Origin of the sequence: Enterobacter cloacae complex sp. IR5450 (assembly GCF_049238665.1) — a bacterium.
In the GTDB taxonomy this organism is placed as follows: Bacteria; Pseudomonadota; Gammaproteobacteria; order Enterobacterales; family Enterobacteriaceae; genus Enterobacter; species Enterobacter hormaechei_C.
Genome location: NZ_JBMKIC010000023.1, coordinates 1 through 55,789 on the forward strand (window position 1 = coordinate 1; position 55,789 = coordinate 55,789).

General features: G+C 55.5%; 56 protein-coding genes. 41 read left to right on the plus strand and 15 right to left on the minus strand.

All coding sequences use genetic code 11. The annotated features are described in order from the left end of the window. Positions 1–213: 213 nt before the first annotated feature. Together ACOTYB_RS16630 and ACOTYB_RS16635 are read right to left on the minus strand one after the other, a co-directional pair. Entirely contained in the window at positions 214–480 is a 267-nt protein-coding gene (locus tag ACOTYB_RS16630) for a DinI family protein (RefSeq protein ID WP_000497435.1), read from the minus strand. Positions 481–742: 262 nt separating this feature from the next. Then, positions 743–1,672: a formate/nitrite transporter family protein gene (locus ACOTYB_RS16635; RefSeq protein WP_003861364.1), complete on the minus strand. Its 930-nt coding sequence runs from the start codon at positions 1,670–1,672 to the stop codon at positions 743–745. Between the two features lie 314 nt (positions 1,673–1,986). Here ACOTYB_RS16635 and mlaA point away from each other — a divergent pair, with 314 nt between their 5' ends. Next, on the plus strand, positions 1,987–2,739 hold the full coding sequence (gene mlaA / locus ACOTYB_RS16640) for a phospholipid-binding lipoprotein MlaA (RefSeq protein ID WP_003861365.1): 753 nt from the start codon (positions 1,987–1,989) through the stop codon (positions 2,737–2,739). A gap of 44 nt (positions 2,740–2,783) precedes the next feature. On the opposite strand, the gene fadL is transcribed toward mlaA, so the two are convergent. After that, on the minus strand, positions 2,784–4,067 hold the full coding sequence (gene fadL / locus ACOTYB_RS16645; RefSeq protein WP_003861367.1) for a long-chain fatty acid transporter FadL: 1,284 nt from the start codon (positions 4,065–4,067) through the stop codon (positions 2,784–2,786). Between the two features lie 372 nt (positions 4,068–4,439). Here fadL and ACOTYB_RS16650 point away from each other — a divergent pair, with 372 nt between their 5' ends. From ACOTYB_RS16650 to sixA, 4 genes are all read left to right on the plus strand, one after another. Next, positions 4,440–4,724 carry a YfcZ/YiiS family protein gene (locus ACOTYB_RS16650; RefSeq protein WP_003861368.1) on the plus strand — a complete coding sequence of 95 codons (285 nt, stop codon included), beginning with the start codon at positions 4,440–4,442 and terminating at the stop codon, positions 4,722–4,724. Positions 4,725–4,952: 228 nt separating this feature from the next. After that, positions 4,953–6,263: an acetyl-CoA C-acyltransferase FadI gene (gene fadI, locus ACOTYB_RS16655; protein WP_409248807.1), complete on the plus strand. Its 1,311-nt coding sequence runs from the start codon at positions 4,953–4,955 to the stop codon at positions 6,261–6,263. Next, positions 6,263–8,410, plus strand: coding sequence for a fatty acid oxidation complex subunit alpha FadJ (fadJ, locus tag ACOTYB_RS16660; protein WP_409248806.1), 2,148 nt, complete (start codon positions 6,263–6,265; stop codon positions 8,408–8,410). Before fadI ends, fadJ begins: the two co-directional genes overlap by 1 nt. 209 nt (positions 8,411–8,619) lie before the next feature. After that, on the plus strand, positions 8,620–9,105 hold the full coding sequence (sixA, locus tag ACOTYB_RS16665) for a phosphohistidine phosphatase SixA (RefSeq protein ID WP_003861375.1): 486 nt from the start codon (positions 8,620–8,622) through the stop codon (positions 9,103–9,105). A gap of 46 nt (positions 9,106–9,151) precedes the next feature. Here sixA and smrB read toward each other — a convergent pair whose 3' ends face one another. After that, a complete protein-coding gene (smrB, locus tag ACOTYB_RS16670) occupies positions 9,152–9,703 on the minus strand; it encodes an endonuclease SmrB (protein WP_109948968.1) in 552 nt (183 codons plus the stop codon). A gap of 145 nt (positions 9,704–9,848) precedes the next feature. On the opposite strand from smrB, the gene prmB reads away from it, so the two are divergent. Genes prmB through ACOTYB_RS16700 form a run of 6 tightly spaced genes read left to right on the plus strand, consistent with a single transcriptional unit; the run spans position 9,849 to position 14,400 of the window. Then, complete coding sequence (gene prmB / locus ACOTYB_RS16675; protein WP_003861381.1) at positions 9,849–10,781, plus strand: 50S ribosomal protein L3 N(5)-glutamine methyltransferase; 933 nt, start codon at positions 9,849–9,851, stop codon at positions 10,779–10,781. A 60-nt stretch (positions 10,782–10,841) separates the two neighbouring features. Continuing rightward, on the plus strand, positions 10,842–11,927 hold the full coding sequence (aroC, locus tag ACOTYB_RS16680; protein WP_023314595.1) for a chorismate synthase: 1,086 nt from the start codon (positions 10,842–10,844) through the stop codon (positions 11,925–11,927). A 2-nt stretch (positions 11,928–11,929) separates the two neighbouring features. After that, on the plus strand, positions 11,930–12,754 hold the full coding sequence (gene mepA, locus ACOTYB_RS16685; RefSeq protein ID WP_023325006.1) for a penicillin-insensitive murein endopeptidase: 825 nt from the start codon (positions 11,930–11,932) through the stop codon (positions 12,752–12,754). Then, positions 12,754–13,563, plus strand: a complete 810-nt coding sequence (locus ACOTYB_RS16690; protein ID WP_003861386.1) for a sulfite exporter TauE/SafE family protein — start codon at positions 12,754–12,756, stop codon at positions 13,561–13,563. Before mepA ends, ACOTYB_RS16690 begins: the two co-directional genes overlap by 1 nt. Beyond that, a complete protein-coding gene (locus tag ACOTYB_RS16695; RefSeq protein WP_023314593.1) occupies positions 13,563–14,108 on the plus strand; it encodes an elongation factor P hydroxylase in 546 nt (181 codons plus the stop codon). The genes ACOTYB_RS16690 and ACOTYB_RS16695 overlap by 1 nt, the downstream gene beginning before the upstream one ends. A gap of 13 nt (positions 14,109–14,121) precedes the next feature. After that, on the plus strand, positions 14,122–14,400 hold the full coding sequence (locus ACOTYB_RS16700) for a YfcL family protein (RefSeq protein ID WP_003861391.1): 279 nt from the start codon (positions 14,122–14,124) through the stop codon (positions 14,398–14,400). A 58-nt stretch (positions 14,401–14,458) separates the two neighbouring features. Here the strand turns inward: ACOTYB_RS16700 and mnmC are convergent, their stop codons facing one another. After that, positions 14,459–16,456 carry a bifunctional tRNA (5-methylaminomethyl-2-thiouridine)(34)-methyltransferase MnmD/FAD-dependent 5-carboxymethylaminomethyl-2-thiouridine(34) oxidoreductase MnmC gene (gene mnmC / locus ACOTYB_RS16705; RefSeq protein ID WP_220153258.1) on the minus strand — a complete coding sequence of 666 codons (1,998 nt, stop codon included), beginning with the start codon at positions 16,454–16,456 and terminating at the stop codon, positions 14,459–14,461. Positions 16,457–16,614: 158 nt separating this feature from the next. Here mnmC and fabB point away from each other — a divergent pair, with 158 nt between their 5' ends. Then, positions 16,615–17,832, plus strand: a complete 1,218-nt coding sequence (fabB, locus tag ACOTYB_RS16710) for a beta-ketoacyl-ACP synthase I (protein WP_003861395.1) — start codon at positions 16,615–16,617, stop codon at positions 17,830–17,832. Between the two features lie 68 nt (positions 17,833–17,900). Continuing rightward, positions 17,901–19,079, plus strand: coding sequence for an MFS transporter (locus ACOTYB_RS16715; RefSeq protein ID WP_045349110.1), 1,179 nt, complete (start codon positions 17,901–17,903; stop codon positions 19,077–19,079). Positions 19,080–19,166: 87 nt separating this feature from the next. Here the strand turns inward: ACOTYB_RS16715 and flk are convergent, their stop codons facing one another. Continuing rightward, positions 19,167–20,171, minus strand: coding sequence for a flagella biosynthesis regulator Flk (flk, locus tag ACOTYB_RS16720; RefSeq protein WP_045141721.1), 1,005 nt, complete (start codon positions 20,169–20,171; stop codon positions 19,167–19,169). A 111-nt stretch (positions 20,172–20,282) separates the two neighbouring features. On the opposite strand from flk, the gene pdxB reads away from it, so the two are divergent. The 15 genes from pdxB (at position 20,283) to hisP (ending at position 34,376) form a co-directional block, all read left to right on the plus strand. Next, on the plus strand, positions 20,283–21,419 hold the full coding sequence (gene pdxB, locus ACOTYB_RS16725) for a 4-phosphoerythronate dehydrogenase PdxB (RefSeq protein ID WP_421765843.1): 1,137 nt from the start codon (positions 20,283–20,285) through the stop codon (positions 21,417–21,419). A 66-nt stretch (positions 21,420–21,485) separates the two neighbouring features. Further along, a complete protein-coding gene (locus ACOTYB_RS16730; RefSeq protein ID WP_421765844.1) occupies positions 21,486–22,499 on the plus strand; it encodes an aspartate-semialdehyde dehydrogenase in 1,014 nt (337 codons plus the stop codon). Beyond that, positions 22,499–23,311 carry a tRNA pseudouridine(38-40) synthase TruA gene (gene truA / locus ACOTYB_RS16735; protein ID WP_409248805.1) on the plus strand — a complete coding sequence of 271 codons (813 nt, stop codon included), beginning with the start codon at positions 22,499–22,501 and terminating at the stop codon, positions 23,309–23,311. The genes ACOTYB_RS16730 and truA overlap by 1 nt, the downstream gene beginning before the upstream one ends. A gap of 28 nt (positions 23,312–23,339) precedes the next feature. Next, complete coding sequence (locus ACOTYB_RS16740; protein ID WP_003861406.1) at positions 23,340–23,999, plus strand: DedA family protein; 660 nt, start codon at positions 23,340–23,342, stop codon at positions 23,997–23,999. A gap of 154 nt (positions 24,000–24,153) precedes the next feature. Continuing rightward, a complete protein-coding gene (accD, locus tag ACOTYB_RS16745; RefSeq protein WP_003861408.1) occupies positions 24,154–25,059 on the plus strand; it encodes an acetyl-CoA carboxylase, carboxyltransferase subunit beta in 906 nt (301 codons plus the stop codon). Between the two features lie 70 nt (positions 25,060–25,129). Then, complete coding sequence (gene folC, locus ACOTYB_RS16750; protein ID WP_409248804.1) at positions 25,130–26,398, plus strand: bifunctional tetrahydrofolate synthase/dihydrofolate synthase; 1,269 nt, start codon at positions 25,130–25,132, stop codon at positions 26,396–26,398. Continuing rightward, positions 26,388–27,074, plus strand: coding sequence for a cell division protein DedD (gene dedD, locus ACOTYB_RS16755; RefSeq protein WP_047055393.1), 687 nt, complete (start codon positions 26,388–26,390; stop codon positions 27,072–27,074). The genes folC and dedD overlap by 11 nt, the downstream gene beginning before the upstream one ends. Positions 27,075–27,327: 253 nt before the next feature. Next, entirely contained in the window at positions 27,328–27,816 is a 489-nt protein-coding gene (cvpA, locus tag ACOTYB_RS16760) for a colicin V production protein (protein ID WP_000262116.1), read from the plus strand. Positions 27,817–27,849: 33 nt separating this feature from the next. Then, complete coding sequence (gene purF / locus ACOTYB_RS16765; protein WP_008502595.1) at positions 27,850–29,367, plus strand: amidophosphoribosyltransferase; 1,518 nt, start codon at positions 27,850–27,852, stop codon at positions 29,365–29,367. Between the two features lie 89 nt (positions 29,368–29,456). Further along, positions 29,457–30,026, plus strand: coding sequence for a UbiX family flavin prenyltransferase (locus ACOTYB_RS16770; protein ID WP_023314587.1), 570 nt, complete (start codon positions 29,457–29,459; stop codon positions 30,024–30,026). Positions 30,027–30,316: 290 nt separating this feature from the next. Next, positions 30,317–31,099, plus strand: coding sequence for a lysine/arginine/ornithine ABC transporter substrate-binding protein ArgT (argT, locus tag ACOTYB_RS16775; protein WP_015572255.1), 783 nt, complete (start codon positions 30,317–30,319; stop codon positions 31,097–31,099). 226 nt (positions 31,100–31,325) lie between these two features. After that, the gene (gene hisJ / locus ACOTYB_RS16780) at positions 31,326–32,108 is read left to right on the plus strand and encodes a histidine ABC transporter substrate-binding protein HisJ (protein ID WP_047055389.1); all 783 of its coding nucleotides are present in this window, start codon (positions 31,326–31,328) and stop codon (positions 32,106–32,108) included. A gap of 88 nt (positions 32,109–32,196) precedes the next feature. Then, complete coding sequence (locus tag ACOTYB_RS16785; RefSeq protein ID WP_015572256.1) at positions 32,197–32,883, plus strand: histidine ABC transporter permease HisQ; 687 nt, start codon at positions 32,197–32,199, stop codon at positions 32,881–32,883. Next, a complete protein-coding gene (locus tag ACOTYB_RS16790; protein WP_003861424.1) occupies positions 32,880–33,593 on the plus strand; it encodes an ABC transporter permease in 714 nt (237 codons plus the stop codon). Before ACOTYB_RS16785 ends, ACOTYB_RS16790 begins: the two co-directional genes overlap by 4 nt. Positions 33,594–33,602: 9 nt before the next feature. Further along, entirely contained in the window at positions 33,603–34,376 is a 774-nt protein-coding gene (gene hisP, locus ACOTYB_RS16795) for a histidine ABC transporter ATP-binding protein HisP (protein ID WP_003861426.1), read from the plus strand. A 140-nt stretch (positions 34,377–34,516) separates the two neighbouring features. Here the strand turns inward: hisP and ACOTYB_RS16800 are convergent, their stop codons facing one another. The 4 genes from ACOTYB_RS16800 to yfcG form a co-directional block, all read right to left on the minus strand. Beyond that, on the minus strand, positions 34,517–35,017 hold the full coding sequence (locus ACOTYB_RS16800) for a GNAT family N-acetyltransferase (protein WP_023325002.1): 501 nt from the start codon (positions 35,015–35,017) through the stop codon (positions 34,517–34,519). Positions 35,018–35,061: 44 nt separating this feature from the next. Further along, on the minus strand, positions 35,062–35,955 hold the full coding sequence (locus ACOTYB_RS16805; protein WP_421765845.1) for a TIGR01777 family oxidoreductase: 894 nt from the start codon (positions 35,953–35,955) through the stop codon (positions 35,062–35,064). Positions 35,956–35,968: 13 nt separating this feature from the next. Beyond that, complete coding sequence (gene folX / locus ACOTYB_RS16810; protein ID WP_003861432.1) at positions 35,969–36,337, minus strand: dihydroneopterin triphosphate 2'-epimerase; 369 nt, start codon at positions 36,335–36,337, stop codon at positions 35,969–35,971. 75 nt (positions 36,338–36,412) lie between these two features. Next, positions 36,413–37,042 (minus strand): GSH-dependent disulfide bond oxidoreductase, encoded by a 630-nt coding sequence (yfcG, locus tag ACOTYB_RS16815; RefSeq protein ID WP_003861434.1) that lies wholly within the window; start codon positions 37,040–37,042, stop codon positions 36,413–36,415. Between the two features lie 140 nt (positions 37,043–37,182). Here yfcG and yfcF point away from each other — a divergent pair, with 140 nt between their 5' ends. From yfcF to yfcD, 3 genes are read left to right on the plus strand one after another with little or no spacing between them, the layout of a single operon-like run. Next, positions 37,183–37,827: a glutathione transferase gene (gene yfcF / locus ACOTYB_RS16820; protein WP_421765846.1), complete on the plus strand. Its 645-nt coding sequence runs from the start codon at positions 37,183–37,185 to the stop codon at positions 37,825–37,827. Positions 37,828–37,883: 56 nt separating this feature from the next. Further along, positions 37,884–38,435, plus strand: a complete 552-nt coding sequence (gene yfcE, locus ACOTYB_RS16825) for a phosphodiesterase (protein ID WP_017692997.1) — start codon at positions 37,884–37,886, stop codon at positions 38,433–38,435. Positions 38,436–38,490: 55 nt separating this feature from the next. Continuing rightward, positions 38,491–39,057, plus strand: coding sequence for an NUDIX hydrolase YfcD (yfcD, locus tag ACOTYB_RS16830; protein ID WP_003861439.1), 567 nt, complete (start codon positions 38,491–38,493; stop codon positions 39,055–39,057). 3 nt (positions 39,058–39,060) lie between these two features. On the opposite strand, the gene ACOTYB_RS16835 is transcribed toward yfcD, so the two are convergent. Continuing rightward, complete coding sequence (locus ACOTYB_RS16835; RefSeq protein ID WP_003861441.1) at positions 39,061–40,080, minus strand: LacI family DNA-binding transcriptional regulator; 1,020 nt, start codon at positions 40,078–40,080, stop codon at positions 39,061–39,063. 236 nt (positions 40,081–40,316) lie between these two features. Between ACOTYB_RS16835 and ACOTYB_RS16840 the strand changes: the two genes are divergently transcribed. The 5 genes from ACOTYB_RS16840 (at position 40,317) to ACOTYB_RS16860 (ending at position 44,298) form a co-directional block, all read left to right on the plus strand. Next, positions 40,317–40,760 carry a PTS sugar transporter subunit IIA gene (locus tag ACOTYB_RS16840; protein ID WP_022651541.1) on the plus strand — a complete coding sequence of 148 codons (444 nt, stop codon included), beginning with the start codon at positions 40,317–40,319 and terminating at the stop codon, positions 40,758–40,760. 79 nt (positions 40,761–40,839) lie between these two features. Next, the gene (locus ACOTYB_RS16845; RefSeq protein ID WP_003861447.1) at positions 40,840–41,112 is read left to right on the plus strand and encodes a PTS sugar transporter subunit IIB; all 273 of its coding nucleotides are present in this window, start codon (positions 40,840–40,842) and stop codon (positions 41,110–41,112) included. 21 nt (positions 41,113–41,133) lie between these two features. Further along, positions 41,134–42,525 carry a PTS ascorbate transporter subunit IIC gene (locus tag ACOTYB_RS16850; protein WP_003861449.1) on the plus strand — a complete coding sequence of 464 codons (1,392 nt, stop codon included), beginning with the start codon at positions 41,134–41,136 and terminating at the stop codon, positions 42,523–42,525. Beyond that, entirely contained in the window at positions 42,522–43,352 is an 831-nt protein-coding gene (locus ACOTYB_RS16855; RefSeq protein WP_045343741.1) for a transketolase, read from the plus strand. Before ACOTYB_RS16850 ends, ACOTYB_RS16855 begins: the two co-directional genes overlap by 4 nt. After that, positions 43,345–44,298 carry a transketolase family protein gene (locus tag ACOTYB_RS16860; protein WP_003861452.1) on the plus strand — a complete coding sequence of 318 codons (954 nt, stop codon included), beginning with the start codon at positions 43,345–43,347 and terminating at the stop codon, positions 44,296–44,298. Before ACOTYB_RS16855 ends, ACOTYB_RS16860 begins: the two co-directional genes overlap by 8 nt. A 107-nt stretch (positions 44,299–44,405) precedes the next feature. Here ACOTYB_RS16860 and pta read toward each other — a convergent pair whose 3' ends face one another. After that, complete coding sequence (gene pta, locus ACOTYB_RS16865; protein ID WP_022651538.1) at positions 44,406–46,547, minus strand: phosphate acetyltransferase; 2,142 nt, start codon at positions 46,545–46,547, stop codon at positions 44,406–44,408. 75 nt (positions 46,548–46,622) lie between these two features. Beyond that, positions 46,623–47,825: an acetate kinase gene (gene ackA / locus ACOTYB_RS16870; protein WP_015572267.1), complete on the minus strand. Its 1,203-nt coding sequence runs from the start codon at positions 47,823–47,825 to the stop codon at positions 46,623–46,625. Positions 47,826–48,162: 337 nt separating this feature from the next. On the opposite strand from ackA, the gene yfbV reads away from it, so the two are divergent. From yfbV to ACOTYB_RS16890, 4 genes are all read left to right on the plus strand, one after another. Beyond that, positions 48,163–48,618: a terminus macrodomain insulation protein YfbV gene (gene yfbV / locus ACOTYB_RS16875; RefSeq protein WP_059370823.1), complete on the plus strand. Its 456-nt coding sequence runs from the start codon at positions 48,163–48,165 to the stop codon at positions 48,616–48,618. A gap of 92 nt (positions 48,619–48,710) precedes the next feature. After that, a complete protein-coding gene (locus ACOTYB_RS16880) occupies positions 48,711–49,205 on the plus strand; it encodes a YfbU family protein (RefSeq protein WP_220153254.1) in 495 nt (164 codons plus the stop codon). Positions 49,206–49,216: 11 nt separating this feature from the next. Beyond that, complete coding sequence (locus ACOTYB_RS16885; RefSeq protein WP_003861463.1) at positions 49,217–49,876, plus strand: sugar phosphatase; 660 nt, start codon at positions 49,217–49,219, stop codon at positions 49,874–49,876. A 75-nt stretch (positions 49,877–49,951) separates the two neighbouring features. Next, entirely contained in the window at positions 49,952–51,784 is a 1,833-nt protein-coding gene (locus ACOTYB_RS16890; protein WP_220153253.1) for an SLC13 family permease, read from the plus strand. Between the two features lie 53 nt (positions 51,785–51,837). Here the strand turns inward: ACOTYB_RS16890 and yfbR are convergent, their stop codons facing one another. Beyond that, positions 51,838–52,437 carry a 5'-deoxynucleotidase gene (gene yfbR / locus ACOTYB_RS16895; RefSeq protein ID WP_003861468.1) on the minus strand — a complete coding sequence of 200 codons (600 nt, stop codon included), beginning with the start codon at positions 52,435–52,437 and terminating at the stop codon, positions 51,838–51,840. A gap of 117 nt (positions 52,438–52,554) precedes the next feature. Next, a complete protein-coding gene (gene alaA, locus ACOTYB_RS16900) occupies positions 52,555–53,769 on the minus strand; it encodes an alanine transaminase AlaA (RefSeq protein WP_003861471.1) in 1,215 nt (404 codons plus the stop codon). A 937-nt stretch (positions 53,770–54,706) separates the two neighbouring features. Here alaA and lrhA point away from each other — a divergent pair. Further along, the gene (gene lrhA / locus ACOTYB_RS16905) at positions 54,707–55,645 is read left to right on the plus strand and encodes a transcriptional regulator LrhA (protein ID WP_409249047.1); all 939 of its coding nucleotides are present in this window, start codon (positions 54,707–54,709) and stop codon (positions 55,643–55,645) included. Positions 55,646–55,789: the final 144 nt, after the last annotated feature.

The window sequence follows — 55,789 nt, forward strand, 5'->3', positions numbered from 1 at the left end:
CGAAAATACATGCTGAGCGATGACGGGGAGATCGTCAAAATGAAAGGGGAGCCGATGGATGTGCCGGTGAACAGCTGGATCGACGTTCGCCTCGACATGCCTGAAAACAGTGTATGGAATCAACGACAGGAAGAAGCTTTGGAAGCTGCGGAGAATGAATCTGGTTCGTAATTAAATGTTGGCAGCCAGATAAATGATGGCTGCCAGATTTTGTCACATACCCACCTGGCGAACTGTCGGAAACTCAGACACAAGCCACATGTCGGATTCATCAAACATTTCCTCCAGCATGCGGTTCAGCTTTTCACGATCACTTTTGCTGGCATCGCTATTCAGGCCGTTTGCCTGCATCGGCTTCACCTTCACTTCGGCATCAGGGAAAATCTGGTGCACCCGCTTCGTCAGTTCGGCCAGAATAATTTCTCTGGCCCCTTCAAGCCCCTCTACATTGCGTTTGTCATAAACCAGTTCAACAAACATTATGTGCTCCATTGTTTACTGTTTGGATATACAGTATTTAAGCTTCAGAGCAATGCTGCGTCAAGTAAAGGTTTAAATCGGCTTGTGTACACATATGGGTACATAATAATTGGTTTGTTGGTGTTTATATTTAATAAAATCAGTTAATTGAATTTAATGTGCACTTTAACCATTTAACTAAGGGGACGAAGCGGCAAGAGTATAGCGTTATTTACACTTTTCGTTAAGCGCATTGCCGCCTGACTGGTCAAAGAGTCACCGTTCACGCCGATTTTTCGGCAGTTTTATCCTTTTTTTCCTGAGCCTTAAGCTCGGCCTTACGCTTGTTGGACATGTCGTTACGGATTTGCGCATGGCTCAACAGCGCAAAGATAAAGGTCCCGCCACAAATGTTGCCTGCGAGGGTTGGCAGGGCGAACGGCCAGAAAAAGTCGCTCCAGTGGAGTGTGCCGTTAAATACCAGATAAAGGATTTCAACGGTTCCGACAACAATGTGCGTGGTATCGGCGAGTGCGATAAGCCAGGTCATCAGGATAATCACCACGATTTTCGCGCTGCCCGCTGAGGGGAACATCCACACCATAGTGGCGATGATCCAGCCGGAAATTATGGCATTAGAGAACATTTCAACCGGCGTGTTTTTCATCACATCCATGCCAATTTTCACAAATGCGTCGCGGGTCGGTTCATCAAATATTGGCATATACTCGAACGCCCAGGCGGCTATACCCGTACCGATGAGGTTCCCCAGCAGCACGACGCTCCACAGGCGCATCAGTAAACCGAAATTACCGAGGGTCGGATTTTGCATGACGGGCAGTACGGCAGTGACGGTATTCTCCGTAAAAAGCTGCTGTCGCGCCATAATGACGATAATAAAGCCGAACGTGTAGCCTAAATTTTCCAGCAAAAACCCGCCCGGTACGCCTTCCAGCTGAACGTGAAATATCCCTTTGGCGAGCAAAGAGGCGCCCATTGACAGACCGGCTGCAATGGCTGACCACAGCAGGGCCATCGCGTCGCGCTCCATCTCTTTTTCCCCGTCCTGGCGAATATGCTCATGAATAGCCATGGCGCGTGACGGCAGGCGATCTTCATCGACTTCTATCTCTTCTCCCCGGTCTTTCTCCTCACTTTCAATCTCAAGTTCTTCATTGTTCTCGCCAATTTTTTCTTCGTTAATGTCTTTCATAACAGCTCCTTCGGGGTAATTGCTCATTTAAGCGTAGCGGCTTTTAGCGCCTTGCCCGTGGGGATGCTCTTAAATTGCTGTAAATGGCAATAAAGGTGAGACATCTCTTTCAAAGCCAATATAAAATTGCCAGCGAAACGAATTCTGAAAGACAGGCTATGCTGAAATTAGCGTGATGACGCGAGCGGGTCGTCATTGTCCTCGTAGACATCGGTAAGCGTGCTGTTACAATCACTTGCACGTTTCAGGCGGAGCATCACCGGCTCCGTCACAGATGGCATTCAACGATAGCCATATTGAACAGGGAGAAATTTATGAAGCTTCGGCTGTCGGCGCTTGCGCTGGGCGTAACAATGCTTGTGGGCTGCGCCAGCTCTGGCGAGCAAACGGGACGCTCCGATCCTCTCGAAGGATTTAACCGTTCAATGTACAGCTTTAACTATAATGTGCTGGATCCGTATCTGGTTCGTCCGGTTGCCGTGGCATGGCGTGACTACGTTCCGCAGCCGGCGCGTAACGGGCTGAGCAACTTTACCAGTAACCTGGAAGAGCCAGCGGTTATGGTCAACTACTTCCTCCAGGGCGACCCGTATCAGGGGATGGTGCATTTCACCCGCTTCTTCCTGAACTCCCTGCTGGGTATGGGCGGCTTAATTGATGTCGCGGGCATGGCGAACCCGAAATTACAGCGTGAACAGCCGCACCGTTTCGGCAGCACGCTGGGGCATTATGGCGTAGGTTATGGGCCGTATGTGCACCTGCCATTCTACGGCAGCTTTACCGTGCGTGATGATGGCGGCGACATGGTGGATACGTTGTATCCGGTGCTGTCATGGCTCACCTGGCCGCTGTCGATTGGTAAATGGACCGTGGAAGGAATTGAAACACGTGCGCAACTGCTGGACTCTGACGGTCTGCTGCGTCAGTCTTCCGATCCGTACATCATGGTCCGCGAGGCCTACTTCCAGAACCATGACTTTATTGCCAACGGCGGTAAGCTGAAGCCGGAAGATAATCCGAACGCGAAAGCCATCGAGAACGAATTAAAAGATATCGATTCGGAATAAATAAAAAAGGTGAGCAATGCTCACCTTTTTTAATCGTGTTGGGATTAGAACGCGTAGTTGAAGTTGGTACCAAACAGCCAGGCTTTACCTTCAGAGGTAAACTCGTAAGGGCCTTCCTGGAAGGTCACTTTCTGTCCATGCATGTACGACACGCCCGCGTCGATAGAGGCATTCTCGTTGAACGCGTAGGTTGCCCCCGCACTCACCCAGAAACGGTCCTGATCCGGAATGGAGATAGAACGCTTATCTGCCGGTACCGGGCTGTCATCAAATGCCACGCCGGTACGGAACGTCCAGTTGTCATCCATATAATAGGTCGTACCAAGCGCGATACGGTAAGCATCGTGGAAGCTTTCGTCTTTATAGAACAGCGTCTGGCCGTTGCTGCCGGTGGCTTTCAGCTCCTGGAACTGGCTCCAGCTGGTATACGCGAGACTGTAGTGAATGGCCCACTGCGGCGCAACGCGGTTATAACCTGACACTTCCCACATTTCTGGCAGATGCAGTGACAGTGAACCCGGTACGGTTTGATTCGAGGTACCCCATGGAATGGTGGTGCCCGCGCCTGGGACCATACCGTTGACTGGGCTCAGGATGCCGCTTTTGTAATCGCCATCGAAGTCAATCTTCACTTCTGAGCGGTAGGTCAGACCCCAGCGGTTGTTTTTATCCAGTTCATACAGGATACCGGCGTTCCAGCCGTAGCCCCATTCATCGCCTTTCAGGCTGGCAATTTTATTGCTGTTTTTCGGCAGCGCAGCAGTTTGCTCCCCGGAATAACGCTCGATTTTTGCATCAGCGTAGACAGCATCAAAGCCCAGACCAAAGCTCCAGTTATCGTTCAGACGATATGCGCCGCTCAGGTTAAGGTTCAGGGTCGTCAGGTCGGTTTTACCGCCGTATTCCCCGGCCGGATAGTTGTTATTGAACTCCGTTGCCAGGCCATAGTTAGAGGTGACAGAGGCACCCCAACCAAACTGTTCATTGATTGGCGCAACAAAGTGCAGGTTAGGCACCCACGCGGTCGGCGCAATGTTATCCGCCTTCAGATCTGCGCCGGTGAACTGAGATTTGCCAGAAATATTGACATCAGGATCGATGTAAACCGCACCGGCAGAGAAGGTAGGGCGATCAAACATCATGATCAGCGCCGGGTTACGGCTCGCGTTGCCTGCGTCATCGGCAATCGCACCTTCCCCGGAATACGCACGGCCAAGGCCAGAGGAAGAAAATTCGTTTAACTGGAAGCCCGCTGACCAGGCGGACGTTGAGACGATTGCCACTGCAACTGCTAAAGCAGTTTGTTTGAACAGGGTTTTCTGGCTCATGACCATAACCTCATTGAGTTATTTTTATTCAATAATTGTTACATACCGTAACAGGAGCGCGAAGTGTAGGGTCTGAGGTATGACTTACAAATCAGACCAGTGGCGAGAGTATAGGTCTGACCAGCTGGGATGTTGCAAGTTTGTTTATTAATATTTTCAGATATGTTTCTTGAAACGAGATCTGGTTGGCAAAATTGTGACCAGTGCGATTCCTCTGAAAAGGGGAATTTTGTTTTAGATCATTTTTTAGTGTGATATTGCTCACTTATCCGATTTTGCGCCATTAACGGCTGGAGGGGGCTCGTCCGGGGGCGTAAAATAGACGCATCGTGTTTATCTCGCGCCCTGCGCGAATACAGAGGAAATTGAGCTATGAGTAAATGCAGTGCTGATGAAACCCCGGTTTGCTGCTGTATGGATGTTGGCACCATTATGGACAACACCGATTGCACCGCCTCTTACAGCCGCGTATTCCCTAACCGTGCTGAAGCGGAAGAGACGCTGGCCGCGCTGAGCCAGCGCGCGCGTGAAGTCGAATCCGATCCGTGTGAAATCAAATCCACCTTCACGGAAGTGGAAGGCGGCGTGCAGCTGGATATCGACTTTGTGTTCGCCTGCGAAGCAGAAACGCTGATCTTCCAGTTAGGCCTGCGTTAATACTTTTTGCACGGGCCTATGATCGTGTAGGCCGGGTAAGGCAACGCCGCAACCCGGCAACAAATCTCACAAATGCCTCTGCCATGCAGGGGCATTTTCTTTTTCTTCTCTGTGCCTTAGCTCGCAATTTTTCGCTTCCCCGATTGGCTCAATGTAAAAAAATAGTTAAGACTATTATCAGGTCAGACCACTTAATGTGCGCGCAAAATTTTTTTACAGGGGAGTGTTATGAGTCAGGCATTACCGCTTATCACCCGACACGGTGACCGCATTGCCATTATCAGCGGGTTACGTACGCCGTTTGCGCGTCAGGCAACCGCGTTTCACGGTATACCGGCTGTCGATCTGGGAAAAATGGTGGTGGGGGAGATGCTGGCTCGCAGCGAGATCCCGCCAGAGGTTATTGAGCAACTGGTTTTCGGCCAGGTGGTGCAGATGCCGGAAGCGCCCAATATCGCGCGTGAAATCGTGCTGGGTACCGGCATGAATGTTCATACCGACGCCTACAGCGTCAGCCGCGCCTGCGCCACCAGTTTCCAGGCGGTGGCGAACGTGGCGGAAAGCCTGATGGCGGGGACCATTCGCGCGGGGATCGCCGGCGGCGCGGATTCCTCCTCCGTGCTGCCCATCGGCGTCAGCAAACAGCTGGCCCGCATCCTCGTGGATGCCAACAAAGCTCGCACTACCGGTGCAAAGCTTAAACTCTTCTCGCGTTTACGCCTGCGCGACCTCATGCCCGTGCCACCTGCCGTTGCTGAATACTCCACCGGCCTGCGTATGGGCGACACTGCCGAGCAGATGGCAAAAACCTACGGTATTACCCGCGAACAGCAGGATGCACTGGCGCATCGCTCGCATCAGCTCGCTGCGAAGGCCTGGTCGGAAGGCAAACTTGCCGACGAGGTGATGACTGCTTATATCCCGCCTTTCCGCGAACCGCTGGTGGAAGATAACAATATCCGTGGCACCTCGACGCTGGAGGATTACGCAAAACTGCGCCCGGCGTTTGATCGTAAACATGGCACCGTTACGGCGGCCAACAGTACGCCACTGACGGACGGTGCCGCCGCCGTGATCCTGATGACGGAATCCCGGGCGAAAGAGCTTGGCATCACACCGCTGGGCTATTTGCGTAGCTACGCCTTTACCGCCATTGATGTCTGGCAGGACATGCTGCTCGGTCCGGCCTGGTCCACGCCCCTGGCGCTGGAGCGTGCGGGGTTGACGCTGTCTGACTTAACCCTGATCGATATGCACGAAGCCTTTGCCGCACAAACCCTGGCAAACATTCAGCTGCTGGCAAGCGAGCGCTTCGCGCGCGATGTACTGGGCCGCGCCCACGCGACCGGCGAAGTGGATCAGAGTAAGTTTAACGTGCTTGGCGGATCCATCGCCTACGGCCATCCATTTGCGGCGACCGGCGCGAGAATGATAACCCAGACTTTGCACGAGCTGCGTCGCCGCGGCGGCGGTTTTGGTCTCGTTACCGCCTGTGCGGCGGGCGGCCTGGGTGCAGCAATGGTTCTGGAGGCTGAATAATGGAAACGACATCTGCATTTAACCTGGCTGTTCGCCTTGATAACGTGGCTGTTATCACCATTGATGTACCCGACGAAAAGATGAACACCCTGAAGGCCGAGTTCGGCGTTCAGGTGCGTGCGATGCTCAGACAGATCCGCGAAAACAAAGCGATACGTGGCCTGGTATTTATCTCGGCAAAGCCGGATAACTTTATTGCCGGGGCCGATATCAACATGATTGCCCGGGCGAAAAGCGCTCAGGAAGCAGAAGACCTGGCGCGTCAAGGGCAGCAGGTAATGGCGGAGATCCATGCGCTGTCGATACCCGTTGTCGCTGCGATCCACGGGGCCTGCCTGGGCGGTGGGCTTGAGCTGGCGCTGGCCTGTCACAGCCGCATTTGTACCGACGATGCGAAAACGGTACTCGGACTGCCGGAGGTACAGCTTGGATTGCTGCCCGGTTCAGGTGGCACGCAGCGCCTGCCGCGTCTGGTGGGCGTCAGTACGGCGCTGGAGATGATTTTAACCGGTAAACAGCTGCGCGCCCGTCAGGCATTAAAGGCGGGTCTGGTTGATGAGGTCGTTCCGCACGCCATCTTGCTTGAGGCCGCCGTTGAGCGGGCGCTGAAAGGTCGTCAGGCGAAACGCCCTCTGCCGGTGCGCGAGCGTATCCTCGCCGGGCCGCTGGGGCGCACGCTGCTGTTCAATATGGTGGGTAAAAAAACCGAGCAAAAAACCAAAGGGAATTATCCGGCAGCGACGCGCATTCTGAAGGTGATTGAAACCGGTTTATCGCAGGGCAGCAGCAGCGGTTATGCTGCGGAAGCGAAAGCCTTTGGCGAGCTGGCGATGACGCCGCAGTCGCAGGCGCTGCGCGGCATTTTCTTTGCCAGCACGGAGGTTAAAAAAGATCCGGGCAGTGAAGCTGAACCGGCTCTGCTGCGCGCCGTTGGCGTTCTGGGTGGTGGGCTGATGGGCGGCGGCATCGCATTTGTCACCGCCAGCAAAGGCAAATTGCCCGTACGTATCAAAGATATCAACCCTAAGGGTATCAACCATGCGTTGCAGTACAGCTGGCAGAACCTTGATCGCAAAGTGAAACGCCGCCATATCAAGGCCAGTGAGCGCGATAAAACCCTCGCGATGATCACTGGCGCCACCGACTACAGTGGGTTTGCACACCGCGATCTGGTGATTGAAGCCGTGTTCGAAGATCTGGCCCTTAAGCAGCAGATGGTGGCGGATGTTGAACAGCACTGCGCGCCGCACACCATTTTCGCGTCAAATACCTCGTCTTTGCCGATCGGCGACATCGCGGCGAAAGCCGTGCGCCCGGAGCAGGTGATAGGGCTGCACTATTTCAGCCCTGTCGAAAAAATGCCGCTGGTGGAGGTTATCCCACATGCCACAACCAGCCCGCAAACTATTGCCACCGTGGTGAAGCTGGCGAAAAAACAGGGCAAAACCCCGATTGTGGTCGCGGACAAAGCCGGCTTCTACGTCAACCGCATTCTGGCACCGTACATTAACGAAGCGATGCGGTTGCTGACGGAAGGGGAGAAAATTGAGCACGTCGATGACGCTCTGGTGAAGTTTGGTTTCCCCGTCGGCCCAATCCAACTTTTGGATGAGGTAGGAATTGATACGGGGACTAAAATTATCCCTGTGCTGGAAGCGGCTTATGGCGATCGTTTTGCGCCGCCTGCAAACTTTGTTTCTGCAATTTTGAAGGACGATCGCAAAGGCAGAAAAAATGAACGCGGTTTCTATCTTTACGCCGCGAAAGGGCGTAAAAGCAAGAAACAGGTCGACCCTTCGGTTTATGCGCATATTCCTGTCACGGGTCAGGCAAAATTGTCGGCGGTTCAGTGTGCTGAGCGCTGCGTAATGATGATGCTCAATGAAGCGGCGCGCTGCTTTGGTGAGCAGGTGATCAAGAGCGCACGCGACGGCGACATCGGCGCCGTGTTTGGTATCGGTTTTCCGCCATTCCTTGGCGGTCCGTTCCGGTATATGGATACCCTCGGGGCGGGTGAAGTGGTTGCGATTCTGCAACGTCTGGCCTCGCAATATGGTCCACGGTTTACACCTTGTGACGAATTATTGCAGATGGCGGAACGGGGTCAGACATTCTGGCCCGTAAGGGAAACTGATTGCGTAAACTGAAGTCAAAGAAGGGTAAATCCTGAGGTGATGGAACCTGTTCTGGCGAAATTATAAACAGAGATTGACTATACTTACGCCATTGAGGTAAAAAACAGCGTTTCATTCACCGAATGGATCAGGCACAATGCCCGGCCATCGGGTTTTCTACCTCAGAGCATTAATCGCGGGTAGTTAACGCCGGTGATTCTGGTTAACAAAAGCGGTGCAATATGCAAGTTTTTATCATGCGTCACGGCGACGCGGCACTCGATGCCGCCAGTGACTCAGTACGTCCTTTAACCGTCTGTGGCTGCGACGAATCCCGTCAGATGGCAACATGGCTTAAAGGTCAAAAAGTGGACATTGAACGCGTTCTGGTGAGTCCGTTCCTGCGGGCAGAACAGACGCTGGATGTGGTAGGGGAGTGTATGAACCTGCCATCCAGTGTGGATGTGCTCCCTGAACTCACGCCGTGTGGCGATGTTGGCCTTGTCAGTGCTTACCTTCAGGCGCTGTGCAATGAAGGTGTCGCTTCCGCACTGGTCATTTCCCACCTGCCGCTGGTCGGCTATCTGGTATCTGAGCTGTGCCCGGGCGAAACGCCACCGATGTTCACAACGTCCGCCATTGCCAACGTCACCCTCGACGAAACCGGCAAAGGGGTCTTTAACTGGCAAATGAGTCCGTGCAACCTGAAGATGGCAAAAGCCATCTGACGTGACGTGCGATATGGCGGGGTGCAGCGTGCCTCCCGCCATCCTGTCAGGGCAACTCTGGCGGCTGCCACTCCTCCACTTCAATCAATACCAGCAATGCGGCATCTCCGCCGTACTCTTTGGGTGCCTGATGAAACGCCATCACGTGCGGGTGCTGAGCCAGCCACAGCGGTGTCTGTTGCTTAAGAATATGTTTGCCGTGACCGTGCATCACGCAGGCGCAAAAAACATGCTCGCGACGACATGCCGCGATCAACGCCCCCAGCTCCTGTTTCGCCTGCATCTGGGTCAACCCATGCAGATCGAGGAACAGCTCCGGCGAGTAATCTCCCCGGCGTAATTTTTTCAGTTCAAAATGGCTGACGTCTTCGCGCACGTATTTCACCGCACCCTGAGTACTGAGCAGCGGCTGAAACTCATCTGAAAAATAGTGGCTGTTATCGGCCTGCTCCTGGAGCAGACGTTTGACCGGAACCTCGCTGACTTTTTTACGCTGCGGGCGATGGACAATGGTGTCGTGCGTGATTTGACGCGTCCCGGTCATCAGCTGGCGGAAGAGAGCCTGATCCTCCTCGCTGAGCGATGTTTTCTTTTTCATTCGTCATTCTCATCTCGTATTTCCGATAGTGTACCCGACTAAACGCATTTTTTAACCTCAAGCGACACGCGTCATTGCTGATTTATCGCCGTCTTCATGGCAAACTAGCCGCCGAAAATTATGCGAGCATGCCCTGGAGGAAAGAGTGGATAAAATTTTTGTCGATGAAGCAGTAAACGAGCTGCATACCATACAGGACATGTTGCGCTGGTCGGTTAGCCGCTTCAGCGCCGCCAATATCTGGTACGGCCACGGTACGGATAACCCGTGGGATGAGGCCGTTCAGCTGGTGCTGCCGTCTCTCTATCTGCCGCTGGATATTCCGGAAGACATGCGCACCGCGCGCCTGACCTCCAGCGAAAAACACCGCATCGTTGAGCGCGTGATCCGTCGCGTGAACGAGCGCATTCCGGTGGCTTACCTGACCAACAAAGCCTGGTTCTGCGGCCATGAGTTCTATGTTGATGAACGCGTGCTGGTGCCGCGCTCGCCGATTGGCGAGCTGATCAACAACCACTTTGACGGCCTGATTAACCATCAGCCGCAGCACATTCTTGATATGTGCACTGGCAGCGGCTGCATCGCCATTGCCTGCGCGTACGCCTTCCCGGAAGCGGAAGTGGACGCCGTCGATATCTCCACCGACGCGCTGGCCGTCACCGAACACAACATTGAAGAGCACGGGCTGATTCATCACGTCACGCCTATCCGCTCTGACCTGTTCCGCGACCTGCCGACGCTGCAATACGACCTGATCGTCACCAATCCGCCGTACGTGGATGCAGAAGACATGTCCGACCTGCCGAACGAGTACCGTCACGAGCCGGAGCTGGGTCTGGCGTCCGGCTCTGACGGGCTGAAGCTGACCCGCCGCATCCTGGCCTGCGCGCCGGATTATCTGACCGACGACGGCGTTCTGATTTGTGAAGTGGGCAACAGCATGGTACATCTGATAGAGCAGTACCCGGATGTGCCGTTCACCTGGCTTGAGTTCGACAACGGCGGTGACGGCGTCTTCATGCTGACCAAGGCGCAGCTGCTTGATGCACGCGAATACTTCAGCATTTACAAAGATTAATCCAGCGGGCTTCGGCCCGTTTCACAACGCTCAAACACAAACAACAACATCGGAGCCGTGATGGCAGGAAACAGTATTGGACAGGTATTCCGTGTGACCACCTTTGGCGAGTCGCACGGTCTGGCACTGGGTTGTATCGTTGATGGCGTCCCGCCAGGCATCGAACTGACCGAAGCCGATTTACAGCATGACCTTGACCGCCGGCGTCCGGGTACCTCTCGCTACACCACGCAGCGTCGCGAGCCGGACCAGGTCAAAATTCTCTCCGGCGTATTTGAAGGCCGTACCACCGGGACCAGCATTGGTCTGCTGATTGAAAACACCGATCAGCGTTCTCAGGACTACGGCGCGATTAAAGACGTCTTCCGTCCGGGCCACGCTGATTACACCTACGAACAAAAATATGGCTTTCGCGACTATCGCGGCGGCGGACGTTCTTCCGCACGTGAAACCGCGATGCGCGTGGCGGCAGGGGCGATTGCCAAAAAATATCTCCAGCAGAAATTCGGCATCGTTATCCGCGGCTGTCTGACCCAGATGGGCGACATTCCGCTGGCTATCAAAGACTGGGAGCAGGTAGAACTTAACCCGTTCTTCTGCGCCGATGCCGACAAGCTGGACGCGCTGGATGAGCTGATGCGTGGCCTGAAAAAAGAGGGCGATTCCATTGGTGCGAAAGTCACCGTGGTGGCCGATGGCGTGCCGGCTGGCTGGGGCGAGCCGGTATTTGACCGCCTTGACGCCGACATCGCCCACGCGCTGATGAGCATCAACGCGGTGAAAGGCGTTGAAATCGGCGACGGTTTTGACGTGGTTAAGCTTCGCGGCAGCCAGAACCGCGACGAAATCACGAAGGCGGGTTTCCAGAGCAACCATGCGGGCGGCATTCTGGGCGGCATCAGCAGCGGGCAGCAAATTATTGCCAATATCGCGCTGAAGCCAACGTCCAGCATTACCGTGCCGGGCCACACGATTAACCGCGCTGGCGATGAAGTTGAGATGATCACCAAAGGGCGTCACGATCCGTGCGTGGGGATCCGCGCGGTACCGATCGCAGAAGCGATGCTGGCGATCGTGCTGATGGATCACTTCCTGCGCCAGCGCGCGCAGAATGCGGATGTGACGACCACCATTCCACGCTGGTAACTATGAAAAAAACCGCAATCGCTCTGCTGGCGCTGCTGGTCAGTGGAGCAAGCCTGGCCGCTACGCCGTGGCAGAAAATCACCCATCCGGTAGCGGGGAGCGCGCAGTCCATTGGCGCTTTCTCCAACGGGTGTATCGTCGGCGCGCAGGAACTTCCGCTGCAATCGGATACCTATCAGGTGATGCGCACCGACCAGCGCCGTTATTTCGGCCATCCTGACCTGGTGCTTTTTATTCAGCGTCTTGGCAACCAGGTGCATAATCTGGGGCTGGGCACGATGCTGATTGGCGATATGGGGATGCCTGCCGGTGGCCGCTTTAACGGCGGTCACGCCAGCCACCAGACCGGACTGGATGTGGATATCTTCCTGCAATTGCCGAAAACGCGCTGGAGCTCAGCGCAACTGCTGAAACCGCAGGCGCTGGATCTGGTCTCGGCCGACGGTAAACGTGTCGTCGCCTCGCGATGGTCGCCGGAAATTTCCAGCATGATTAAGCTGGCGGCAAAGGATAACGACGTCACGCGGATCTTTGTTAATCCGGCCATCAAGCAGCAGCTTTGCCTGGATGCGGGAACGGATCGCGACTGGTTGCGTAAAGTGCGCCCGTGGTTCCAGCATCGTGCCCATATGCATGTTCGCCTGCGCTGCCCGGCGAACAGCCTGGAATGTGAAGATCAGCCGCTGCCACCGCCTGGCGATGGTTGTGGTTACGAACTGCAAAGCTGGTTTGAACCAGCCAAGCCTGGAACCTCTAAGCCTGAGAAGAAGACACCGCCTCCGTTGCCGCCTTCCTGCCAGGCGCTACTGGATGAGCATGTACTTTAATGGATAATTTCGTCGACCTGTTCATGGTGTCACCGCTGCTGCTGGCGGTGCTCTTTTTTGTTGCAATGTTAGCCGGATTTATCGATGCCCTGGCGGGCGGCGGCGGGTTGCTCACCGTTCCGGCGTTGCTGGCGGCAGGCATGAGCCCTGCCCAGGCGCTTGCCACCAACAAACTCCAGGCATGCGGCGGTTCGCTCTCCTCGTCGCTCTATTTCATTCGGCGTAAAGTTGTGAATCTCGCCGATCAGAAGCTCAATATCCTGATGACGTTTATTGGCTCAACGGCGGGCGCGCTGCTGGTCCAGCACGTACAGTCCGACATTCTGCGCCAGATCCTGCCGCTGCTGGTTATCTGTATCGGCCTCTATTTCTTACTCATGCCAAAGCTCGGGGAAGAAGATCGACAGCGTCGCCTTCACGGCCTGCCGTTTGCGCTGATCGCCGGTGGCTGCGTCGGTTTTTACGATGGCTTCTTTGGCCCGGGGGCAGGCTCGTTTTACGCGCTGGCATTCGTGACGCTGGCCGGGTTCAACCTCGCCAAATCCACCGCCCACGCCAAAGTCCTCAACGCGACCTCCAACGTCGGCGGTCTGCTGTTGTTTATCATTGGCGGCAAGGTTATCTGGGCAACCGGGTTTGTGATGATGGCAGGGCAGTTTTTGGGCGCGCGCGCAGGCTCGCGTCTGGTATTAAGCAAAGGGCAAAAGCTGATCCGCCCGATGATTGTTGTCGTCTCGGCGGTGATGAGCGCCAAACTTCTTTATGACAGCCATGGACAGGAGATCCTCACCTGGTTGGGGATGAACTAATGAACAGTACGCATAACTACGAACAGCTGATTGAGATCTTCGATAGCTGTTTTGCTGATGATTTTAATACCCGTCTGATTAAAGGCGACGACGAACCGATCTATCTTCCAGCTGATGACGAGGTTCCGTATAACCGCATCATCTTTGCCCACGGCTTTTACGCCAGCGGTTTGCACGAAATTTCGCACTGGTGTATCGCCGGGAAAGCGCGTCGCGAGCTGGTGGACTTTGGTTACTGGTACTGCCCGGACGGGCGCGACGCCGCCACCCAGGGGCAGTTTGAAGATGTGGAGGTGAAACCCCAGGCGCTGGAATGGCTGTTCTGCGTGGCGGCGGGTTTCCCGTTCAACGTGAGCTGTGACAACCTCGAAGGCGACTTCGAGCCAGACCGTATCGTCTTCCAGCGCCGCGTTCATGCGCAGGTGATGGAATATCTTGAGAAAGGCATCCCGGCACGTCCGGCACGCCTGATCGAGGCTTTACAGAATTATTACCACACGCCGGAGATCACGGCGGAACGCTTCCCGTGGCCGGAAGATCTTTAACAGAGGAAAGAAGATGATCGCAGAATTTGAATCACGCATTCTGGCGTTAATTGATGACATGGTGGAACACGCCAGTGATGATGAGCTGTTCGCCAGCGGTTATCTGCGTGGTCACCTGACGCTGGCGGTAGCCGCGCTGGAAGCCGGGGACGATCACTCTGCCGACGCCGTTCACGCGGAAGTCACTCGCAGCCTGGAAAACGCTATTCAGGCCGGGGAACTCTCTCCGCGCGACCAGTCTTTAGTGCTGGGCATGTGGGATAATTTGTTCCAGCAGGCGAAAGCGAAGTAAGTGTATCACCGCCCTCTCCCACAGGGAGAGGGCCGGGGTGAGGGCACCAGACCGCACCCTACTTGACCATTTTCCCCTTCAGCAATTTCCGCACCCACAGTCGGTTTGGATTCAGCCCCGCGAGCGTAACCCTGTCCAGCGGAACCGGCTCGTCGCTCATTTGCGCGGCTAACGCTTCAGCCAGCAGCGGCGCGGAGCACAATCCCCGCGAGCCTAAGCCACCCAGCATAAACAGCTCGGGGTGAACGGGCGCACTTACCGCCGTTTCTTTGCTGTCTGCAAGATCCTGATAGACTTCAAGCGTGGCGTCATAGTCCGGCACGTTTCCCGCCATCGGCAGGTGATCGCGGGTCGCGCAGCGTACGCCGCAGCGCGCCTGACCCTCACTGACATCAACCTCTTTCGCCCACGACGCATCCGGAAAACAGTCGACCAGGCGCTGTCGGTTTTGCTGCTGATCCGCTTCGCTGTACTGCATATCTGTTTCACCGCGATGGTAGCTGGCGCCGATGCAGTGATGGCCGTTGGAGGGATTTTGCGGCGTCAGGTAGCCGTCGTAACACAGCACCTGACGCAGTTTGCTCAGTTCGGGCGCGGTCGGGATATGGCTCACCTGGCCGCCGACTGGATAAACCGGCAATGACGCTGTCTGGGTAAACTGAGTGATGTGATGTCCGTTGGCCAGTACAACGCTGGCATGCTGCGCCTCTTTACCGTCAGCGAAACGCAGCTTCCAGTGTGCAGTGCGGCTTAGCGATTGAACCTTATGGGCATAATGCACTGTCAACCCACGCGACTGCCCGAGGGCTATCGCCGCAGAAGTCAGTTCAGCCGGACACAGCCAGCCGCCGAGTGGATACTGAATTCCGCCGCAGCCGGTGTCGACACCAGCGGTCTCAGCAACCTGCTGAGCCGTCACTGCATGGGCGATGGTTTCCGGCAGCCCCAGCGACAGCATTTGGGTGATTTTCTGCTGGCTCTTCTCGTCCCAGCCGAGCTGCGTCACGCCGCACCAGTCGTGGTCGAACCCAACAGGCAGGCTATCGTAAAGGCGGCGAGCAAACGTAAACGCCGCCGGGAAGAACTGGAACAGTGCCGGATCGTGTGCACTTAATAAGGGATAAAGCGCGCCCTGACGGTTGCCTGATGCGCCCGTCGCCGGTGCCTCGTCAGCGCAGTAGAGCGTCACCTGCCAGCCACGGTGCAGCAGCGCCAGCGAGAGCAGGGCGCTGGCAATACCCCCGCCCACAATAGCGACCTCACGCGAGGTGCTGGCGCGGCGGGCAAACCAGGGGGCCTGCGCCGGGATCGCCAGATCCTGTTCCATCACCCCGACCAGCATGTCGCGTTTGCGGCCAAAGCCTTTGGTTTTCCGCATGGTAAACCCCGCCTCCTGCAACCCACGACGGACAAAGCCCGCGGAGGTGAAGGTAGCAAGCGTCGCGCCCGGGCGCGCCAGACGTGCCATGGCGCTGAACAGGTGCGGGCTCCACATGTCCGGGTTTTTAGCGGGCGCAAAACCGTCCAGGAACCAGGCGTCCACTTTCTGATTCATTGAGTCATCAAGCTTATCGGTCAGGTCGTTAATATCGCCCAGCCACAGGTCGAGGGTGACGCGTCCGTCATCCAGATACAGACGATGACAGCCGCCGATAGCCGGTGGCCACTGGGTCTGAAGCTGTTCCGCCCAGTGGGCAAGCTCCGGCCAGCGCTGATGGGCAAGCCGCAGATCGTGCGCGGTAAGCGGAAATTTTTCGAAACTGATGAAATGTAATCTTTGTAAGGTAGCCTCGGGGTATGCAGCGCGAAACTGATCGAACGCCTGCCAGAGGGTCAGAAAATTCAGCCCGGTGCCGAAACCGCTCTCCGCCACGACGAACAGACTGCGCGGATGCTCAGGGAAGCGGGTGCTGAGATGATTTCCGTCGAGGAAGACATAGCGCGTCTCTTCCAGTCCGTTATCATTAGAAAAGTAGACGTCATCAAAATCTCGGGAAACAGGTGTACCCTCAGCGTTGAATTCGAGGTTGGCAGGTTGTATGGCGTTTTGTTTCACGTAAGTTACTCGTCCGACAGGCAGTGGCACGATCTTAGCGATGTGAGCCCATCGGTGCAAATTTCCACAGAAAATGGCTGATCGGACTTGTTCGGCGTACAAGTGTACGCTATTGTGCGACTCGAAACTTTTTATAGTGCGACTTACAGAGGTATTGAATGAAACGTGCAGTGATTACTGGCCTGGGCATCGTTTCCAGCATCGGTAATAACCAGCAGGAAGTCCTGGCATCTCTGCGTGAAGGACGCTCCGGGATCACTTTCTCTGAAGAGTTTAAAGATTCTGGAATGCGTAGCCACGTATGGGGTAACGTTAAACTGGACACCACCGGTTTAATTGACCGTAAAGTGGTTCGTTTCATGAACGATGCCTCTATCTACGCCTATCTTTCCATGCAGGAAGCGATCAAGGATTCTGGTCTGAGCGAAGACGTTTACCAGAACAACCCACGCGTGGGCCTGATTGCAGGTTCCGGCGGTTCTTCTAAAGCTCAGGTGTTCGGTGCTGACGCCATGCGCAGCCCGCGCGGCCTGAAAGCGGTCGGTCCATATGTTGTGACCAAAGCCATGGGTTCAGCGGTTTCCGCGTGCCTGGCAACGCCGTTCAAAATCCACGGTGTGAACTACTCCATCAGCTCCGCATGTGCGACCTCCGCACACTGTATCGGTAATGCGGTTGAGCAGATCCAACTGGGCAAACAGGACATCGTATTTGCTGGCGGCGGCGAAGAGCTGGGCTGGGAAATGGCCTGTGAGTTCGACGCGATGGGCGCACTGTCCACCAAATACAACGAAACGCCAGACAAAGCGTCCCGTACTTATGATGCACACCGCGACGGTTTTGTTATCGCTGGCGGCGGCGGTATGGTTGTGGTTGAAGAGCTTGAACACGCGCTGGCGCGTGGCGCGCACATCTATGCTGAGATCGTGGGCTACGGCGCAACGTCTGACGGCGCTGACATGGTTGCTCCATCCGGTGAAGGCGCGGTGCGCTGCATGAAGATGGCGATGCACGGTGTTGATACTCCAATCGACTACCTGAACTCCCACGGCACCTCAACGCCGGTAGGCGACGTGAAAGAGCTGGGTGCGATCCGTGAAGTGTTCGGCGACAACAGCCCGGCTATCTCTGCAACCAAAGCCATGACCGGTCACTCTCTGGGCGCGGCGGGCGTGCAGGAAGCGATCTACTCTCTGCTGATGCTGGAAAACGGCTTTATCGCGCCAAGCATCAACATCGAAGAGATGGACGAGCAGGCGGCTGGCCTGAACATCGTGACCGAAACCACCGAACGTGAGCTGACGACCGTTATGTCCAACAGCTTCGGTTTCGGCGGCACCAACGCCACGCTGGTGATGCGTAAGCTGAAAGCGTAAGCGTTTGAAGGTATAGTAGAAGGGAGCCGCGCGGCTCCCTTTTTTTATGCCTGAACACGGAGTTATGCATGAAGGCTGTTACCCCTGAGAAGAGCGCTCCTTCCGGGAACCTTTCCCTTTTCCGCATCGCCTTTGCGGTGTTTCTGACCTATATGACCGTTGGCCTGCCGCTGCCGGTGATCCCCTTGTTCGTTCACCAGGAGCTGGGCTATGGCAACACCATGGTCGGTATTGCGGTGGGCATTCAGTTTTTAGCGACGGTATTAACCCGGGGCTACGCCGGTCGCCTGGCGGATCAGCACGGCGCAAAACGCTCGGCGTTGCAGGGCATGTTTGCCTGCGGGCTGGCGGGGGGAGCCTGGCTGCTGGCGGCGCTGTTGCCGATAGATGCAGCGTATAAATTCGCGCTGCTGGTGGCAGGGCGTCTGATCCTCGGCTTTGGCGAAAGCCAGCTGCTGACCGGCACCCTTACCTGGGGAATGGGGCTGGTGGGGCCTGCGCGTTCCGGAAAAGTGATGTCCTGGAACGGGATGGCGATTTACGGCGCGCTGGCGGCAGGCGCACCGCTGGGGCTGCTGATCCACAGCCAGTTTGGTTTTGCGGCGCTGGCAGGCACCACCATGGTATTGCCGCTGCTGGCGTGGGCGTTTAACGGTTCGGTGCGTAAGGTGCCCGCCCATAAAGGCGAGCGTCCTTCGCTGTGGAGCGTGGTGGGGCAAATCTGGCAGCCGGGGCTTGGGCTGGCGCTTCAGGGGGTGGGCTTCGCGGTTATTGGTACCTTTGTTTCCCTCTATTTCATGAGCCGCGGCTGGGCGATGGCGGGCTTTACGCTGACGGCCTTTGGCGGCGCGTTTGTATTGATGCGCGTGCTGTTTGGCTGGATGCCGGATCGCTTTGGCGGCGTGAAGGTGGCCGTGGCGTCACTTGTCATTGAGACCGTGGGTCTGGTACTGCTCTGGCAGGCGCCCTCTGCATCCGTTGCGCTGCTGGGTGCGGCGTTGACCGGCTGCGGCTGCTCCCTGATCTTCCCGGCGCTGGGCGTTGAAGTGGTGAAGCGCGTGGCTCCGCAGGTGCGCGGCACGGCGCTGGGCGGCTATGCGGCGTTTCAGGATATCTCATACGGGGTCACCGGGCCGCTGGCGGGGCTGCTTGCAACGTCGTTTGGCTATCCTTCCGTCTTCCTGGCCGGTGCGGTGTCAGCGGTGGTGGGAATTGTGGTGACGCTGGTGGCGTTTCGCAAGCGGTAGTATGTTGCCGGGTGGCGGCTTCGCCTTACCCGGCCTACTGTTCGAGCCGTTGTAGGCCCGGTAAGCGAAGCGCCACCGGGCAAATCCTCACGCAACTAGCCAGAAAATCGCCAGCGCAATCACCAACGCGATAAACATCAATCCCGGACGGGCAGAAAGCGTTTTGAACGTATCAACTACGGGGGCAAACAGCGGGTTGTAGATCGGCTGAATGTTTCTTACCTCCGGCACGCCGCCTTCCCGCTCGGCGCGGCGAACGAAGATCTGATTGAGCACATCCTGCACCTGCGCGGTGGTCAGCACCGTTTGCGGCGTAGCCTGCCAGCTCTGCTGAGCGTAATCCCGGATCGTATCGAACTCGTGCGGTTCCAGCGGTTGTTTCAGCGCCGCCTGTACGCTGTGCAGGGTCGGGGCGCTCTGGGTGCTGAGCGTCTGACGCGCCTGGAGCCAGGTGACCAGATGGGTAAACTGTTTTGCCGGGATCATCTCGCCCGCTTTCACACCGGAAAGTTCCAGCATGGATTGCCAGATAAGCTTTGTGGGTTCGCCGGTAGCGGCAGCCAGTTTAGTGACCATCTGCTTGAGCGTATTATGCTCCGCAGGCTGCAATGGCCGCTCTGTAGACGGGCGCTGTTGCGGCTGCGGGATAGAAAGCTGATTGCTTTGCAGCAGGGTCAACACGGTTTTCAGCTGTTCTTGCGAAAGCTGGCTCAGGGCGGTATGACCGTACTGTTGACGGATAAAATCACTCACCGCCTGGCGATTATTCCCCTGGCCCAATAGCTCGGTCAGCTGCGAGATAATCTGACGGGTAGTATGTTGCTGCTGTGCGCTGGTAAGACGCTGGTTAAGGTTTTGTTCGGCGGCAGGGAAATGGCGCGACTGTAGCGGCGCATCGTTTCTTACGCCCAAATCGTGCTTAACGCCGGCCCATACCTCTGCGTTTTGCTGTGAGGTTAACGCAATAAGACGCGTGATCAGACGCTCCAGTACGGTGCGTTGCTGCGTGGAGAGCGGTTGTTCGCCTGGCGTGTTGGGCGTTACGGGGCCTTCACCCGGAGGGCGCGGAGGCGTACCTGAAATGGGCTGCATCGTCAAAAATCCTTAAAGTCAAACTCTGCGTAACCGGGCGGAGATATATGCCCGGCGGCGAGATTATGGCACACTTGGCAGGTTTACTTCCTCTCAAACAGGTACTCAGACGTGAAAATCCTCGTTGATGAAAATATGCCTTACGCCCGTGAGCTGTTCAGCCGCCTGGGTGAGGTTAAGGCTGTCCCTGGTCGCCCGATTCCGGTCAGCGAACTGGACGATGCAGACGCCCTGATGGTGCGCTCGGTGACCAAAGTAAATGAGGCACTGCTCACCGGCAAAGGGGTTAAATTTGTCGGGACGGCAACGGCCGGGACCGATCATGTGGATGACCAGTGGCTTAAGCAGGCGGGGATTGGTTTTTCCGCGGCGCCAGGCTGTAACGCCATTGCCGTCGTGGAATATGTTTTCTCCTCGCTATTGATGCTGGCCGAGCGCGATGGTTTTGCGCTGAAAGACCGCACCGTCGGGATTGTGGGTGTGGGCAACGTGGGCGGACGTCTGCAAAAGCGTCTGGAAGCCTGGGGTATCCACACCCTGCTGTGCGATCCGCCGCGTAAGGATAACGGCGATGAAGGCGACTTCCGCACGCTGGATGAGCTGGTCGACGAGTGCGACGTCATCACCTTCCATACGCCGCTCTTTAAAGAGGGGCCGTACAAGACTCTGCACCTGGCCGACGAAAAGCTGATCCGCCGTCTGAAGGCTGGCACTATTCTGATAAATGCCTGCCGGGGACCGGTGGTGGATAACGCGGCGCTGCTGGCATGTCTGAACGAACGACAAAACCTCAGCGTGGTGCTGGACGTCTGGGAACCCGAGCCGGATCTCAACGTTGAGCTACTCAACAAGGTGGACGTGGGCACCGCGCATATCGCTGGCTACACGCTTGAAGGCAAAGCGCGCGGCACGACGCAGGTGTTTGAAGCCTACAGCGACTTTATCGGTCATACGCAGCAGGTAGCGCTGGATACCTTACTCCCCGCGCCAGAATTTGGTCGCATCACTCTGCACGGCCCGCTCGATCAGGCAACGCTGAAAAGGCTGGTGCATTTGGTGTATGATGTGCGCCGCGATGACGCGCTGCTGCGTAAAGTGGCGGGTATTCCGGGTGAGTTTGACAAGCTGCGCAAAAATTACCTTGAGCGCCGCGAGTGGTCTTCCCTGTATGTCATGTGCGATGACGCGTCAGCGGCGGGGCTGCTGCATAAACTGGGATTTAACGCCGTTCACCACCCGGCACGTTAATGTCTTCTTAATGCTCCCTGTCGGATGCTCCGGCAGGGACGCTTTTTATTTCTGGAGTAAACCACCATGTCTGAAGGCTGGAACATTGCCATTTTGGGTGCCACTGGCGCCGTGGGCGAAGCCCTGCTTGAAACCCTTGCTGAGCGTCAGTTCCCGGTGGGTGAGATTTACGCACTGGCGCGTACCGACAGCGCAGGAGAACATCTGCGTTTCGGCGGCAAATCCGTGATGGTGCAGGACGCCGCCGCGTTTGACTGGACGCAGGCTCAGCTGGCGTTTTTTGCCGCAGGTGCGGAAGCCACGGCGTCTTACATTGAAGAAGCGACAAATTCAGGCTGTCTGGTGATCGACCTGAGCGGCCTGTTCTCCCTGGAGCCGGATGTGCCGCTGGTGGTGCCAGACGTCAACCCGTTTGTGCTGGCTGACTACCGCAACCGCAACATCATTGCAGTACCGAACAGTCTCACCAGCCAGTTGCTGACCGCGCTGAAGCCGCTGATCGACGACGGTGGCCTGTCGCGTATTTCCGTGACCAGCCTGCTTTCAGCCTCCGCTAACGGTAAAAAAGCCGTAGACGCACTGGCAGGGCAGAGCGCGAAGCTGCTGAACGGTATCCCGATCGACGAAGATGATTTCTTTGGCCGCCAGCTGGCGTTCAACATGCTGCCGCTGCTGCCGGATCGTGAAGGTTCGGTGCGGGAAGAGCGTCGTATCGTCGATGAAGCACGCAAAATTTTGCAGGATGACGGGCTGATGATCTCCGCGAATGTCGTGCAGTCTCCGGTCTTTTACGGCCACGCGCAGATGGTCGGGTTTGAAGCCCTGCGTCCGCTGGCGGCTGAAGAAGCCCGCGACGCGTTTGGCCGCGGTGCGGACATTGTCCTGTCCGAAGAGAGCGAATTCCCGACGCAGGCGGGCGACGCCACCGGCAGCGCGCATCTCTCTGTGGGCTGCGTGCGTAACGATTACGGTATGCCGGAGCAGGTGCAGTTCTGGTCCGTTGCCGACAACGTGCGTTTTGGCGGCGCGCTGATGGCGGTCAAAATCGCGGAAAAACTGGTGCAGGAGTATCTGTACTGATGTCAGATGTGGAACAAAAGCCGGTCCACAGAATTGCCCTCGGCATTGAATACGATGGCAGTAAATACTATGGCTGGCAGCGGCAGAATGAGGTGTGCAGCGTCCAGGAGAAGCTGGAGAAAGCGCTCTCTCAGGTAGCGAATGAACCGATAAGCGTCTTCTGCGCGGGCCGCACCGATGCCGGCGTTCACGGCACGGGGCAGGTGGTGCATTTTGACACCACCGCCGTGCGCAAAGACGCGGCCTGGACGCTGGGTGTAAATGCGAATTTGCCTGGTGACATTGCCGTGCGTTGGGTGAAAGCTGTGCCGGATGATTTTCACGCGCGTTTCAGCGCGACGGCGCGGCGCTACCGTTATGTCATCTATAACCAGCGCCTGCGCCCGGCGGTGTTAAGCCAGGGCGTGACGCATTTTTATGAACCGCTGGATGCAGAACGTATGCAGCGTGCGGCGCAGTGTCTGATTGGAGAGAATGATTTTACGTCGTTTCGTGCGGTGCAGTGTCAGTCCCGTACGCCGTGGCGTAACGTCATGCACATTAACGTCAGTCGGTATGGCGCGTATGTGGTGGTGGATATCAAAGCCAATGCCTTTGTACATCATATGGTGCGGAATATTGTGGGCAGCCTGATGGAAGTGGGCGCCGGACACCAGCCGGAGAGCTGGATTGCAGAACTGCTTGCAGCGAAGGACAGAACGCTTGCGGCAGCAACGGCGAAAGCGGAAGGGCTGTATCTGGTTTCGGTGGATTATCCGGACCGGTTCGACCTGCCAAAACCGCCAATGGGCCCGCTGTTTTTAGCGGACTAAACAAAGGTGCAATTAGGGCTTAGACAATATGGACGTAATACGTTTTCTGATTGATTTCATCCTGCATATTGATGTTCACCTGGCGGAGCTGGTCGCGCAGTACGGCGTCTGGGTTTACGCCATTCTGTTCCTCATTCTGTTCTGTGAAACCGGCCTTGTGGTTACGCCGTTCCTGCCTGGAGATTCACTGCTGTTCGTGGCGGGCGCGTTATCCGCACTGCCAACGAATGACCTGAATGTCCATCTGATGGTCGTCCTGATGATCATCGCCGCGATTGTTGGTGATGCGGTCAACTACACCATCGGGCGGGTGTTTGGCGAGCGGTTGTTCAGTAATCCGGACTCGAAGATTTTCCGCCGCAGTTATTTAGATAAGACCCATGCGTTCTATGAGCGCCATGGCGGTAAGACCATTATCCTTGCCCGTTTTGTGCCTATTGTGCGTACATTTGCACCGTTTGTGGCGGGAATGGGTCACATGTCCTATCGTCATTTTGCCATGTACAACGTGGTGGGCGCGCTGCTGTGGGTGCTGCTGTTCACCTATGCAGGCTACCTGTTTGGCGATCTGCCGGTGGTTCAGGAAAACCTTAAGTTACTGATTGTAGCGATTATTGTGCTTTCCGTACTGCCTGGCGTCATCGAAATTATCCGTCACAAACGCGCGGCGGCAAAGCAAGCGAAGTAAATGCACGCTGGCGGTTCGACCACTTTTTTATCCAAAGTTTCGGGCTGTTATGTTTTAATGTGCAACATTCATGGTCTGTTGGAGGCAAAAATGGCATTATTCGCCTCTTACAGCAAAACTGGCATACGACCAGGTTCAGGCAGAAAGGTTATCAATGAGCTGGATTGAACGAATTAAAAGCAACATTACCCCAACGCGTAAAGCGAGCATTCCTGAAGGGGTATGGACGAAGTGTGATAGCTGCGGCCAGGTTCTGTATCGCGCAGAGCTGGAACGCAATCTTGAGGTGTGTCCGAAGTGTGACCACCATATGCGTATGTCGGCGCGCAACCGCCTGCATAGCCTGCTGGACGAAGGTTCTCTGGTAGAACTGGGCAGCGAACTGGAGCCAAAAGATGTGCTCAAGTTCCGCGACTCCAAAAAATACAAAGATCGTCTGGCCTCTGCGCAGAAAGAGACCGGCGAGAAAGACGCGCTAATCGTCATGAAAGGCACCCTGCATGAAATGCCGGTGGTTGCCGCCGCGTTTGAGTTCTCCTTTATGGGCGGCTCAATGGGCTCCGTGGTCGGCGCGCGTTTCGTGCGTGCCGTTGAGCAGGCGCTGGAAGACAACTGCCCGCTGATCTGCTTCTCCGCCTCCGGTGGCGCACGTATGCAGGAAGCGCTGATGTCCCTGATGCAGATGGCGAAAACCTCTGCGGCGCTGGCGAAAATGCAGGAGCGCGGTCTGCCGTACATTTCGGTACTGACCGACCCAACCATGGGCGGCGTTTCTGCAAGCTTCGCCATGCTGGGCGACCTGAACATCGCGGAGCCAAAAGCGCTGATCGGCTTTGCCGGTCCTCGCGTTATCGAGCAGACCGTACGTGAGAAACTGCCGCCGGGCTTCCAGCGCAGTGAGTTCCTCATTGAGAAAGGCGCTATCGATATGATCGTCCGCCGTCCGGAAATGCGCCTGAAACTGGCCAGCATTCTGGCGAAGCTGATGAATCTGCCAGCGCCTAACCCGGACGAGCCGCGCGAAGGCGTGGTGGTACCGGATCAGGAACCCGAGGCCTGATAACTGAAAAGGGCAGGGCCGAATGGCGCTGCCCTTTTGCTTTCTAAACCGTTAATGACAACCGGGCATCATGGAAAATAAAAGCATTCCTCAAGCCACGTCGCCCCTGGCCGCGTGGCTTTCTTATCTGGAAAACCTGCACAGTAAAACTATCGACATGGGCCTTGAGCGCGTAAGCCAGGTTGCCGCGCGTCTTGACGTGCTGAAACCCGCGCCTTTCGTGTTTACCGTCGCCGGCACTAACGGTAAAGGCACTACCTGCCACACGCTGGAATCTGTCCTGATGGCGGCGGGGTACAAAGTTGGCGTTTACAGCTCGCCGCATCTGGTGCGCTATACCGAGCGCGTGCGGGTGCAAAACACCGAGCTGGCGGAATCGGCCCATACGGCGTCGTTTGCCGCTATCGAAGCGGCGCGCGGCGAAACCTCATTAACCTATTTCGAATATGGCACCCTGTCGGCGCTGTGGCTGTTTAAGCAGGCGCAGCTGGACGTGGTGATCCTGGAAGTGGGGCTGGGCGGGCGTCTGGATGCCACCAATATGGTGGATGCGGATGTCGCCGTCGTCACCAGCATCGCGCTGGATCACACCGACTGGCTGGGCCCGGACCGCGAGAGCATTGGCCGTGAGAAGGCCGGTATTTTCCGGGCCAATAAGCCTGCCGTGGTAGGCGAACCGGACATGCCACATACCATCGCTGAGGTAGCGAAAGAGAAGGGCGCTCGTCTGCTGCGTCGCGGCGTGGACTGGCAGTATGAGGTGCAGGACAACGGCTGGCGCTTCAGCGATGCGCAGGGCGTGCTGGAGAGTCTGCCCCTGCCGCAGGTGCCACAGCCTAACGCGGCGACTGCGCTGGCAGCCCTGCGCGCCAGCGGATTAGCGGTAAGCGAGCAGGCAATCCGCGATGGCATTCAGAACGCACTGTTACCAGGACGTTTTCAGATTGTGAGTGAGTCACCGCGTCTGATTCTGGATGTTGCACATAACCCGCATGCGGCGGCGTACCTCGCAGGACGTCTCAAATCGTTACCAAAAACCGGGCGCGTGCTGGCGGTTATCGGTATGCTTCATGATAAAGATATCGGCGGCACGCTGGCCTGCATGGAGAGTGTGGTCGATAGCTGGTATTGTGCTCCTCTGGAAGGGCCGCGCGGCGCGACTGCTGAGCAGTTGATGGAACATCTCGGCAAAGGCGAAATCTACAGCAGTGTGGTTTCGGCCTGGCGTGCCGCGATGGCGGAGGCTAAACCAGAAGATACCGTGCTGGTGTGTGGGTCATTCCACACGGTGGCACATGTCATGGAAGTGATGGACGCGGGGAGAACCGGTGGCGAGTAAGTTTCAGAACCGTTTAACAGGAACCATTGTGCTGGTCGCGCTCGGGGTGATTATTCTCCCGGGATTGCTCGACGGGCAGAAAAAGCATTACCAGGATGAATTTGCGGCCATTCCGCTGGTACCCAAACCGGGCGATCGCGACGAGCCCGATATGTTGCCAGCGGCAACGCAGGCGCTGCCTGCCCAGCCGCCAGAAGGCGCAGCGGAAGAGGTGCGCGCAGGTGATGCAGCCGCGCCGTCGCTCGATCCCTCGCGCCTGGCGACGAACAATAACATCGAGATTGATCCGGTGCCGGTAGAACAGCCTAAGCCTGTTGAGAAGCCGAAACCGGTGGAGAAGCCGCAGCCGAAACCGCAGCGGGATAAAGCGGCCGAGCAACTGGCAGCCGCTTCAGAAACGCCACCGCAGGCAAAACAGGACGCGGCCCCTACCGGCAAAGCCTATGTCGTTCAGCTCGGTGCGTTGAAAAATGCAGATAAGGTCAATGAGATCGTGAGTAAAGTGCGCGGCGCGGGATACCGTGTTTATACTTCACCCACCACGCCGGTACAGGGTAAAATTACGCGTATCCTCGTGGGGCCGGATGCGTCGAAAGATAAGCTCAAAGGTTCGCTTGGCGAGCTGAAGCAAATCTCCGGCCTGAGCGGTGTGGTGATGAACTACAGCGCCAACTGATAGAAATTATCCCCTCACCCTGGCCCTCCCCCTAAAGGGGCGAGGGGTCGGTTTACTCCCTCTCCCTTGAGGGAGAGGGCCGAGGTGAGGGGGAGGCAGACGTTCACAGAAACGTCAAAGGTGCGGGGCGTTGAGCATTTTTTCAGCGCCTTTTTTATTTACGCGTGGGAAGGAAATCCCTACGCAAACGTTTTCTTTTTCTGTTAGAATTCGCCCCGAACTGGATGACAGGGCGTTAAATCGTGGGACACATATGGTCTGGATTGATTACGCCATCATTGCGGTGATTGGTTTTTCCTGTCTGGTTAGCCTGATCCGTGGCTTTGTTCGTGAAGCGTTATCGCTGGTAACCTGGGGTTGTGCTTTCTTTGTTGCCAGTCATTACTACACTTACCTGTCTGTCTGGTTCACGGGCTTTGAAGATGAACTGGTCCGAAACGGAATCGCCATCGCGGTGCTGTTTATCGCGACGCTGATTGTCGGCGCTATCGTCAATTACGTGATAGGTCAGCTGGTCGAGAAAACCGGTCTGTCAGGAACGGACAGGGTGCTCGGCATCTGTTTCGGCGCGTTGCGAGGCGTGCTCATTGTGGCCGCGATCCTGTTCTTCCTGGATACCTTTACCGGGTTCTCCAAAAGTGAAGACTGGCAAAAATCGCAGCTCATTCCGGAGTTCAGCTTCATCATCAGATGGTTCTTTGACTATCTGCAAAGCTCGTCGAGTTTCTTGCCCAGGGCATAAACCCTGAGATGTGGCTTAACGAGGAAAAGACGAATGTGCGGTATTGTCGGTATCGCCGGTTTCATGCCGGTAAACCAGTCGATTTATGACGCGTTAACGGTGCTTCAGCACCGTGGGCAGGATGCTGCGGGTATCATCACCATTGATGCAAACAACTGCTTCCGTTTACGCAAGGCGAACGGCCTGGTAAACGATGTATTTGAAGCCCGCCATATGCAGCGTCTGCAAGGTAATATGGGGATCGGTCACGTTCGTTATCCTACTGCTGGCAGTTCCAGCGCCTCTGAGGCTCAGCCTTTTTACGTTAACTCCCCGTATGGCATCACGCTTGCCCACAATGGCAATCTGACCAATGCCCACGAGCTGCGTAAAAAGCTGTTTGAAGAGAAACGTCGCCACATTAACACCACCTCTGATTCTGAAATCCTGCTCAATATCTTTGCCAGCGAGCTGGATAACTTCCGCCATTATCCGCTGGAAGCAGACAACATTTTTGCTGCCGTTGCCGCGACTAATCGCCAGATCCGTGGCGCGTATGCTTGCGTGGCGATGATCATCGGTCATGGCATGGTAGCCTTCCGCGATCCAAACGGCATTCGCCCGCTGGTGCTCGGCAAACGTGATCTCGGCGATGGCCGTTCCGAGTACATGGTTGCCTCCGAAAGCGTGGCGCTGGATACTCTGGGCTTCGAATTCCTGCGTGATGTCGCGCCAGGCGAAGCGGTCTACATCACTGAGAAGGGCCAGCTGTTTACCCGTCAGTGCGCCGACAATCCGGTGAGCAACCCGTGCCTGTTCGAATACGTTTACTTCGCGCGTCCGGACTCGTTCATCGACAAGATTTCCGTTTACAGCGCGCGCGTCAATATGGGGACGAAGCTGGGCGAGAAGATTGCCCGCGAGTGGGACGATCTCGACATCGACGTCGTCATCCCAATCCCTGAAACCTCCTGTGATATCGCGCTGGAGATTGCCCGTATTCTGGACAAGCCGTACCGTCAGGGCTTCGTGAAAAACCGCTACGTGGGCCGCACCTTTATCATGCCGGGCCAGCAGCTGCGTCGTAAGTCAGTACGTCGTAAGCTGAACGCTAACCGCGCCGAGTTCCGCGACAAGAACGTGCTGCTGGTGGACGACTCTATTGTGCGCGGCACGACGTCTGAGCAGATCATCGAGATGGCGCGTGAGGCCGGGGCGAAGAAAGTGTATCTTGCCTCCGCAGCGCCGGAAATTCGTTTCCCGAACGTGTATGGCATTGATATGCCAACCGCTAACGAGCTGATTGCTCACGGTCGTGAAGTAGACGAAATCCGGCAGATCATCGGTGCCGACGGTCTGATTTTCCAGGATCTGAACGATCTGATCGACGCGGTGCGCGCCGAGAACCCGGATATTCAGCAGTTCGAATGCTCGGTATTCAATGGGATCTACGTGACGAAAGACGTTGACCAGCAGTATCTCGACTATCTGGATTCTCTGCGTAACGACGATGCGAAAGCCGTCCAGCTGCAAAACGATCTCGAAAGCTTAGAGATGCACAACGAAGGTTGATGCGTATGCAGGTGAGGGCGCTCGCCCTCACTTGCAACTCCCCGTAAAATCCTGCACAGTCTGCCCTGAAATCAGCAAGGGCGAAAATCATGAAACGACTCATTGTAGGGATCAGCGGTGCCAGCGGCGCGATTTATGGCGTCCGGTTGTTACAGGTGCTGCGTGACGTTGCAGGCGTAGAAACCCATCTGGTGATGAGCCAGGCGGCGCGTCAGACCCTCTCTCTTGAAACCGATCTCTCTCTGCGCGACGTTCAGGCCCTGTCTGACGTTGTCCACGATGCCCGCGATATCGCCGCCAGCATCTCTTCGGGCTCGTTTAAAACGGCCGGCATGGTTATTTTGCCCTGTTCGATTAAAACCCTTTCCGGCATTGTAAACAGCTATACCGACACGCTGGTGACGCGTGCAGCGGATGTGGTGCTGAAAGAGCGTCGTCCTCTGGTGCTCTGCGTGCGGGAAACGCCGCTGCACCTGGGACATCTGCGTTTAATGACGCAGGCAGCCGAACTGGGGGCCGTGATTATGCCGCCGGTCCCCGCGTTCTATCATCGTCCGCAAACGCTGGATGATGTCATCAACCAGACCGTTAACCGCGTGCTGGATCAGTTCGATATCGACCTGCCGGAAGATCTCTTTACCCGCTGGCAGGGGGCGTGAATCTGTGCACAAACAAGGTGCATGAAAAGACAATTTGCCCTGTTTCAGGGCAAAACTGCAACCGCGATCATATCCTCGACATTTAATTCGCTTTTTCCTTTTTTCTCTTTCCGGTTCGTTCGGCAGACCTGCTATCTTTCACCATTAAGGCAGTATCGCAACGTTTTATTAACATATTTAACGTCGTAGTTTTATCCCGACGACAATGTGGCATAAGACCTGCAAGAGCAGCCTGCAACACAACACACAAAATAAACCATAATAAAATCACGGTTCTTGAGGGTAAATGTATGAAGAAGACGGTTCTGGCTCTGTCTTTGCTCGTGGGCTTGAGTGCGGCAGCAAGTAGCTATGCAGCGCTTCCACAGACAGTTCGTATCGGTACAGACGCAACCTACGCGCCATTCTCCTCCAAGGATGCGAAAGGCGACTTCGTGGGGTTTGATATCGATCTGGGAAATGAGATGTGCAAACGCATGGAAGTGAAATGCACATGGGTGGGCAGTGACTTTGACGCGCTGATCCCGTCGCTGAAAGCCAAGAAAATTGATGCCATTATCTCTTCTCTCTCCATCACGGAAAAACGTCAGCAGGAGATTGCCTTCTCTGAGAAGCTCTACGCTGCCGACTCACGTCTGATTGCCGCGAAAGGCTCGCCAATCCAGCCGACCATCGACTCGCTGAAAGGCAAACATGTTGGCGTGCTTCAGGGCTCGACCCAGGAAGGTTACGCCAATGCTAACTGGCGCGAGAAGGGCGTCGATGTGGTGGCTTACCAGAACCAGGATCTGATCTACTCTGACCTGGCGGCAGGCCGTCTGGATGCGGCGTTTCAGGATGAAGTCGCCGCGAGCGAAGGCTTCCTGAAACAGCCTGCGGGTAAAGAGTACGCCTTTGCCGGCCCGTCGGTAAAAGACAAAAAATACTTTGGCGACGGTACCGGTATTGGCCTGCGTAAGGATGATACCGAGCTGAAAGCCGCCTTCGACAAAGCGTTTAATGAGCTGCGTAAAGACGGTACCTACGACAAACTGGCGAAGAAATACTTCGATTTCAACGTCTACGGTGATTAATGCCTGAAATAGATGCACTGAAGTGGTGCATCTCTGCGGGGTTATGTTCCAGCATGGTGCAACGCATGCACCATGCTGGATCGCTGTGTGCATAGTTAACCATTTATAATGCAAAAATTCCCGTACAAAGGCATTAATCTTTGCCTGAATGAGGGGATTAATGGCACATTAACAACACCCCGTCGTCGTAAAAATCTCGTATTAAGACAGTTTGTTGAGGACAGATATGAAAAAACTGGTGTTGACACTTTCTCTGGTACTGGCTTTTTCCAGCGCCACCGCGGCATTCGCAGCAATTCCGCAGAAAATTCGTATTGGAACTGACCCTACCTATGCACCTTTCGAATCGAAGAATGCGAAGGGGGAACTGGTTGGTTTTGACATCGATCTGGCTAACGAGCTGTGCAAACGCATTAAAGCGCAATGTACCTACGTTGAAAACCCGCTGGATGCGCTGATCCCGTCTCTGAAAGCGAAGAAAATTGACGTGATCATGTCCTCCCTGTCCATCACAGAAAAACGTCAGCAGGAGATTGCCTTCACGGACAAACTCTACGCGGCGGACTCACGTCTGGTGGTGGCGAAATCCTCTGACATTCAGCCAACCCTTGAATCTCTGAAAGGCAAACGCGTGGGCGTGTTGCAGGGTACTACGCAGGAAACCTACGGCAACGAGCACTGGGCGCCAAAGGGGATTGAAATTGTCTCTTACCAGGGCCAGGAAAACATCTACGCAGACCTGACGGCAGGCCGCATTGATGCAGCATTCCAGGATGAAGTGGCGGCAAGCGAAGGCTTCCTGAAACAGCCTGTGGGTAAAGATTACAAGTTCGGCGGTCCGTCCATTAAGGACGAAAAACTCTTTGGCGTTGGCACCGGTATGGGCCTGCGTAAAGAAGACAACGAACTGCGTGAAGCCCTGAACAAAGCGTTCGCCGAGATGCGCGCGGACGGCACCTACGACAAGCTGGCGAAAAAGTACTTCGATTTTAATGTTTACGGCGGCTAATCGCCCCGTCTGATAACGTGCGGCCCCTCCCATTCCGGGAGGGGAAAAGACACGGTTCCACCACTCACGAGACGACAGGGCACGCGGTATGCTGTACGGATTTTCTGGCGTTATTTTACAGGGCGCGCTTGTCACCCTTGAGCTGGCTATCAGCTCCGTGGTGCTGGCGGTGCTGATAGGCCTGGCGGGCGCGGGGGCAAAATTATCCGCCAACAGACCGCTGGCGCTGATATTTGAAGGCTATACCACGCTGATTCGCGGCGTGCCTGACCTGGTGCTGATGCTGCTGATCTTTTACGGCCTGCAAATCGCACTTAACGGCGTAACGGATGCCATCGGCATGGAGCAGATCGATATCGACCCGATGGTGGCCGGTATTATTACCCTTGGTTTTATCTACGGTGCCTATTTCACTGAGACTTTCCGCGGCGCTTACATGGCCGTGCCGAAAGGGCATATTGAAGCGGCGACCGCCTACGGTTTTACCTCCTCACAAACGTTTCGCCGGATCATGTTCCCGGCCATGATGCGCTACGCGCTGCCGGGCATCGGGAACAACTGGCAGGTTATTCTCAAGGCAACGGCGCTGGTCTCCCTGCTGGGTCTGGAAGATGTGGTGAAGGCCACGCAGCTGGCAGGTAAAAGCACCTGGGAACCGTTCTATTTTGCGGTGGTTTGCGGCGTAATCTATCTGGTCTTTACGACCGTCTCCAATGGTGTGCTGCTTCTGCTCGAACGTCGCTACTCCGTGGGTGTGAAGAGGGCTGACCTGTGATTGAGATTATTCAGGAGTACTGGAAATCCCTGCTTTGGACAGATGGCTACCGCTTTACTGGCGTGGCGATCACGCTGTGGCTGCTGATCTCCTCGGTGGTAATGGGCGGCATTCTGGCGGTGTTTCTCGCCATTGGCCGCGTGTCGAACAATAAATTTATTCAGTTCCCTATCTGGCTGTTCACCTACGTGTTTCGCGGTACGCCGCTGTACGTACAGCTGCTGGTGTTCTATTCCGGGATGTACACGCTGGAGATCGTGAAAGGCACCGAGATGCTGAACGCGTTCTTCCGCAGCGGTCTGAACTGTACGGTGCTGGCACTGACCCTCAATACCTGCGCCTATACCACCGAGATCTTCGCCGGGGCCATCCGTTCTGTGCCGCACGGTGAGATCGAGGCGGCGCGCGCGTACGGCTTCTCGTCCGTGAAGCTCTACCGTTGTATTATTCTGCCTTCGGCGCTGCGTATTGCGCTGCCGGCGTACAGCAACGAAGTGATTTTAATGCTGCATTCGACGGCACTGGCGTTTACCGCCACGGTACCGGATCTGTTAAAGATTGCCCGCGATATTAACTCTGCCACCTACCAGCCGTTTACGGCGTTTGGCATTGCAGCAGTGCTCTATTTGATCATTTCTTACGTCCTGATCAGCCTGTTCCGTAAGGCTGAAAAACGCTGGTTGCAGCATATAAAACCGTCGACGCACTGAGAATTTATGATGGCTGAGAACAAATTAAACGTAATTGATTTGCACAAGCGCTACGGCGAACATGAAGTGCTGAAAGGGGTGTCGCTGGAGGCTAACGCGGGCGACGTGATCAGTATTATCGGCTCATCAGGTTCGGGTAAAAGTACCTTCCTGCGCTGCATCAACTTCCTCGAAAAGCCGAGCGAAGGGTCGATTGTGGTGAGCGGACAGAACATCAACATGGTCCGTGATAAAGACGGCCAGCTTAAAGTGGCGGATAAAAACCAGCTGCGCCTGCTGCGTACACGCCTGACGATGGTGTTCCAGCACTTCAACCTCTGGAGCCACATGACGGTGCTGGAGAACGTGATGGAAGCGCCGGTTCAGGTGCTCGGCTTAAGCAAGCAGGAAGCCCGCGAGCGTGCGGTCAAATACCTGGCGAAAGTGGGTATCGACGAGCGGCAGCAGATCAAATATCCGGTGCACCTGTCAGGGGGACAGCAGCAGCGTGTTTCCATCGCCCGTGCGCTGGCGATGGAGCCGGAAGTGTTGCTGTTTGACGAACCGACTTCCGCGCTGGATCCTGAACTCGTTGGCGAAGTGCTGCGCATCATGCAGAAGCTGGCGGAAGAGGGCAAAACGATGGTGGTGGTGACGCACGAGATGGGCTTCGCCCGTAACGTTTCTAACCACGTTATCTTCCTGCATCAGGGCAAGATAGAAGAGCAGGGGCATCCGGACGAAGTGCTGGCGAACCCGCAAAGCCCGCGTTTGCAGCAGTTCCTGAAAGGCTCGTTGAAGTAGGTTTGGCCTTTCTCCCTCTCCCTGTGGGAGAGGGCCGGGGTGGGGGCATCAGGCCGCAGAGCCGCCCAATTGCCCGGTGGCGCTTCGCTTACCGGGCCTACAAAAACCGTAGGCCGGGCAAACGCAGTGCCGCCCGGCATTCAACACTCGAGCCGATACACCCAGTCGTCATACCGTACGCCGTTAATCTCGTACGCCTTCTCCAGCACCTGCGTGCGCACAAAACCCGCTTTCTCAAGGACCCGCACCGACCCGACGTTATCCGCCAGCACGTACGCGTTTATCGCCTTCACGCCCGTCTGGTTAAATGCATACTCACACACCGCGCGCAGCGCTTCGCTGGCAATGCCTTTTCCCTGCGCGGCAGGCACAACCGTGTAGCCAATATCCGCCTCTTCACGGTTCGCCGCACTGATTTGCAGGCCGATATCCCCGAGCGGCGTAACGTCGTTATGCAGACGGATCACAAAGACATGCTCCGCCATCAGGCGTGCGGCAAATACGCGGCGCGTCTCTTTTTCCGGTGTAATAGCGGCCATATAGCGCATGATGGCGGGGTCTTCGCGCAGAGAGCGGAAGAATGCCCAGTCAGAAGGTTCGAAAGGGGTGAGGTTAAGCCGGGTTGTGGTGATGGTTGCCATAGTTACGCCATATCATCCAGACATGGCGTATAACTCTAACATATTCACTGCACCACATCCCCCAGCGCCTCTTCCAGGTCATACCAGCGGAACGTAAACCCGGCCGCTTCCAGCCGTTTTGGCAGCGCGCGCTGCCCGCCCAGTACCAGCACCGAAGACTCACCCATCAGCAGACGAATCGCCGTCGCAGGCACGCGCAGCACCGCCGGGCGATGCAGGGTATGACCCAGGGCATGAGCAAATTGTTCATTACGTACCGGATACGGAGACACCATGTTAAACGGCCCGCGCAGGTCGTTATCCAGCAGCCAGAGAATACCGTTGACCATATCGTCGATATGGATCCACGCCAGATACTGACGACCGTTTCCGATGGGCCCGCCAAGCCCCATTTTAAACGGCGGCAACATTTTACCGAGAATACCGCCTTTCGGAGCAAGCACCACGCCGGTGCGCAGCAGGCAGACGCGGGTGTTATCGCTCTGCGCCCCGCAGGCGATACGCTCCCATTGGGCGCAGAGTTTATGGGTAAACTCGTTGTGCGGCGGCTCTTCTTCGGTCACCACCACTTCACCAAGATCGCCATAGTAGCCTGTAGCAGAGCCTGAAATCAGCACCGAGGGCGGCGTCTCGCTGTTGCGAATCAGCTCAACCAGCCTTTCGGTCATATTCCAGCGACTGCTGCATAAACGCTGTTTTTGCTCTTCGGTCCAGCGTTTATCGGCGATTGGTTCGCCTGCAAGGTTGATGACGGCGTCAAAGCCGTTCAGATCCTGCCTTTCCGCCAGGCCTTTCCAGATCTCAACGCCGGTGCCCAGCACCTGGCGCGCTTTCTCCGGGCTGCGCGTGACCACGGTAATGTCGTGATGCAACGCCTGCAAACGTGGAATGAGATGGCGACCAATCAGGCCCGTACCGCCGGTGAGCAGGATCTTCATACAACCTCCAGGTTTACGCCTGGCGCTGCCAGCTTAACGTCATGGAGACGGAGTCGGCGTAGCGCAGGGCGTGAAGTTTATCGATCTCCACTTCAGCATAAGTGACCCAGTGGTGTTCGCGTGCGATGTCGAGCACATCCTGAGTTAATTTTTCCAGTAGCGCAAAACGGTTGTTCTCAACGTACTGGATGATGCTTTTGGTGATCGTGCGATAGTTCAACGCGTCATTGATGTCTTCGCTGGCGCGCGCCTTGTCTGCCGGATAGTGGATCACTACATTCACCACGATATCCTGGCGATTCGCGATCTCCTCCTCTTTGATACCAATGAAAGTGCGTAAGCGTAAGTTTTTTATACGAATAATAGCGTCATGCTGGGACATTGCAGGTCTTCTCCGTGTCAGTATTTTCACCTCATCATACATGAGGAGAACACCTGCACCCAACGGGGCGCAGGATCAAATCTGATGGATTTTTTGCATGGCGCGTTCGGTGGCCGGGCGGGTCCGGATGCGCTCAAACCAGTTGTTCACCGCCGGATAAGTGGCCAGGTCGATCCGGTGGCGTTCATGGGTGTTGATCCACGGCCAGCAGGCGATATCTGCGATGCTGTAATGCTCACCTCCCAGCCACGGTGATTTTTCCAGCCGACGGTTCAGTACCCCGTACAGGCGCTGGGTTTCGACCTGATATCGCTCAATGGCGTAAGGGATCGTCTGCGGCGCATAGGCCGTAAAGTGGTGATTCTGCCCCAGCATCGGCCCGAGGCCGCTCGACTGCCAGAATAACCATTGCAGCGTGTGATGACGCTCGCGCAACTCACCGCTCAGGAGCTTGCCGGTTTTCTCTGCCAGATAGAGCAAAATCTCTCCGGACTCAAACAGGCTTAACGGTTTGCCGCCGTCAGAGGGCAGGTTATCAATGATGGCCGGAATTTTATTGTTGGGCGAGATGGCCAGAAAAACGGGGCGGAACTGGTCACCTTTACTGATATCCACGCGAATGATCCGGTAGTCCACTTCGGCTTCTTCAAGAAAGAGTGTGATCTTATGGCCATTAGGGGTGGGGGCATAATAGAGATCTATCATTCTCAACTCCTGTCAGTGCGAATAGTGTTGCCATGAAAAATCAGTATAGGTGCTTGTTGTAAATCGTGAGTTTTCATCAAGTGACAGCGAGGCAAAGAGATTATATGTTGAGTGAAAACCGATCAGCCGAAGAGGATGTTATGAGCCAGCCTGTAATAACGTTGTGGTCCGATGCGAACTTTTTTTCTCCTTATGTCATGAGCGTTTATGTGGCGCTGGCAGAAAAGGGGCTTACTTTTACTCTGAAAACCGTTGACCTGGACAGCGGCGAACACCTGAAGCCTCAGTGGCAGGGCTACGCGCTCACTCGCCGAGTCCCTGTGCTGGAGATCGACGGTTTTGAGTTGAGTGAATCTTCGGCGATTGACGAGTACCTTGAGGACCGCTTTGCCCCGCCTGAGTGGGAACGCATCTATCCTCACGATCTGCAAAAGCGCGCCCGCGCCCGCAAGATCCAGGCGTGGCTGCGTAGCGACCTGGTGCCGATTCGCACAGAACGCTCTACGGACGTGGTGTTCGCTGGCGTCAAAAAGCCCGCCCTCAGTGAGGAAGGCTTATCCAGCGCCCGGAAGCTGATCGAAACTGCGTCATCGCTGCTGGCGCAGGGTAACCCCAACCTGTTTGGCGAGTGGTGTATTGCCGACACCGATCTGGCGCTGATGCTCAATCGCTTGATCCTCAATGGCGATGACGTCCCGCAGCTGCTGGTGGATTACGCCACATTCCAGTGGCAACGCGCGTCGGTACAGCGCTATCTGGCACTCTCTGCTAAGCGCGTGGGCTGATAAGACGGGACGCTTGAGGTATGATAGGGGCAGTCTGTATTCCCGAGGAGTAACTGATGAAACTGATGTTTGCGTCGGATATTCATGGATCGCTGCCCGCGACCGAACGCGTGCTTTCTCTGTTCGCCCAAAGCGGGGCGCAATGGCTGGTGATCCTGGGCGATGTGTTAAATCACGGCCCACGCAATGCGTTGCCGGAAGGCTATGCTCCCGCGCAGGTGGCGGAAAAACTTAATCATTTTGCCTCGCGCATTATCGCCGTTCGCGGCAACTGTGACAGTGAAGTTGACCAGATGCTGCTGCATTTTCCCATTACCGCTCCCTGGCAACAGGTGTTGATGGAAAACAGCCGTTTGTTCCTGACCCACGGGCACCTGTTCGGCCCGGATAACCTGCCGTCACTCGCCGCTGGCGATGTCCTGGTTTATGGTCATACTCATATTCCGGTGGCGGAAAAGCGCGGGGCGTTTTATCACTTTAACCCCGGGTCTGTCAGCATTCCTAAAGGCGGCAACCCGGCAAGCTACGGCATGTATGAAGACGGGACATTAAGCGTTATCGCACTTAATGATCAGCAAGTTATTGCGCAGATAGCGATTAATCCGTAAGTTACACCACAACTGCAAACGCGCCGAAAGAGCGCTTAGACGAGAAGGTTTCCCGATGGTGGAGCAGAATCATTTGGCAAGTACTGAATGGGTTGACATTGTCAGCGAAGAAAATGAAGTGATCGCGCAGGCCAGCCGCGAACAAATGCGTGCGGAGCGTCTGCGTCACCGCGCGACGTACATCGTTGTTCATGACGGCATGGGCAAGATTCTGGTCCAGCGTCGCACCGACACCAAAGATTTTCTTCCTGGTATGCTGGATGCCACAGCGGGTGGCGTCGTGCAGGCCGATGAAGTGCTGCTGGATTCCGCGCGTCGTGAAGCGGAAGAAGAGTTAGGTATCGCTGGCGTGCCGTTTGCCGAGCACGGCCAGTTTTATTTTGAAGATGAGCATTGTCGCGTCTGGGGCGGGCTGTTTAGCTGCGTTTCCCATGGGCCTTTCGCCTTGCAGGAAGAGGAAGTGAGCGAAGTCAGCTGGATGACGCCGGAAGAGATCACCGCGCGTTGCGACGAATTCACGCCGGATTCCCTTAAAGCACTGGCGCTGTGGATGACCCGCAACGCCAAAAACGAATCCGCTAAACCGGAAAATAAGGCGGAAAAAGAGGAAGAGGCTGAGTAAGCCTTAACAGCTTTCCCGCAGACACAGGCTGGACGCGATGGGTTTATGGTCGCGCCAGTCTCCGTCATTAAGACGTTCCAGTAACGCTTTCCCGGCTTCAATCCCAATCTTGCGATGCGGTACTGCCATCGTCGTCAGCGGCGGCTGACAGACGCGGCTGACGTCGCTGTCGCCAAAACCTACGACCGCTAAATCGTCCGGCACCTTGATGCGCCGACGCTGGCACTCATATAGCGCGCCGCAGGCCAGTTCATCTGATACGCACACCAGCGCATCCAGCTCCGGCCACGCCAGCAGGAACTCTGGCAATTGTGCCGCGCCGGTGGAGAAGTTCGGCGGCATGGCGGCATTAATCACTCTGTTCGGCGCCAGGTGGTGGCGCAGCATCGCCTTGTACCAGCCCTGCAAATGCTGCTGAAAAATCCACTGTTCCTGGTTAGCGCACAGCAGGCCGATATTCTGGTAGCCGCGCTGAATCACCATCTCGGTAAGTTCATACATGGCGGCGACGTTATCAATCCCGATATTCATATCAATCGGATCGGCACGCATTGCACCCATTTCCATCACCGGGATAGAGGCGTTTTTTAGCCAGTGTCGCACGGTATCGGAGTGCTCGACGCTGAGCAGTATCGCCGCGGCGATGTTCGAGGCCAACAGCGTTTCAAGCAGTTTCTCTTCCTGTTCAAGACGATGCTGAGATTCCGCCAGCATGATCTGATATCCGGCTGGCTGGAGCACCTGCTGTAGCCCGGCGAACATCTCGGAACAGCCAGCTTCGGAAAGATTGGGTACAACCATCGCAATCGTCCATGACGATGCCGATGCCAGTGCGCTGGCGGCAAGATTGGGCATGTATCCCAGCTCCTGCACCGCGGCTTCAATTTTTTCACGCAGTTTATCGGAAACCTGTTCGGGCGTGCGGAGGGCACGGGAAACAGTCATCGTGCCTACGCCGGCAAGCTGCGCGACATCCGCGAGCGTTACTTTTCCGGTACTGCGCCGTTTTCGGGTTAAAGACATACATCTTCCTGCTGACAGGACGCGATTCAGTTTCATCCTTCATTTTACGTGACAGGCAGTATACGCCTTAAATCCATTTTTTTGCTGTGATTTCGCACCATGATAGTAATTTGATAGCGCTATCACAGTTCTGCATGTTAGTTGTTGGTAGCGCTATCTTTGTGATCGCGATCGCAGTCATTAATTGATGGGTTGAATAGAGTTTGCCCATGTCTGGTCTTTAGCGGGAGTGAAAAATGCTCAAAAAATGGATATATGATACAACCATCATCCTACAGGATAGCGTTGAAAGCTGGCCCCAGGCGCTGGAACTGTGCGCGAAACCGCTGCTGGATTTGCAGGTCATTGCGCCGGAATATGTCACGGCTATCATCGAGCAGCATCACACGTTAGGTCCCTACTATGTGCTGGCTCCAGGGCTGGCAATGCCCCATGCGCGACCGGAAGAAGGGGCGAAAGGACTTGGCCTGTCATTATTAAAACTGAAACAGGGTGTCTCTTTTGGTGCCGGTGAGTTTGACCCCGTCGATGTGATTGTGATGCTGGCGGCGCCGGACAAGCATAGCCATATCGAAATGATCTCAGCCTTAGCGGAATTATTTTCCAGCGACGAAGATATGGCTGAATTACATCGGGCGAATACGCTGGAGGAGATAAAAACCATCATCGATCGCTTCTGATTTAATTATTTAATCCGATTCATCTCAACATTACGCATCAGCGTGATGGGGCGTACTCTACTCAAAAAAGGGGATAACAATGAAAATCATGGCTATTTGCGGCTCCGGCCTGGGCAGCAGTTTTATGGTCGAAATGAATATTAAAAAGGTGCTCAAAAAACTGGAAATTGAGGCCGAGGTTGAACACTCCGATCTCTCCTCGGCTACGCCGGGCGCGGCGGACCTGTTTGTAATGGCGAAAGACATTGCCGCCAGCGCCAGCGTGCCGGAAAGCCAGCTGGTGGTGATCAACAATATCATCGATATTAACGAACTCGAAGCGCAGTTGCGCGCCTGGTTCGAAAGACAATAATCCTGATAAGGCGAGGTGGATATGTTTATCCTTGAAACGCTGAACTTCGTTGTTGATATTTTAAAAGTCCCTTCAGTGCTGGTCGGTTTAATTGCCCTGATTGGTCTTGTGGCGCAGAAAAAAGCCTTTTCGGATGTGGTAAAAGGCACAATTAAAACCATTCTCGGCTTTATTGTACTGGGCGGCGGCGCAACCGTGCTGGTGGGCTCATTAAATCCGCTCGGCGGTATGTTTGAGCACGCCTTTAATATTCAGGGCATTATTCCCAACAATGAAGCTATTGTGTCGATTGCCCTGGAAAAATATGGCGCTTCCACCGCGCTCATTATGGCCTTCGGGATGGTGGCGAATATTATTGTTGCGCGCTTTACCCGCCTGAAATACATCTTCCTCACCGGGCATCACACCTTCTACATGGCATGCATGATTGGCGTGATCCTGACGGTTGCAGGCTTCGAGGGGGTCGGGCTGGTCTTTACCGGCTCGTTGATCCTCGGCCTGATTATGGCCTTCTTCCCGGCGATTGCGCAGCGCTATATGAAGCGTATTACCGGCAACGATGAGATCGCCTTCGGTCATTTCGGCACGCTGGGCTACGTGCTGTCCGGCTGGATTGGCAGCAAGGTCGGTAAAGGTTCGCGCTCCACCGAAGAGATGAACCTGCCGAAGAACCTTAGCTTCCTGCGTGACAGTTCAATCTCCATCTCCCTGACCATGATGATTATCTACCTGATCATGGCGGTGAGCGCCGGACGTGAGTACGTGGAGGCCACCTTCAGCGGCGGCCAAAACTACCTGGTGTACGCCATCATTATGGCCATCACCTTCGCGGCAGGCGTGTTCATCATCTTGCAGGGCGTGCGCCTGATTCTGGCGGAAATCGTCCCGGCCTTTACTGGCTTCTCGGAAAAACTGGTGCCCAATGCGCGGCCTGCGCTGGACTGTCCGGTAGTCTACCCGTATGCGCCAAACGCGGTGCTGATTGGCTTCCTGTTTAGTTTCGTCGGCGGGATTGTGGGCTTGTTCATCTGCGGTCAGTTTAGCTGGGTGCTGATCCTGCCGGGCGTCGTGCCGCATTTCTTCACCGGTGCAACGGCGGGCGTGTTTGGTAACGCCACCGGTGGACGCCGCGGGGCAATGATTGGCGCCTTTGCTAATGGCCTGCTGATCACCTTCCTCCCGGTCCTGCTGCTGCCTGTTCTGGGCGCAATTGGCTTTGCGAATACGACCTTCTCGGACGCTGATTTTGGTGCGGTCGGGATTGTGCTGGGCAACCTGGCGCGCTTCCTGTCGCCGTTTGCCATCACCGGACTGGTTGTTGTGTTGTTCGCGCTGCTGGTGGCCTACAACGTCTTCGCTAAAAACAAACCTGCCAGCGGTAACGCGCAGGAAAACCCCGGAGCCAAATCATGAATGAGAATGAAATAACCGAACTGGCGCGTCAGATTCGCCTTGAGACGCTGAAATCCCTTACGCAGCTGGGTTTTGGGCACTACGGCGGCAGCATGTCAGTCGTTGAAACGCTGGCGGTGCTGTACGGCGCGGTGATGAAAATTGACCCGGCCGATCCGGACTGGCCAGAGCGCGATTACTTTGTGCTGTCGAAAGGCCATGCGGGCCCGGCGCTGTACAGCACGCTGGCGATTAAGGGCTACTTCCCGATTGAAGAGCTGCGCACGCTGAACCAGAACGGGACGCGTCTGCCAAGTCACCCGGATCGCCTGAAAACACGCGGCGTGGATGCCACCACCGGATCACTGGGGCAGGGGATCTCCATCGCTGGCGGCATGGCGCTGTCGCACAAGCTGGCAGGAAGGCCAAACCGGGTGTTCTGCATCGTCGGTGACGGGGAGCTGAACGAAGGACAGTGCTGGGAAGCCTTCCAGTTTATTGCTCACCATCGACTGAACAACCTGACGGTATTCGTGGACTGGAACAAACAGCAGCTCGACGGCGAGCTGGACGAAATCATCAGCGCCTTCGACCTGGAAGGCAAATTCCGCGCCTTTGGTTTTGACGTGGTAACGGTGAAAGGGGATGACATTCCGGCGCTGCTGGAGGTGACCGCGCCGATCGCTGCGGCCGATGCGCGTCCGCGGGTGGTGATCCTCGACAGCATCAAAGGGCAGGGGGTGCCATACCTGGAACAGCTCAGCAACTCGCATCACCTGCGATTAACTGAGGAGAGCAAAGCGGCGCTCAACGAGACGATTCGCCAACTGGAGGCTTCACATGATTAAGGTTGCACCGACAGGACAGAAAGATGCCGTTGAGATGCGTAAGGTCTACGCGGGTTTTGTGGCAAAACAGATTGAGGCCGGGAGCGAGATTATTGCGCTCGAAGCGGATCTGATGAGTTCGATGGCGATGGACGGCGTAGCGCGTGATTATCCACAGCACGTCATCAACTGCGGCATTATGGAGGCTAACGTGATTGGGACGGCCGCCGGGCTGTCGCTCACCGGACGTAAGCCGTTCGTCCATACCTTTACCGCCTTTGCCAGCCGTCGCTGCTTCGACCAGCTGTTTATGTCCCTGGACTACCAGCGCAATAACGTGAAGGTGATTGCCTCGGATGCGGGCGTGACGGCCTGCCACAACGGCGGGACGCATATGTCGTTCGAGGACATGGGCATCGTGCGCGGTCTGGCGCATTCAGTGGTGCTGGAGGTGACCGATGCGGTGATGTTCGAAGATGTGCTGCGTCAGCTTATCGACCTGGAAGGCTTCTACTGGGTGAGGACCATCCGTAAACAGGCCCCGAGCGTGTATGCCCCGGGGTCAACCTTCACCATCGGCAAGGGCAACGTGCTGCGCGAGGGAACCGATATTACCTTGATTGCTAACGGCATTATGGTGGCGGAAGCGCTGGAGGCGGCGCGCCAGCTGGAGCAGGAGGGGGTAAGCGCAGCGGTCATCGACATGTTTACCCTGAAGCCTATCGATCGGATGCTGGTGAAAAACTATGCCGAGAAAACCGGGCGTATTGTGACCTGCGAAAACCACAGCATTCACAACGGGCTGGGGTCGGCGGTGGCGGAAGTGCTGGTGGAAACCTGTCCGGTGCCCCTGCGTCGGGTGGGGGTGAAGGAACGATATGGTCAGGTGGGCACGCAGGACTTCTTGCAAAAGGAGTATGGCCTGACGGCACATGACATTGTGTCGGCGGCGCGGGAGCTGTTGTAATAAAAAAAGGCGACCGTGTGGTCGCCTTTTTGTTGCCCGGTGGCGCTGGCGCTTACCGGGCCTACGGTCCTGTAGGCCGGATAAGCGAAGCGCCATCCGGCAAAACATTACTGCTGCTGCGAAGACTGGATCGCCGTCAGCGCGATGGTGTAGACGATATCGTCTACCAGCGCACCACGGGACAGGTCGTTCACAGGTTTGCGCATGCCTTGCAGCATTGGCCCGATGGAGATCAGGTCTGCTGAACGCTGTACCGCTTTATAGGTGGTGTTACCGGTGTTCAGATCCGGGAAGATGAACACGGTAGCGCGACCTGCAACCGGCGAGTTCGGCGCTTTGGATTTCGCCACGTCAGCCATTACCGCGGCATCGTACTGGAGCGGGCCGTCGATCATCAGATCCGGACGTTTTTCCTGCGCAATGCGGGTCGCTTCACGGACTTTCTCTACGTCACTACCTGCACCAGAGGTACCGGTGGAGTAGGAGAGCATCGCGACGCGCGGTTCGATACCGAAGGCAATCGCGGAGTCCGCAGACTGGATAGCGATTTCTGCCAGCTGCTCTGCGGTTGGATCCGGGTTGATCGCGCAGTCGCCGTAAACATAAACCTGTTCAGGCAGCAGCATGAAGAACACGGAGGAGACCAGAGAGCTGCCCGGTGCGGTTTTGATCAACTGCAACGGTGGACGGATGGTGTTCGCGGTGGTGTGAACCGCACCGGAAACCAGACCGTCAACTTCGTCCTGCTCCAGCATCAGCGTACCCAGCACGACGTTGTCTTCCAGCTGCTCGCGCGCAACGGCTTCGGTCATGCCCTTGTTCTTACGCAGTTCAACCAGGCGAGCAACGTAGCTTTCGCGAACCACTTCCGGGTCAACGATCTCAATGCCAGCGCCCAGCTCAACGCCCTGAGACGCCGCAACGCGGTTGATCTCATCCGGGTTACCCAGCAGCACACAGGTCGCGATACCGCGTTCTGCACAGATGGCTGCCGCTTTAACGGTACGTGGTTCGTCGCCTTCTGGCAGAACCACGCGTTTGCCCGCTTTACGCGCCAGCTCGGTCAGCTGGTAACGGAAGGCTGGAGGAGACAGACGACGGCTGCGCTCGGAGGTCGCCGTCAGGGATTCGATCCAGTCCGCATTGATGTAGCCCGCAACGTATTCCTGAACTTTCTCGATACGCTCGTGGTCATCAACCGGCACTTCGAGGTTGAAGCTTTGCAGGCTCAGGGAGGTCTGCCAGGTGTTGGTGTTCACCATGAAGACTGGCAGGCCAGTGGCGAACGCACGTTCGCACAGCTTGCTGATACGCGCGTCCATTTCATAGCCGCCGGTCAGCAGAATTGCACCGATTTCCACGCCGTTCATCGCAGCCAGGCACGCTGCAACCAGCACGTCTGGACGGTCAGCAGAGGTCACCAGCAGTGAACCTGCGCGGAAGTGTTCCAGCATGTGTGGAATGCTACGTGCGCAGAAGGTTACGGACTTCACGCGGCGGGTGTTGATATCGCCTTCGTTGATCACGGTGGCGTTCAGGTGACGCGCCATATCGATTGCACGGGTGGCAATCAGATCGAAGCTCCATGGCACCGCGCCCAGAACAGGCAGCGGGCTGGAATCCTGCAACTTAGCCGGGTCAACTTTAATGACTTTCGCTTTGGAGGAGTCGTCAAAAATTTCGGACAGGTCAGGACGCGTACGGCCCTGCTCATCTACTGGCGCGTTCAGCTTGTTAACAATCACGCCGGTGATGCTGGTGTTTTTCGCACCGCCGAAGCTGCTGCGCGTCAGTTCGATACGCTCTTTCAGCTGCTCTGGGGTATCCGTGCCCTGAGACATCACAAAAACGATCTCTGCGTTCAGGGTTTTCGCGATTTCAAAGTTCAGAGATTGGGCAAACTGGTGTTTACGGGTCGGGACCAGGCCTTCAACCAGCACCACTTCCGCGTCCTGCGCGTTTGCGTGGTAGTTGGCAATGATCTCTTCCATCAGCACGTCTTTCTGGTTGCTGGAGAGCAGAGATTCAACGTGGCTCATCTTCAGCGGTTCAGCCGCTGGCAGATTGGAGTTCTTGCGAACGATGGTGGTGGTCTGGTCTGGCGCATCGCCACCGGCACGTGGCTGGGCGATAGGCTTAAAGACGCTCAGACGAACGCCTTTGCGTTCCATAGCGCGGATCACGCCGAGGCTGACGCTGGTCAGGCCGACGCTGGTTCCGGTAGGGATCAGCATAATAGTACGGGACACGGTTTATCCTCTTTCGTTACCGCCGCGTTGGGCGGGTTACAAAACAGCACCGCCAGCATTGCTGGCGGTGTGGAATCAGGCAGTCAGGCGGTGTGCGTCTTGCGCGATGACCAGCTCTTCGTTAGTTGGAATAACGATAGCAGGGCGGGTGCCTTCTTTGTTGATGAAGCCAGACTTGCCGAAGCGGGCAGCCAGGTTACGCTCATGATCAACTTCGAAGCCCAGAACGCCCAGTTTGCCCAGGGACAGTTCACGTACCATTGCCGCGTTCTCACCGATACCACCGGTGAAGATAACAGCATCCAGACGGCCTTCCATCAGCGCGGTGTAAGAACCGATGTACTTCGCCAGGCGGTGGCAATAAACGTCCATTGCACGTTTAGCGTCAGCTTTTTCTGCGTAGTTGTCTTCAACGTAACGGCAGTCGCTGGTGACCTCGGTCAGGCCCAGCAGGCCAGACTCTTTGGTCAGCATTTTGTTGATGTCGTCAACGCTCATGCCCAGGGTGTCGTGCAGGTGGAAGATGATCGCCGGGTCGATATCACCGGAACGGGTACCCATCACCAGACCTTCCAGCGGGGTCAGACCCATAGAGGTGTCAACACACTTACCGTTGCGGATAGCGGAAACAGAACCACCGTTGCCCAGGTGGCAGGTGATAATGTTGACTTCTTCAACCGGCTTGTTCAGCACTTTTGCGGCTTCCTGAGTCACATAGAAGTGGCTGGTACCGTGAGCGCCGTAACGACGGACGCCGTGCTCTTTGTACAGGCTGTATGGCAGGGCATAGAGGTAAGACTCTTCCGGCATGGTCTGATGGAACGCAGTATCAAACACGGCGACGTTTTTGTCTTTCAGACTCGGGAAGGATTTCAGTGCTTCAGCGATACCGATCAGGTGAGCCGGGTTATGCAGCGGTGCGAAAGACGCAGAGTCTTTGATACCCTGAATCACGGAGTCGTCGATTACCACGGAACTGGTGTATTTTTCGCCGCCGTGGACGATACGGTGACCAATTGCGGTCAGCTGAGCAGACAGTTCTGGTTTTTGTGCCAGAATAGTGTTAACGATAAAGTTCAGCGCTTCACTGTGAGCGGCGCCTGCACCTAAAGCCGCTTCTTGTTTGCTGCCGTCCATCTTCCACTTGATACGTGCTTCAGGCAGATGGAAACATTCGGCCAAACCAGAGAGGTACTCGTCACCGTTGAGCGCATCGATGATGGCGAATTTCAGTGAGGAGCTACCGCAGTTCAGAACCAGTACTAACTTACTCGACATGGAAGTACCTATTATTGATACGTGGCTAAAAAAACGTCAGTGAGTCTAAAAGCGTAACGCATGCTGACCCAGACATTTATGATTAACATCATGCCAAACGAACATTCTGGCAGGATGAAAGAAATACCTATGATTTTAAGCCATTTTGAACATTTTTCAGACAATGGCATAATATGCGATAATTTGACGAGTTAACGCTTATCGTCTACGGCCCTATCAGGCTGGCACAGGATACCCGATACGGGGTAGCGATGACAAAATATTTTGAACGTTGTCATAGCCTGTTGTGGTTTTGCACGAAAATTTTAATTTTTATATGTGAAGTTGAGGTACAGCCATGTCGACACCCGAAATCCCGTCCGTGAACTTTTTTAGTCTGTTTCGTCGGGGACAGCATTACGCAAAGACATGGCCGATGGAAAAGCGCCTCGCGCCCATGTTTATTGAAAATCGCACTATTCGCGCCACGCGCTATGCGATTCGCTTTATGCCCCCGATTGCCGTTTTTACCCTGTGCTGGCAGATAGCGTTAGGTGGACAGCTTGGCCCTGCCGTCGCGACGGCGCTCTTTGCGTTAAGCCTGCCGATGCAGGGGCTATGGTGGTTAGGTAAACGTTCCGTCACGCCACTTCCGCCTTCTATTTTACACTGGTTTTATGAAGTGCGTGGAAAACTGGAAGAGGCTGGCCAGGCGCTGGCACCGGTTGAGGGTAAGCCGGACTATCAGGCGCTGGCGGATATCCTCAAGCGTGCGTTTAAACAGCTTGATAAAACATTCCTCGATGACTTGTGATTGATCATCGAAACGACGACCAAAAGAAGGCACAGTAACAATCAGTTACCGTGTCTTTTTTTTACAGTGCAATGCGCTACAGGAGTCGAAAGATGGAAATGACCCATGCTCAACGTCTGATTTTGTCTAACCAGTACAAGATGATGACTATGCTTGATCCCGATAACGCTGCGCGCTACAGCCGCCTGCAAACCATTGTTGAACGTGGTTTTGGCTTGCAGATGCGCGAACTGGATCGCGAATTTGGCGAACTGAAAGAGGAAACCTGCCGTATCGTTATCGACATCATGGAGATGTACCATGCGCTGCATGTGTCCTGGACCAATCTGAAGGACCAGCAGACCATTGACGAGCGCCGCGTGACGTTCCTGGGCTTTGATGCTGCGACGGAAGCGCGCTATCTGAGCTATGTACGCTTTATGGTGAATACCGAAGGGCGCTACACCCATTTTGATGCGGGTACGCACGGCTTCAACGCCCAGACCCCGATGTGGGATAAGTATCAACGTATGCTGAGCACGTGGCACGCCTGTCCGCGTCAGTACCATTTAAGCAGCAACGAAATTCAACAAATCATTAATGCCTGACGGAGGTGCGTGTGCAGTGTAAAGGTTTTCTGTTTGATCTGGACGGTACGCTGGTGGATTCGCTGCCGGTGGTGGAGCGCTCGTGGTGCCACTGGGCCGACCGGCACGGCATTGACCATCAGGACGTACTGAATTTCATCCATGGCAAACAGGCCATTACCTCATTGCGGCACTTCCTGGCGGGACGTTCTGAGGAAGAGATTCAGGCGGAGTTCCGCTATCTTGAGCAGATTGAAGCTACCGATACCGAGGGTATCACCGCGCTGCCCGGTGCGCGTGAACTGCTTGAGCACCTGAATGAAGCGCAGATCCCGTGGGCTATCGTCACCTCCGGCTCGGTTCCCGTCGCGCATGCACGCCATAAGGCGGCAGGTTTGCCGACGCCGGACGTCTTCATTACCGCTGAGCGCGTGAAGCGCGGCAAGCCTGAACCGGATGCGTTCCTGCTCGGCGCTGAACTGCTCGGCCTTGCGCCAGCAGAGTGCGTGGTGGTGGAAGACGCGGCGGCAGGCGTGCTGGCCGGGCTGAACGCCGGCAGCCACGTCATTGCCGTTAACGTCCCGGCGGGTTCCCCCCGGCTGGAGGAGGCGGATTTCGTGCTTAACACCCTGACCGCCATCGACGTCTCGAAGGCGTCAGACGGAGTTGTAACCGTCTCGCTAAAAATGTAATCCCATGATATAGCCCCGCATTACCGGGGCTTTTTTATGGCAGAATTGCTTCTCCTCCACTGACAAGGACATGTTGTGAACGGTGAACTGATTTGGGTCCTGAGCCTGCTGTTAATCGCCATCATTCTTTTTGCCACGGGCAAGGTGCGCATGGATGCCGTCGCCCTGTTTGTGATTGTCGCATTCGTTCTAAGCGGTACCCTTTCCCTGCCGGAAGCCTTTTCCGGGTTTAGCGATCCCAACGTTATTTTGATTGCCGCTCTGTTTATTATTGGCGACGGGCTGGTCCGCACCGGCGTGGCGACGATGATGGGGTCGTGGCTGGTGAAAGTGGCGGGCAGCAGCGAAACCAAAATGCTGATTTACCTGATGCTGACGGTCGCCGGGCTGGGCGCGTTTATGAGCTCTACGGGCGTCGTGGCCATCTTTATTCCGGTCGTGCTGAGCGTCTGCATGAGGATGCAGATCTCCCCGTCGCGGCTGATGATGCCGTTGAGCTTCGCCGGGCTCATCAGCGGCATGATGACGCTGGTCGCGACGCCGCCGAACCTCGTCGTGAACAGCGAACTGATCCGTGAGGGGCTTGAGGGGTTTAGCTTTTTCAGCGTTACGCCGATCGGGCTGGTGGTACTGGTGATGGGCATTATCTATATGCTATTGACCCGTTTTGCGCTGAAAGGGGAGAAGCAGGATAAAGCCAAAGAGGGCTGGAAGCGGCGCTCTTTCCGCGATCTGATTAAAGAGTATCGTCTGACCGGGCGTGCCCGACGTCTGGCTATCCGCCCGGGGTCGCCTATGGTGGGGCAGCGGCTGGATGACCTTAAGCTACGCGAACGCTATGGCGCGAACGTCATCGGGGTTGAGCGCTGGCGTCGTTTTCGTCGGGTGATCGTTAACGTGAACGGGGTGTCAGAGTTTCGCGCGCGTGACGTCCTGCTGATTGATATGTCCACCGCGGACGTGGATCTGCGGGAGTTTTGTAGCGAGCAGCTGCTGGAGCCGATGGTCCTGCGCGGCGAGTATTTCTCTGACCAGGCGCTGGATGTGGGAATGGCCGAGGTGTCGCTGATCCCGGCATCGGAGTTATTGGGCAAAACCGTGCGTGAAATCGGCTTTCGTACCCGCTATGGCCTCAACGTGGTAGGCCTGAAGCGCGATGGCGTAGCCCTTGAAGGGGCGGTGGTGGATGAGCCGATCCTGCTGGGGGATATCTTCCTCGTGGTCGGCAACTGGAAACTGATTAGTCAGCTCGGGCAGAAAGGCCGCGATTTCGTGGTGCTAAATATGCCGATTGAAGAGAGCGATGCATCACCGGCGCACAGCCAGGCGCCCCATGCGATTTTTTGCCTGGTATTGATGGTTGCCCTGATGCTGACGGACGAGATCCCTAACCCGGTGGCGGCGATAATCGCCTGTCTGTTAATGGGCAAATTCCGCTGTATCGACGCCGAAAGCGCTTACAAAGCGATTCACTGGCCGAGCATCATTCTCATCGTCGGGATGATGCCCTTCGCCCTGGCGCTACAGAAAACCGGCGGGGTGGATTTGATCGTAAAAGGCTTAATGGACGCGGGCGGGGGATATGGTCCGTACCTGATGATGGTTTGCCTGTTCGTCATGTGCGCCACCATTGGTTTGTTCATCTCCAATACCGCAACGGCGGTGCTGATGGCGCCCATTGCGCTGGCGATGGCAAAATCGATGGGCGTTTCGCCGTATCCGTTTGCGATGATGGTTGCGATGGCGGCGTCCGCGGCATTTATGACGCCGGTCTCTTCCCCGGTCAATACGCTGGTGCTGGGGCCCGGGAATTATAGGTTCAGTGATTTCGTGAAGCTGGGTGTGCCGTTCACCGTGCTGGTAATGCTGGTATGCGTGGTGTTAATTCCGGTGTTATTCCCGTTTTAGCGTGAGTGCAGAAACGTAGGCCGGGTAAGGCGGAGCCGCCACCCGGCAAAAAACTACAGCGGCGAATCCTGGCTAATCTCATCCAGTGACAAATGGAAGCTCGGCACAAACACGCGCATAAAGTAGTCCATCTCTTCGCTGCGACGAGATTCCAGCGTTTTTTCCAGACGCGTTTTTGCCAGTAAAAATTCGTTATTCCCGGCGGACAGCTCTTCCAGACACTTCAGGTAGGCGCACAGCGCATCGGCCTGCTTAACCAGGGATTTCTCCTCTTCCGTATACTGATGCTCGTCGATGAGCGGCCCGAAGATATCGCGCAGCTCTTCAGGCACCATGTCGATCAGCTTCTGCTGGGCAATCTTCTCAATAGCTTTATATTCCTGGGCAATCTGCGAGTTGAAATATTTCACCGGCGTAGGCAGATCCCCGGTCAGCACTTCCGATGCATCGTGGTACATCGCCAGCAGGGCGATACGTTCGGCATTCACCTGCCCGTTGAATTTGCGGTTTTTAATCGCGGCCAGCGCGTGCGCGACCATAGCAACCTGTAAACTGTGCTCAGACACATTTTCAGTGCGCACGTTGCGCATCAGCGGCCAGCGGTTGATGAGTTTCAGGCGGGAGAGGTGGGCAAAGAAATGACTCTGACTCATAGGTTACCTTATGTCTTCACTGCGACAGACTTCATTGTGCGGGGAGGGGAGGGAAGATGCAAATTTGCGGATGTTGCAGGCCGGGTAAGCGCAGTGCTACCCGGCGGATAGTCAGCGCTACTGATGGTACCCGGAGAGGAAGCGCCCGAAGCGGCTGATGGCCATTTCGAGATCGTCTTCGCGCGGCAGGGTGACGATACGCACGTGATCCGGCCACGGCCAGTTAAACGCCGTACCCTGAACCAGCAGCACTTTTTCCTGCAACAGGAAGTCGAGCACCATTTTCTGGTCGTCGTGAATATTAAAGCGCTTCGCGTCGATTTTCGGGAACATGTACAGCGCGCCGTTAGGCTTCACGCAGGAGACGCCCGGAATATCATTAATCAATTCCCATGCACGGTTGCGCTGTTCATACAGGCGGCCGCCTGGAACGATAAACTCGCTGATGCTTTGATAGCCGCCGAGTGCTGTCTGGATCGCATGTTGCGCCGGTACGTTGGCGCACAGACGCATGGATGCCAGCATCTCCAGCCCTTCAATGTAGCCTTTCGCATGTTTTTTCGGACCGTTCAGTACCATCCAGCCCTGACGGAAACCGGCAACGCGGTAAGTTTTAGACAGTCCGTTAAAGGTGACCGTTAGCAGATCGGGTGCCAGCGCGGCGATAGAGTGGTGCTGCGCCGCGTCGTACAGGATCTTGTCGTAAATCTCGTCGGCAAAGATGATCAGGTTGTGCTGGCGGGCGATCTCGACGATCTCCATCAGCAGCTCTTTTGAATAGACCGCGCCCGTCGGGTTATTCGGGTTAATGATCACGATACCCCGGGTGCGCGGGGTAATTTTGGCGCGAATATCATCCAGATCCGGGAACCAGTCAGAGGATTCGTCGCACAGGTAGTGCACCGCTTTACCGCTGGACAGGGACACCGCAGCCGTCCACAGCGGATAATCTGGGGCAGGAACCAGCATTTCATCGCCGCTGTTCAGGAGCGCCTGCATCGCCTGAACGATCAGTTCCGAGACACCGTTGCCAATGTAGATATCTTCAACGGTGACGTCGCGCATACCGCGAGCCTGATAGTGCTGCATGATGGCTTTACGGGCGGAGTAAAGCCCTTTTGAATCGCAGTAGCCTTGTGCAGTGGGCAGGTTACGGATCACATCCACCAGGATCTCATCCGGCGCTTCAAAACCAAATGGCGCGGGGTTGCCGATGTTGAGTTTCAGAACCTTATTGCCTTCCTCTTCAAGGCGTTTTGCCTCTTTGAGTACCGGGCCACGGATGTCGTAACAGACGTTGTCGAGCTTGCTGGATTTTTCGATAGGGGACATGAACCTTTAACCTTTTCGCTATTATTGCAACTTCCTGCCGTGGAAGTGTGCACGGAACAATGTACTCCCCCCGCGCTTCGTTTTGAAGGGCGCACAGAAGAAGATTTCGTTCCACCGGGGAATGTCGCTGTGATCGCTTACTCTAACGAGGGAGTGATTTTGTGCCTGAATTTATCGTAATAAAGGGTATTAATGGGTTTTTTATGCTAAAAATTGCATGTAACTATGAATTTTATTCTGGTGTAAATAAAAAGACGATTCGGGCTGATGCATTAGTCCCCCTGAGTGATCATTCGTAAAACCTGAATGCTGAGATACCGATTGCCATATTAGCAAAGCCAGGCTAAAAGTTACTCATGTGAAATTAATGTTAAGGGTTATTAATGAATGGCCTGAATCTAAATTAAACTTTATTTATTATTAACGACGAAAATGCAACTTTCGTTAATTTTAATAAAAAGAGTGTAGTTGCTTATCATTGGCGGTAACTCCTTAATATTGCAATAAGACTTATAAATATAGTGGATTTGGGTTAAGATGTGTTTCGGGAATGCAGCATAGCGATAGGCCTGTTACGTATATCGGCTTCTGCTTTTCTGTATTAATCGATTGTTATTGTTAAAGTTATCTCTGGCTGATTGGGTAAGTCACATCTTGCTACGCTGGCAACGCTGCGATATAGATGGCAGAAAACATGTCTTACTCTTTATGGTATTTACATCGACCTGCAAACAAAGAAATATCCTGGACGCAAGAGAATAAAAATAACGTCATGAAACGTGATTTCTGACTGGTGATATACCGCAGTACAATAACTATCTGTCAGGCAGTCTGCCGGGCCGGGATGCGAGGGAAACTCTTCAGAAGGAATTGCTTAACTGTTACACACAGCTTCAACCCGGGCAGCTCCGCACGAGCAACCTGAAAGTGAAAAGATATGATAAATGCAAATCGTCCGATAATGAATCTCGACCTCGATCTGCTGAGAACGTTTGTTGCGGTCGCCGATCTCAACACTTTTGCAGCAGCTGCTGCCGCCGTTTGCCGTACCCAGTCCGCCGTGAGTCAGCAAATGCAGCGGCTGGAACAACTGGTTGGTAAAGAGCTTTTTGCGCGTCATGGGCGTAATAAGCTTTTAACAGAACATGGTATTCAGCTTCTGGGTTATGCCAGAAAGATACTGCGCTTTAATGATGAAGCCTGTATGTCGTTAATGTTTAGCAACCTTCAGGGAGTGTTAACATTAGGGGCGTCAGATGAATCAGCAGATACCATTTTACCCTTCCTTCTCAACCGAATTAGCTCGGTTTATCCGAAGCTTGCCCTGGACGTTAGCGTTAAACGCAATGCCTTCATGGTTGAGATGCTGACAGAAAACGAGGTTGACCTGGTGGTCACCACGCATCGACCTGGCCAGTTTGACAGCCTGACGCTGCGTACTTCTCCAACGCACTGGTACTGTGCCGCGGAGTATGTATTGCAGAAAGGTGAGCCGATACCCCTGGTCCTGCTGGATGATCCCAGTCCGTTCCGCGATATGGTGCTGGCAGCGCTCAACGAAGCCAGTATTCCATGGCGCCTGGCGTACGTGGCGTCAACCTTGCCCGCAGTGCGAGCGGCGGTGAAGGCTGGGCTTGGCGTAACGGCCCGTCCGGTGGAAATGATGAGCCCCGATCTGCGTGTGCTGGGTCAATCCGAGGGACTCCCGTCGTTGCCGGATACGGAGTACCTGCTGTGCCATAACGCCGCCAGCAACAACGAGCTGGCAAAAGTGGTATTCGAGGCAATGGAAAACTACCGCAATCCATGGCAGTACGCGGCTGTTACTCCCGAAGGAGGGGATGACTCCCTGATTGTGGAAGGGGATTTTGAGTGATCATTCCCTCAAAATTCTCGTAACAAAATGTAAGTGCAAAAAAGAGCCACTCGCATGATTTTTTCCTGCGAGTGGTTTTTTTTGCTATTCATAACCGCGGGCGGAGCAGGGATAAAGCAAATACCGCTTATTTATCAATGCAGA

What these genes read in the sequence shown, in the direction of transcription:
- sixA (WP_003861375.1), top strand. Translation starts at nt 8,620, where the DNA reads ATGCAAGTTTTTATCATGCGTCACGGCGACGCGGCACTCGATGCCGCC.
- ACOTYB_RS16855 (WP_045343741.1), top strand. Translation starts at nt 42,522, where the DNA reads ATGAATGAGAATGAAATAACCGAACTGGCGCGTCAGATTCGCCTTGAG.
- hisP (WP_003861426.1), top strand. Translation starts at nt 33,603, where the DNA reads ATGGCTGAGAACAAATTAAACGTAATTGATTTGCACAAGCGCTACGGC.
- yfcG (WP_003861434.1), bottom strand. Translation starts at nt 37,042, where the DNA reads ATGATAGATCTCTATTATGCCCCCACCCCTAATGGCCATAAGATCACA.
- ACOTYB_RS16800 (WP_023325002.1), bottom strand. Translation starts at nt 35,017, where the DNA reads ATGGCAACCATCACCACAACCCGGCTTAACCTCACCCCTTTCGAACCT.
- aroC (WP_023314595.1), top strand. Translation starts at nt 10,842, where the DNA reads ATGGCAGGAAACAGTATTGGACAGGTATTCCGTGTGACCACCTTTGGC.
- ACOTYB_RS16690 (WP_003861386.1), top strand. Translation starts at nt 12,754, where the DNA reads ATGGATAATTTCGTCGACCTGTTCATGGTGTCACCGCTGCTGCTGGCG.
- yfcE (WP_017692997.1), top strand. Translation starts at nt 37,884, where the DNA reads ATGAAACTGATGTTTGCGTCGGATATTCATGGATCGCTGCCCGCGACC.
- ACOTYB_RS16840 (WP_022651541.1), top strand. Translation starts at nt 40,317, where the DNA reads ATGCTCAAAAAATGGATATATGATACAACCATCATCCTACAGGATAGC.
- fadJ (WP_409248806.1), top strand. Translation starts at nt 6,263, where the DNA reads ATGGAAACGACATCTGCATTTAACCTGGCTGTTCGCCTTGATAACGTG.
- yfbV (WP_059370823.1), top strand. Translation starts at nt 48,163, where the DNA reads ATGTCGACACCCGAAATCCCGTCCGTGAACTTTTTTAGTCTGTTTCGT.
- ACOTYB_RS16805 (WP_421765845.1), bottom strand. Translation starts at nt 35,955, where the DNA reads ATGAAGATCCTGCTCACCGGCGGTACGGGCCTGATTGGTCGCCATCTC.
- ACOTYB_RS16695 (WP_023314593.1), top strand. Translation starts at nt 13,563, where the DNA reads ATGAACAGTACGCATAACTACGAACAGCTGATTGAGATCTTCGATAGC.
- ackA (WP_015572267.1), bottom strand. Translation starts at nt 47,825, where the DNA reads ATGTCGAGTAAGTTAGTACTGGTTCTGAACTGCGGTAGCTCCTCACTG.
- ACOTYB_RS16880 (WP_220153254.1), top strand. Translation starts at nt 48,711, where the DNA reads ATGGAAATGACCCATGCTCAACGTCTGATTTTGTCTAACCAGTACAAG.
- ACOTYB_RS16770 (WP_023314587.1), top strand. Translation starts at nt 29,457, where the DNA reads ATGAAACGACTCATTGTAGGGATCAGCGGTGCCAGCGGCGCGATTTAT.
- ACOTYB_RS16850 (WP_003861449.1), top strand. Translation starts at nt 41,134, where the DNA reads ATGTTTATCCTTGAAACGCTGAACTTCGTTGTTGATATTTTAAAAGTC.
- folC (WP_409248804.1), top strand. Translation starts at nt 25,130, where the DNA reads ATGGAAAATAAAAGCATTCCTCAAGCCACGTCGCCCCTGGCCGCGTGG.
- ACOTYB_RS16635 (WP_003861364.1), bottom strand. Translation starts at nt 1,672, where the DNA reads ATGAAAGACATTAACGAAGAAAAAATTGGCGAGAACAATGAAGAACTT.
- fadL (WP_003861367.1), bottom strand. Translation starts at nt 4,067, where the DNA reads ATGAGCCAGAAAACCCTGTTCAAACAAACTGCTTTAGCAGTTGCAGTG.
- yfcD (WP_003861439.1), top strand. Translation starts at nt 38,491, where the DNA reads ATGGTGGAGCAGAATCATTTGGCAAGTACTGAATGGGTTGACATTGTC.
- ACOTYB_RS16845 (WP_003861447.1), top strand. Translation starts at nt 40,840, where the DNA reads ATGAAAATCATGGCTATTTGCGGCTCCGGCCTGGGCAGCAGTTTTATG.
- hisJ (WP_047055389.1), top strand. Translation starts at nt 31,326, where the DNA reads ATGAAAAAACTGGTGTTGACACTTTCTCTGGTACTGGCTTTTTCCAGC.
- ACOTYB_RS16715 (WP_045349110.1), top strand. Translation starts at nt 17,901, where the DNA reads ATGAAGGCTGTTACCCCTGAGAAGAGCGCTCCTTCCGGGAACCTTTCC.
- mepA (WP_023325006.1), top strand. Translation starts at nt 11,930, where the DNA reads ATGAAAAAAACCGCAATCGCTCTGCTGGCGCTGCTGGTCAGTGGAGCA.
- ACOTYB_RS16785 (WP_015572256.1), top strand. Translation starts at nt 32,197, where the DNA reads ATGCTGTACGGATTTTCTGGCGTTATTTTACAGGGCGCGCTTGTCACC.
- accD (WP_003861408.1), top strand. Translation starts at nt 24,154, where the DNA reads ATGAGCTGGATTGAACGAATTAAAAGCAACATTACCCCAACGCGTAAA.
- lrhA (WP_409249047.1), top strand. Translation starts at nt 54,707, where the DNA reads ATGATAAATGCAAATCGTCCGATAATGAATCTCGACCTCGATCTGCTG.
- ACOTYB_RS16630 (WP_000497435.1), bottom strand. Translation starts at nt 480, where the DNA reads ATGTTTGTTGAACTGGTTTATGACAAACGCAATGTAGAGGGGCTTGAA.
- fabB (WP_003861395.1), top strand. Translation starts at nt 16,615, where the DNA reads ATGAAACGTGCAGTGATTACTGGCCTGGGCATCGTTTCCAGCATCGGT.
- yfcF (WP_421765846.1), top strand. Translation starts at nt 37,183, where the DNA reads ATGAGCCAGCCTGTAATAACGTTGTGGTCCGATGCGAACTTTTTTTCT.
- cvpA (WP_000262116.1), top strand. Translation starts at nt 27,328, where the DNA reads ATGGTCTGGATTGATTACGCCATCATTGCGGTGATTGGTTTTTCCTGT.
- flk (WP_045141721.1), bottom strand. Translation starts at nt 20,171, where the DNA reads ATGCAGCCCATTTCAGGTACGCCTCCGCGCCCTCCGGGTGAAGGCCCC.
- ACOTYB_RS16700 (WP_003861391.1), top strand. Translation starts at nt 14,122, where the DNA reads ATGATCGCAGAATTTGAATCACGCATTCTGGCGTTAATTGATGACATG.
- ACOTYB_RS16740 (WP_003861406.1), top strand. Translation starts at nt 23,340, where the DNA reads ATGGACGTAATACGTTTTCTGATTGATTTCATCCTGCATATTGATGTT.
- fadI (WP_409248807.1), top strand. Translation starts at nt 4,953, where the DNA reads ATGAGTCAGGCATTACCGCTTATCACCCGACACGGTGACCGCATTGCC.
- purF (WP_008502595.1), top strand. Translation starts at nt 27,850, where the DNA reads ATGTGCGGTATTGTCGGTATCGCCGGTTTCATGCCGGTAAACCAGTCG.
- smrB (WP_109948968.1), bottom strand. Translation starts at nt 9,703, where the DNA reads ATGAAAAAGAAAACATCGCTCAGCGAGGAGGATCAGGCTCTCTTCCGC.
- ACOTYB_RS16730 (WP_421765844.1), top strand. Translation starts at nt 21,486, where the DNA reads ATGTCTGAAGGCTGGAACATTGCCATTTTGGGTGCCACTGGCGCCGTG.
- alaA (WP_003861471.1), bottom strand. Translation starts at nt 53,769, where the DNA reads ATGTCCCCTATCGAAAAATCCAGCAAGCTCGACAACGTCTGTTACGAC.
- truA (WP_409248805.1), top strand. Translation starts at nt 22,499, where the DNA reads ATGTCAGATGTGGAACAAAAGCCGGTCCACAGAATTGCCCTCGGCATT.
- ACOTYB_RS16860 (WP_003861452.1), top strand. Translation starts at nt 43,345, where the DNA reads ATGATTAAGGTTGCACCGACAGGACAGAAAGATGCCGTTGAGATGCGT.
- mlaA (WP_003861365.1), top strand. Translation starts at nt 1,987, where the DNA reads ATGAAGCTTCGGCTGTCGGCGCTTGCGCTGGGCGTAACAATGCTTGTG.
- ACOTYB_RS16650 (WP_003861368.1), top strand. Translation starts at nt 4,440, where the DNA reads ATGAGTAAATGCAGTGCTGATGAAACCCCGGTTTGCTGCTGTATGGAT.
- folX (WP_003861432.1), bottom strand. Translation starts at nt 36,337, where the DNA reads ATGTCCCAGCATGACGCTATTATTCGTATAAAAAACTTACGCTTACGC.
- yfbR (WP_003861468.1), bottom strand. Translation starts at nt 52,437, where the DNA reads ATGAGTCAGAGTCATTTCTTTGCCCACCTCTCCCGCCTGAAACTCATC.
- argT (WP_015572255.1), top strand. Translation starts at nt 30,317, where the DNA reads ATGAAGAAGACGGTTCTGGCTCTGTCTTTGCTCGTGGGCTTGAGTGCG.
- ACOTYB_RS16835 (WP_003861441.1), bottom strand. Translation starts at nt 40,080, where the DNA reads ATGTCTTTAACCCGAAAACGGCGCAGTACCGGAAAAGTAACGCTCGCG.